Source organism: Pseudomonas sp. GL93, from assembly GCF_003408955.1.
Classification (GTDB): Bacteria; Pseudomonadota; Gammaproteobacteria; order Pseudomonadales; family Pseudomonadaceae; genus Aquipseudomonas; species Aquipseudomonas paracarnis.
On sequence record NZ_NKRF01000071.1, the window covers coordinates 1 to 57671 of the forward strand.

Below are 57671 nucleotides of genomic sequence, written 5' to 3' on the forward strand. Positions count from 1 at the left end.
GTGTATCAGACAGCATGTTTGGTGACTGACCTGCCGCTTTCGCGAGCAAGCCCGCTCCCACACGAACCGCGCACCAGACGGTTCACCTTGTAGTCCTTTTTCCCTGTACTGGATTTTCCCATGAGTTCTGTTGCTGTGTTCAGCAAGGCCTCGCCATTCGATGTGCTGCAGCGCTGGCTCCCTAAACTGGTGCTGGCGCCGAGCATGTTCATCGTGCTGGTGGGCTTTTATGGCTATATCCTGTGGACGTTCGTGCTGTCGTTCACCACCTCGACCTTCCTGCCCAGCTACAAATGGGCGGGCCTGGCACAGTATCAGCGGCTGTTCGACAACGACCGCTGGTGGGTAGCGAGCAAGAACCTGGCCGTGTTCGGCGGCATGTTCATCGGTATCACCCTGGTGATCGGCGTGCTGCTGGCGATTTTCCTCGACCAGAAAATCCGCCGCGAAGGCTTTATCCGCACCATTTACCTGTACCCGATGGCGCTCTCCATGATCGTCACCGGTACCGCCTGGAAATGGCTGCTCAACCCGGGCATGGGCCTGGACAAACTCCTGCGGGACTGGGGCTGGGAAGGCTTCCGTCTTGATTGGCTGATCGACCCCGACCGCGTGGTCTACTGCCTGGTGATCGCCGCTGTGTGGCAAGCCTCTGGCTTTATCATGGCGATGTTCCTCGCCGGCCTGCGCGGTGTTGATCAGTCGATTATCCGTGCTGCGCAGATCGACGGCGCGAGCCTGCCGCGTATCTACTGGAGCGTGGTGCTGCCCAGCCTGCGTCCGGTGTTCTTCAGTGCGGTGATGATCCTGGCGCACATTGCGATCAAGAGCTTCGACCTGGTGGCGGCAATGACCGCAGGCGGCCCGGGCTACTCCTCCGACCTGCCAGCGATGTTCATGTACTCGTTCACCTTCAGTCGCGGCCAGATGGGCATGGGCTCGGCCAGTGCAATCCTGATGCTCGGTGCGATCCTCGCGATCATCGTGCCGTACCTGTATTCCGAGCTGAGGACCAAGCGCAATGACTAGTCTCGCCGCCAAACCTGCCATCAGCCTGAGCCGCATCGCGATCTACGCGGTGTTGATCCTGGCGGTGCTGCTGTACCTGGTGCCGCTGGTGGTGATGCTGCTCACCAGCTTCAAGACCCCGGAAGACATCAGCACCGGTAACCTGCTGAGCTGGCCCACCGTGGTCAGCGGCATCGGCTGGGTCAAGGCCTGGGCCACCGTGGATGGCTACTTCTGGAACTCGATCAAGATCACTGTTCCTGCTGTGCTGATCTCTACCGCCATCGGCGCCTTGAACGGCTACGTGCTGTCGTTCTGGCGCTTCCGCGGTTCGCAGCTGTTCTTCGGCCTGTTGTTGTTCGGTTGCTTCCTGCCGTTCCAGACCGTGCTGCTGCCCGCGTCGTTCACCCTCGGCAAGATGGGCCTGGCCAGCACCACTACCGGCCTGGTGTTTATCCACGTGGTCTACGGCCTGGCGTTCACCACGCTGTTCTTCCGTAACTACTACGTGAGCATCCCGGATGCGCTGATCAAGGCAGCACGCCTGGACGGAGCGGGGTTCTTCACCATCTTCCGCCGGATCATCCTGCCGATGTCGACGCCGATCATCATGGTCTGCCTGATCTGGCAGTTCACCCAGATCTGGAACGACTTCCTGTTCGGTGTGGTGTTCTCCAGCGGCGACTCCCAGCCCATCACGGTGGCGCTGAACAACCTGGTCAACACCAGCACCGGGGCCAAGGAATATAACGTGGATATGGCGGCGGCGATGATCGCCGGGCTGCCGACCCTGCTGGTCTATGTGATCGCAGGCAAGTATTTCGTGCGCGGCCTCACGGCCGGCGCGGTCAAGGGGTAATCATGGCTACGCTTGAACTTCGCAATGTAAACAAGACCTATGGCGCCGGCCTGCCCGACACCTTGAAGAACATCGAACTGTCGATCAAGGAAGGCGAGTTCCTCATCCTGGTCGGCCCGTCGGGCTGTGGTAAATCCACGCTGATGAACTGCATCGCCGGCCTTGAGACCATCACCGGCGGCGCGATCATGATCGGTGATCAAGACGTGAGCGGCATGAGCCCCAAGGACCGCGACATCGCCATGGTGTTCCAGTCCTACGCGCTGTACCCGACCATGAGCGTGCGCGAGAACATCGAGTTCGGCCTCAAGATCCGCAAGATGCCGCAAGCCGACATCGACGCCGAAGTGGCGCGCGTAGCCAAGTTGCTGCAGATCGAACACCTGCTCAACCGCAAGCCGGGCCAGTTGTCCGGTGGCCAGCAACAGCGCGTGGCCATGGGCCGTGCCCTGGCGCGTCGGCCGAAGATCTACCTGTTCGACGAACCGCTGTCCAACCTCGACGCCAAGCTGCGCGTCGAGATGCGCACCGAAATGAAGCTGATGCACCAGCGTCTGAAAACCACCACCGTCTACGTGACCCACGACCAGATCGAAGCGATGACCCTGGGCGACAAAGTGGCGGTGATGAAGGACGGCATCATCCAGCAATTCGGCACCCCGAAGGAAATTTACAACGACCCGGCCAACCTGTTTGTGGCAAGCTTTATCGGTTCACCACCGATGAACTTCGTTCCCATGCGCCTAAAACGCCAGAACGGTGGTCTGGTCGCGCTGCTTGACAGCGGCCAGGCCCGTTGCGAGTTGCCGCTGGGCATGAACGACGCCGGGCTTGAAGACCGCGATGTGATCCTGGGCCTGCGCCCGGAGCAGATCGTGCTGGCAGCGGGCGAGGGCAATGGCTCGTCGAGCATTCGCGCCGAAGTGCAGGTGACCGAGCCCACCGGCCCGGACACCCTGGTGTTTGTGCAGCTCAACGACACCAAGGTCTGCTGCCGTTTGGCGCCGGACGTCGCGCCGCAGGTGGGCGAGACCCTGACGCTGCAATTCGACCCGGCCAAGGTGTTGCTGTTTGACGCCAAGACCGGTGAGCGATTGGGGACTGCTGCTGCGGTGCCGGCACAGGGGCATGCCGACAACGTGACCCAATTCAAGGGTCGCTAAAGCATCGTGTAGGAGCGAGCTTGCTCGCGAAGGTCGTTAACGGTAACGCGGGCATCCTGGATGAACGCAGTGACCTTGAGTTTTTCGCGAGCAAGCTCGCTCCTACAGTAATGTGATTAATGGTTAACTTGTTGTTTTGGCTAAAAAAATGTAACCCGCGTTAGATAAAAACAGTTTAATAACAATAAAGACGAGGATGTAGGGATGAAAAAGCAACACAACAACACCCGGCTGATCTGCCAACTGTCAGCGGCAGCAGCCCTTGTATTGTCCGCCAATGCGATGGCGGCCGATGCATTCAGCGCCGATTCCAAGTGGATGACCGGTGATTGGGGCGGCGAGCGTACCAAGCTGATCGAGCAAGGTATCGACATCAAGGCCGACTACGTGGGCGAGATGGGCTACAACGCCCACGGCGGCTACAACGACGACAAGACCGGTCGCTACTCCGACCAGTTCGGTCTGGGCGTGGCGCTGGACCTGCAAAAACTGTGGGGCTGGGATAACACCCAGGCCAAGATTCAGTTGACCAATCGTAATGGCCAGAACATCTCCAATGACCGCATTGGCGACCCGCGTGCCGGCACCTTGAGTTCCTCGCAAGAAGTGTATGGCCGTGGCCACATGGTGCGCCTGACCCAGTTCTGGATTCAGCACCAGATGTTCGACAACAAGCTGGACGTGAAGCTGGGTTACTTCGGTGAAGGCGAAGACTTCAACACCTTCCCTTGCGACTTCCAGAACCTGTCGTTCTGCGGCTCCCAGGTCGGTAACTACGTCAATACCTGGTACAACTGGCCGGTCGCCCAGGCCGCTATCCGCGTGAAGTACAACATTACACCTGAGCTGTATGCGCAAATCGGTGCCTACAACCAGAACCCGTCGCAACTGGAGCACGGCAACGGCTTCAAGCTCAGCGGCAGTGGTACCAAGGGCACCGTGATCCCGGTGGAATTGGTCTGGTCGCCGAAGGTTAATAACCTGCCGGGCGAATACCGTGTGGGCTTCTATAAAAGTGCGGCCGATGCTCCGGATGTACGTGAAGACGTCAACGGTAACGATGCGGTCCTCAGCGGCGCCGACTTCCGTACCCGCAGCAGCAAGAAAGGCTACTGGTTCGTTGCGCAACAGCAACTCACCACCCATAACGGCGACGCTTCCCGTGGCCTGAACATTGCAGCCAACGCGACCTTCCATGACAAGGAAACCAACCTGGTCGACAACTACCAGTCGTTGATGCTCGTGTACAAAGGCCCATTCGACGCGCGTCCAAAAGATGACGTCGGCATTGGCGTCGCTCGCCTGCATGTCAACAATGATGTGAAGAAGAACTCTGAGCTGCTCAACGACGCCAGAGGCGTGAGCGACTACGACAATCCGCTGTACACGCCGATTCGTGAGACTGAGTACAACGTCGAACTCAACTACGGTTTCCACGTCACCAACTGGCTGACTGTGCGTCCGAACCTGCAGTACGTTGTCCAGCCTGGCGGCGTGGATAAAGTCGACAACGCGCTGGTAGCGGGCCTGAAAATTCAGTCTACGTTCTAACGCTGTTGCGATAAGCTCCTCTCTCTGTGCGCATTTGCGGGTAGCCATGGCTATCCGCTTTTTTTTGGCTTGCACTGTGATATTCGGAACCTGTGCACATGCATGAGCAACCGCTGCAACGCTTTTTCAAATCCCTGCGCGAGCGTCCGGTGTTCGCCTGGGAGCGCTTTCAGATGCGCGATGTGTTGGTGATCGACCATCCGCTCTGCCAGGCGGTGTTCAGTCGTCAGGGCGCGCAACTGTTGCATTTTCAGCCCACCGGCCAGAAGCCGTGGCTGTGGTGCGCGGCCAAGTGGCCACAGGTCGGCGCCATTCGGGGCGGTGTGCCGGTGTGCTGGCCGTGGTATGGCCGCCACCCCAGCGAAAATGCCTGGCCTTCCCACGGTTGGGCGCGCTTGATCGACTGGAAACTGCTCGACAGCAGCACCGATGACGACGGCGTGCGCCTGCACTGGCAATTGCAACTGTGCGACTGGCAGGTGGATTTGCACGCGCACCTGGGCGACACCCTGGAACTGCGCCTGAGCACCGAGCATCACGACGAGCTGCCGTGCCAGTTGAGTCATGCATTGCACGCTTACTGGCGTATTGGTCACGTTGATGAGGTAGCGCTGTCTGGGCTTGAAGGGGCGCAAGGTTACGACCAGCTCAATCGCCAGGTTTGCCAGCAGGAAGGTGACTTGCGGGTCGATGGCGGATGCCAGCGGGTGTTCCAGCATGAGGGCGAATTGCAGCTCAAGGACCACGCCTGGCAGCGTGAACTGTGCATCGACACTGGCGACAGCGCCGACACGGTGGTGTGGCACCCGGGGAGCCGGCCGCTGTTGGGTGTGAGCTTTAACGAAGCGTCAGGGTTTGTGTGCGTAGAGGCGGCGATGGCGGCGGCGAGCCTGGCGCCGGGGGAGAGGGCCCATTTGAGTTTGCAGGCCAGGGCTGGCGTTTAGCGGTGTGGCTGATGGCGCTATCGCAGGCAAGCCAGCTTCCACATTTGGAATGCATCCCCCTGTGGGAGCTGGCTTGCCTGCGATAGGGCCGGTACTGCTGGTAGAGCTGCCTGCTAGTTGAACTCATCCCCCACCGGATACCGGCTGTCATTCAAGCTCTCTTTGATCTTGCGCAAATGCGGCTGGAAATCCACCCCGCGACGCAAGGTCATGCCGGTCGCCAGCACATCCAGCACCGTCAACTGGATAATCCGAGAAGTCATCGGCATGTAGATATCGGTGTCTTCCGGCAACGGGATGTTCAGGCTCACCGTACTGGCCTTGGCCAGCGGCGAGTTCTCGGCGGTTACGCCCAGCACTGACGCACCGTTTTCCCGAGCGATACGCGCCACTTCCACCAGTTCGCGGGTACGGCCGGTGTAGGAAATGATCACGAACAACTCACCGGTGTGCGCCACCGAGGCGATCATGCGTTGCATCAGCACGTCGGCATGGGCGGTCACCGCCAGGTTGAAGCGGAAGAACTTGTGCAAGGCATCCATGGCCACGGGAGCCGAAGCGCCCAGGCCAAAGAAGTGGATTTGCCGCGCCTGGATCAACAAGTCCACGGCCTTGCTGATCAGCGCCGGGTCCAGGGCCTGGCACGCACTGTCCAGGGATGCAATGGCGCTGCCAAAGATCTTCTGGGTGTAGGCCTCGGGGTTATCATCGGCCTCCACGGCGCGGCTGACATACGCGGCGCCACTGGCCAGGCTTTGCGCCAACTGCAATTTAAGTTCAGGGTAACCGCTGACACCGAACGAACGGCAGAAACGGTTGACCGTCGGTTCACTGACCGAAGCGGCCTGGGCGAGGGCGGCGATCGAGAAGCGTGTGGCCTGCTGCGGGTTGAGCAGGATCACTTCAGCGACTTTGCGCTCGGCCTTGTTCAATTCTTCGAGGCGGTTCCGGATCTGTTCCAGAAGATTTCGCACGCGGTCCATTCAGTCTTTCCTTCGGGCGACGATGCAAATAAAAAGGCGGTAACCAATCGATGAGTGGCTTTTCGCGGTGGCCTATCCTACTGAGGGTAGCTGAACACCACCACTCGCAATGCGTATTTCGGGAAAATGTTGTGGTTATTACTACATTTTTCCTTGAGTGATGCCTTGAAAAAAGGTATTTGTAGCTTAACTTGATAAAAGAACAAACATCATGCCTTCGATAACCGTGGAACCCTGCACCTTTGCCCTGTTTGGCGCCTTGGGTGATCTGGCGCTGCGCAAGTTATTTCCTGCCCTTTATCAACTCGATGGCGCCGGGTTGCTGCACGACGACACACGCATCCTGGCCCTGGCCCGTGAGGCCGGCTCCGAGCAGCAACACCTGGCCCATATCGAAAAAGAATTGCGTAAATACGTCGGCAAGGAGCTTGACGAAGCCGTGGCCCAGCGTTTCCTCGCACGCCTGGCTTATGTGCATGTCGACTTCATGAAAGCCGACGACTACGTCGCCCTGGCCGAAAAAGCCGGCAGCGATCAGCGCCTGATTGCCTACTTCGCCACCCCGGCGGCGGTGTACGGCGCGATCTGCGAAAACCTGTCCAAGGTCGGCCTGGCGGAAAATACCCGCGTAGTGCTGGAAAAACCCATCGGTTCGGACCTGGAGTCGTCGCGCAAGGTCAACGACGCCGTGGCGCAGTTCTTTCCGGAAAACCGCACCTACCGCATCGACCACTACTTGGGCAAAGAGACGGTGCAGAACCTGATCGCCCTGCGTTTCGCCAACAGCCTGTTCGAAACCCAGTGGAATCAGAACTACATCTCCCACGTGGAAATCACCGTGGCCGAGCAGGTTGGTATCGAAGGCCGTTGGGGTTACTTCGACAAGGCTGGCCAGCTGCGCGACATGATCCAGAACCACCTGTTGCAACTGCTTTGCCTGATTGCCATGGACCCGCCCGCCGACCTGTCTGCCGACAGCATCCGCGACGAGAAGGTCAAGGTGCTCAAGGCCCTGGCGCCGATCAGTCCCGAGGGCCTGACCACCCAGGTAGTCCGTGGCCAGTACATCGCCGGCTACAGCGCCGGTAAAGCCGTGCCGGGTTACCTGGAAGAAGACAACTCCAACACCCAGAGCGACACCGAGACGTTCGTTGCCCTGCGTGCTGATATCCGTAACTGGCGTTGGGCCGGCGTGCCGTTCTACCTGCGTACCGGTAAGCGTATGCCGCAAAAGCTGTCGCAGATTGTTATCCACTTCAAGGAACCGTCCCACTACATCTTCGCTCCCGAGCAGCGCCTGCAGATCAGCAACAAGCTGATCATCCGCCTGCAGCCGGACGAAGGCATTTCCTTGCGTGTGATGACCAAGGAGCAGGGCCTGGACAAGGGCATGCAACTGCGTAGCGGGCCACTGCAACTGAATTTTTCCGACACCTATCGCAGCGCACGCATCCCCGATGCCTACGAGCGATTGTTGCTGGAAGTGATGCGCGGCAATCAGAACCTGTTTGTTCGCAAAGATGAAATCGAAGCCGCGTGGAAGTGGTGTGACCAACTGATCGCCGGGTGGAAAAAATCCGGTGATGCGCCCAAGCCGTATGCGGCGGGGTCCTGGGGGCCGATGAGCTCCATTGCACTGATCACGCGGGATGGGAGGTCGTGGTATGGCGATATCTGAATTGAAACTGCCTCAGGGCGTCACTGCCCATGAGTACCGTACGCCTGCGCTGCTGGCCGATGGCCTGGCCAATGACGTGGCTGAACAACTGCGCGCGGCCATCAGTGCCCGTGGCGAGGCGACGTTGGTGGTGTCCGGTGGCCGCAGCCCCGTGGCGTTTTTCCAGAACCTGGCCAAGCAGGGCCTGGACTGGTCCAAGGTCACCATCACTCTGGCCGATGAGCGCTGGGTGCCGGTCGAACACGCCGACAGCAATGCTGGCCTGTTGAAGCAACATTTGCTGCAAGGTCCGGCGGCCAAGGCGAAGTTCTTGAGCCTGTACAGCCCCGCTGCCAACCTTGAAGATGCTGCCGAGCAGGCCGATCGCCTGCTGGGCGAGTTGCCAGCCATTGATGTGCTGGTGTTGGGCATGGGCGATGACGGCCACACCGCATCGCTGTTCCCCAACAGCCCCAACCTGAGTGACGCGCTGAAGGCCGACGGTACCCGCCGTTGCTGGCCGATGCTTGCGCCCACGGTGCCGCACCAGCGCCTGACCATGAGTCGTGCGTTGCTGGCCACGGCCGACTACACCGTGCTGTCGATTTCCGGCAGTTCGAAATTGACCACCTTGAGCGCCGCCCTGGCCAGCGACGATGTTGCTGCCATGCCGATTCGCGCGTTTTTGCAACCTACTCTAGAGATTTACTGGTGCCCATGAGCCAAGGATCAGCCGCTATGAAAAGCCCTCAACCGACCGTGTCCATGGCGGATAAAGTTGCCTTGATCGACAGCCTCTGCGCCAAGGCGCGGATCCTGCCGGGGATCACCATCGCCCGCGAGCAGGACATCCTGCCATTGGCCGACGCCCTGGCAGCCGGCGGTTTGACCGCGCTGGAAGTGACCCTGCGTTCCGAGTTCGGCCTCAAGGCCATTCAGGTCTTGCGCGAGCAACGTCCTGAACTGTGCACCGGTGCCGGTACCGTGCTCGACCGTCACATGCTCGAAGCGGCAGAAGTGGCAGGCTCGCAATTTATCGTCACCCCCGGCATCACCCGTGACTTGCTGGAAGCTTCGGTGCACAGCCCGATCCCGCTGCTGCCGGGCATCAGCAACGCCTCCGGCATCATGGAGGGCTACGGCCTGGGTTATCGCCGCTTCAAGCTGTTCCCGGCTGAAGTCAGCGGTGGTGTTGCTGCCATCAAGGCCCTTGGCGGCCCGTTCGGCGAAGTGAAATTTTGCCCGACTGGCGGTGTTGGCCCAGCCAACATCAAGAGCTACATGGCGTTGAAAAACGTGATGTGCGTGGGGGGCAGCTGGATGCTGGATCCGGAGTGGGTCAAGAACGGCGACTGGGCGCGTATCCAGGAAGTTACTGCCCAGGCGCTGGCGCTGCTGGACTGAACGGATTTATCGAATCGTTGTTGCTGTGCTTAACGGCATTTTTGCGGCGCACTTGGTCGGTGTGCCGCTTTTTTTTGCCTGTAAAAAACCTCAAAACCACCCTGGATCCAAATGTGGGAGCGGGCTTGCTCGCGAATGCGGTGGGTCAGTCAACGCATCTAGTGACTGGTATCGCGCCTTCGCGAGCAAGCCCGCTCCCACAGTTTTAATCTGTGTTTAGTTGGGTGATTGCGTGGACCAGCGCTTTGATGTCCGCCGCCGACGTCACCAGCCCCGGCGTCACCCGAATACAGGTGCCAAACGCTGCCCCCGTGCGCGTAGTGGTGAACAGGCCGTGCTCCTTGAGCAACCGGTCCACCATCGTCTGCTGATCACGCCCGATGAACTTGAAGGCCGTGATCCCGCAATACAGTCGGGGGTCATCCGAAGTCAGCACTTCAATCCCCACCAACGGCCGTACTTGGTTCACCCACAGGTTGCGCAGGTAATTGACGCGTGCGCCCTTGGCCGCAGCGCCACCCAATTGTCGATGCTCTTCAAACACCAGGGGCAAGGTCATCAGCGCCGGAAAGTTCGACGTGCTGTAGGACGTACGCGCTCGCACATCGGTGGCTGGGTAATGGAACTCGCCCATGTCCGGGTCGATATCGGCCAGGCGCTCCGGTGCGATGTACAAAAAGCCCAGGGTTAGCGGCGCGCCGATCCACTTGTGCAGGTTGAAGCCTGCGAACTGAATGCCCAGTTCGGCCAGGTTGAATTCGATCTGGCCCAAGGCGTGGGCGCCGTCGAGGATCACGTCGATTTCCCGTTCGCGCGCGGCCTTGGCAATGGCCGCAACCGGCATGACCAGGCCCGTACGGTGGGTCACATGGGTCAAGGCCATTAATTTCAGGCGCGGGTACTGCACAAACGCATCGTGATAAGTCTGCACCAGGCTGTCGAAACTGGCCGGGTGGGTGTGGGACACCTCTATTACTTTCACACCGCGAGTCGCTGCCAACCAGCGCATGGCGCCTTTGACCGTGTCGTACTCCAGGTCGCTGATCAGCACCTGGTCGCCCGGTTGCAGGCGGTTGTAGTTGCGGATCAGCGACTGCAAGGCTTCGGTGGCGTTGCGGGTGAAAGCCACCGACTCGGGGTCGACATCAATCAACCCGGCCAACTGGCGGCGTATCTCGTTGTTTTCACCCTGCTCAAAACGCTGGCGCACATGCACAGAGTTACTGCGGTTGATAAAGCTGATGTACTCAAGGTACTGGGCCTGCACCGCCCGGCTCATGCGCCCGAAGTAGCCGTTTTCCAGGTTGATCGGGCCGGGCTCGCACTCATAGCGCTGGGCGATGGCGTGCCAGTGCGGTTCGTTATCAGCATTCCTTGGCATGGTGAGTCTCTTAGTGGCGGGGGGCAGGTTTACCGTGTTTGGCGCGCAGCGGTTCGAGCAATTCGGACAGACCGTTGTGGTCGATTTCCTGCATCAAGGCCAGCAAACCGCCCAGTTCGCCGTGGGGGAAACCTTCGCGGGCGAACCAATTCAGGTAGGGCCCAGGCAGGTCGGCAATGATCCGGCCCTTGTATTTGCCGAAGGGCATTTGGCGGGTGATGAGCAGTTCGAGTTTTTCGGGATTCATGAGCGTCGTAAGGTTGAGGCCAGGCTTTCGAAAATACAGGCATTCTGCATGAAGGCCAAATGACAGATCATGCAAATAACCAACATACAGATGGTTCAATAATTCGTAACCCATTGAAAATAAACATAAAAATAATTTTTGAAAACCTGGCACGGGCACTGCAATAACCAAGGCAACCTTCTAACCCGTACAAGGAATTGAAAAATGACTGATATCAACAAAGAATCGATCTCCGTACTGAACGACCTGATCGAGACCAGCATCGACGGCCAAAAGGGTTTCAAGGAATGCGCTGAAGACATCAAGCATCCAGAACTCAAGGCTCTGTTTGCCAAGCGCTCCGCTGATTGCGCGACAGCCGCCGCTGAACTGAAAACGGCTGTGCGTGCCTTGGGTGGCGATCCTGAAGATTCCGGCAGCATGGCCGGCGCCCTGCACCGTGGCTGGGTCGACGTGAAGTCGATGGTCACCGGCAAGGACGAAGAGGCCGTATTGAACGAAGCCGAGCGCGGTGAAGACCACGCACTGAAGGCTTACAAGGAAGCGATCGAGAAGATCAACAAGCACAACCTGGTGGGCATTCGTGACTTGGTTGAGCGTCAGTACCACGGTGTACAGCGCAACCACGACCAGGTAAAAGCCCTGCGTAACCAGGCTCGCGCTCAGTCGTAAGCCCGCTCCCGCATTTGGTTTATGCACAGGCTGGAATTTAGATCAGCCGATGCTGATCGGCGGCAGCTCGGTCAAGGTCACGACTTGCTGCTTACGTGGCGCCAGAATCTCCGCTTCGCCATCGACTACCAGCTCATCACGCTGGTTGAACACTCGAGTGGCAATGCGCACGCGAAACTTCGGCAGTTTCTCGAGGATTTCCAAGCGCACGGTCAGGGTGTCGCCGATCTTCACCGGCTTCTGAAAGGTCATCTGCTGGCCGATGTAAATCGTGCCCGGCCCAGGCAGTTCGCAGGCCACTGCCGCGCTGATCAGCGCACCGCTGAACATGCCGTGGGCAATCCGCTCCTTGAACATGGTCGCCTTGGCGTATTCAGCGTCCAGGTGCACCGGGTTGTGGTCACCCGACATGGCGGCGAACAGCTGGATATCGCGCTCTTCGACGGTTTTGCTGAAGCTGGCAGTCTGGCCCACTTCAAGCGCTTCGTACGGGGTGTTGGTTACCTGGGTCATCTCAAGGTGCATCCTGTGGCTTAACGGTAATTAATCGGCTGATTTTAAAGCAAAAACTATTCGCAGCGGGTGGGCCTGCGCAACGCCAGCGCCTGTTCGAACCAGGCCAGCAGGTCGGCGGTGACTTCATTACGGTTGGTTTCGTTGAATACTTCATGGCGCGCCTGCGGGTAGAGCGTCAATTGCACGTCCTGGCAACCGGCCTCACGCAGGGCATGGGCCAGGTTTTTCAGACGCTTGCCTTCACTCACCGGATCACAATCGCCGCCCATCACCAGGATCGGCAGGCCTGGATCGATCTGCGCCAGGTTGGAGACTTTGCTGATCTGCTGCAAGCCGCCCAGCAGGTCGATCCACAGTTGATTGGTGCAACGGAAGCCACAGAGTGGGTCGTTGATGTAGTTGTCCACTTCAGCCGGGTCGCGGCTGAGCCAGTCGAATTGGGTGCGATTGGGTTTGAAGGCTTTGTTGAATGAACCGAACGACAAGAAGTCGATCAACGCACTGCGTCCTCGCAGGCCTTGGCGTGCTCGCTCGATGCGCGCAATGATTTGCGCTGCACGGTAGAGCGCCACCGGCTGGAAATTCGAGCCGCTGAGTATTGCGCCATGCAAGCTGGCGCTGTGATGCAGCAAGTATGCCTGGGAGATATAGCTGCCCATGCTGTGGCCCAGCAAGATGATCGGCAGCCCGGGATGCTGTTGGCCGATGTGCTGATTAAGGCTGGCCAGATCGCCCACTACTTTGTTCCAGCCATCCGTTTCGGCATACAGCCCAACGGTGCCGGCCTCTGCGGTACGGCCATGCCCGCGCTGGTCCAGCGCATACACACCCAGGCCTGCCTCACACAATGCCTGTGCCAGGCGCGCATAGCGGCCGCCATGCTCGGCCATGCCATGGGAGATCATCACCACGGCCTTGGGCGGGCCGTCGGGCATCCATTGGTTGACGTACAGACGCGTGTGGTCGTTCGCGGTCAGCCAGAAGGTGCTGTGGTTCATGGCGGCTTCCTTTGCTCAGGGTGGTTGCATTGTATAGCTCATCCGGCGTGGGGCGGGGTATCTGCCTACACCTTAGGTACAAGATTCATACAATCAATGACACAGTTGCGCATCTTGCCTGTTTGGCCATAGCTGCTAACTTCCCCAAAGCTCCGCTTCTTATTGCTGCACATTTTGCATGGCAGCGGCCAGACACACTCAGGTAAAGAGGACAAGAATAATGCAACCTGATTTCTGGAATGACAAACGTGCGGCGGGAGTCCCCAATGCCATCGACCTCAGCACCTACAAGTCGGTGATCGAGGTCTTCGAGCGTTCCTGCAAGACCTTTGCCGACCGTCCGGCATTCAGCAGCATGGGCATTACGCTTACCTACGCTGAACTTGAGCGCCAGAGTGCGGCGTTTGCCGGTTACCTGCAGCAGCACACCGACCTCAAGCCCGGTGAGCGCATCGCGGTGCAGCTGCCCAACGTGCTGCATTACCCGGTTGCGGTGTTCGGCGCACTGCGCGCCGGGCTGATCGTGGTCAACACCAACCCGCTTTATACCCCGCGCGAGATGCGCCACCAGTTCAAGGATGCCGGTGTGCGGGCGCTGGTCTATCTCAACCTGTTCGGTTCGCGGGTGCAGGAGGTGTGCACCGACACCGAAATCGACTACCTGATCGAAGCCAAGATGGGCGACTTCATGCCCGCCGCCAAAGGCTGGCTGGTCAACACCGTGGTCGACAAAGTCAAGAAGATGGTCCCGGCCTACCACCTGCCGCGGGCGGTGTCATTCAAGCGCGCCCTGCGCATGGGCGCGGGCCTTGGAGTGACGCGCCATCCGGTGACCCTGGACGATGTCGCCGTGCTGCAATACACCGGCGGCACCACTGGGCTGGCCAAGGGCGCGATGCTCACCCACGGCAACCTGGTGGCGAACATGCAGCAGGTGCGGGCGTGCATGTCGCAACGGGGCGACGACGGCCATCCGCTGATCAAGGAAGGGCAGGAGGTGATGATTGCACCGCTGCCGCTGTACCACATCTATGCATTCACGGCCAATTGCATGTGCATGATGGTCTCCGGTAACCACAACGTGCTGATCACCAACCCACGGGACATCGGCGGGTTTATCAAGGAGCTCAAGCAGTGGCAGTTCTCCGGCCTGTTGGGGCTGAACACACTGTTTGTGGCGCTGATGGACCACCCGGATTTCAAGACCCTGGATTTCTCCCACCTGAAGATCACCAACTCCGGCGGCACTGCCCTGGTCAAGTCCACGGCGGAACGCTGGGAGGCGCTGACCGGCTGCGCCATCGGCGAAGGCTACGGCCTCACCGAAACCTCGCCAGTGGCCAGTACCAACCCGTACGGCGGCCTGTCGCGCCTGGGTACCGTGGGCATCCCGGTGCCGGGTACGGCGATGAAAGTCGTGGATGACCTGGGGCAAGAACTGCCGTTGGGCGAGCGCGGCGAGCTGTGCATCCAGGGCCCACAAGTGATGAAGGGCTACTGGCAGCAACCGGCCGCCACCGCCGAAACCCTGGACGCCGATGGCTGGTTGAAGACCGGTGACATCGCGGTGATCGACACCGATGGCTACATCAGTATTGTGGATCGCAAGAAGGATTTGATCATCGTCTCGGGTTTCAACGTGTACCCCAACGAAATTGAAGACGTGATCATGGCCCATCCGGGCGTGGCCAACTGCGCCGTGATCGGCGTGCCGGACGAGCGCACGGGGGAGGCGGTGAAGCTGTTCGTGGTGGCACGGGCCCAGGGGGTGAGCCTTGAGGAGCTGAAGGCATATTGCAAGGCCAACTTCACGGGGTACAAGGTGCCCAAGCATATTGTGTTGAGGGAGTCGTTGCCGATGACACCGGTGGGCAAGATCTTGCGCCGGGAGCTGCGCGAGATCGCTTGAATTGAAATAGGGTCCAAAAAATGTGGGAGCTGGTTTGCCTGCGATAGCAGTGTTTCAGTCACCTGTTGAATTGACTGATCCACCGCTGTCGCAGGCAAGCCAGCTCCCACACTGTATTTTTCGCCCTTGAGAGCCTGTTCTAGAGCCATTTCTGGAGTTATAGAATTTTTGCTCTAAAAGTGACCATTGGATATTCTTGAGTCATGTTTATGACTGTAGGGCCCTCTTTTGGCTCTAGGCGGCCCTTGGCAAAGCTGCTACTCTCGGCGCGCTTTGTGACTTCTAGGCCTGCTTGAAAGCGCCAGACTCACCTAAAAACATACACCAATAATAATCGCATCAAATGCGATGATGAATTCGCGTCGCTGAGGAGTGGGCTTCCATGAATGAAGACTTTTGGAAGGATAAGTACCCCGCCGGGATTGCTGCACAGATCAATCCAGACGAGTATCCGAATATTCAGGCGGTACTGAAGCAGTCCTGCCAGCGCTTCGCTAACAAACCGGCTTTCAGCAACCTGGGCAAGACAATCACCTACGGTGAACTGTACGAGTTGTCCGGCGCATTCGCCGCGTATTTGCAACAGCATACCGACTTGAAGCCTGGCGATCGAATCGCCGTGCAACTGCCCAACGTTCTGCAATACCCCGTCGCTGTATTCGGTGCCATCCGCGCCGGCCTGATCGTGGTTAACACCAACCCGCTGTACACCGCGCGGGAAATGGAACACCAATTCAATGATTCCGGGGCCAAGGCCCTGGTTTGCCTGGCCAACATGGCGCACCTGGCTGAAAAAGTCGTGCCCAAGACCGCCGTCAAGCATGTGATCGTCACCGAAGTTGCCGACCTGCTCTCGCCCTTCAAGCGCGTGCTGATCAACAGCGTGATCAAGTACGTGAAGAAAATGGTCCCGGCCTATCATCTACCCCAGGCCATCAAGTTCAACGACGTACTCGCCAAGGGCCATGGCCAGCCGGTCAACGATGCCAGCCCGGCCAGCGGCGATGTGGCCGTGTTGCAATACACCGGCGGTACCACCGGCGTGGCCAAGGGCGCCATGCTGACCCACCGCAACCTCGTCGCCAACATGCTGCAATGCAAGGCGCTGATGGGCTCCAACCTCAACGAAGGCTGCGAGATCCTGATCACGCCGCTGCCGCTGTACCACATCTATGCCTTCACCTTTCATTGCATGGCGATGATGCTGATCGGCAACCACAACATCCTGATCAGCAACCCGCGCGACCTGCCGGCGATGGTCAAGGAACTGTCGAAGTGGAAGTTCAGTGGCTTCGTCGGCCTCAACACCCTGTTCGTGGCGCTGTGCAACAACGAAGGTTTCCGCAAGCTGGACTTCTCTGCGCTGAAGGTCACCCTATCGGGGGGCATGGCGTTGCAACTGGCTGCGGCGGAGCGTTGGAAGGCCGTCACCGGCTGCGCGATCTGCGAAGGCTACGGCATGACCGAAACCAGCCCGGTGGCCACGGTCAATCCGATACAGCACATCCAGATTGGCACCATTGGCATTCCGGTGCCTTCCACTGCGTGTAAAGTCATCGCCGACGACGGTACCGAGCTTGCACTGGGCGAAACCGGCGAGCTGTGTGTGAAAGGTCCGCAAGTGATGAAGGGCTACTGGCAGCGCCAGGACGCTACCGACGAGATGCTCGACAGCGAAGGTTGGCTGAAGACCGGCGACATCGCGATTATCCAGCCAGACGGCTACATGCGTATCGTCGACCGCAAGAAGGACATGATTCTGGTCTCCGGCTTCAACGTCTACCCCAACGAGCTGGAAGACGTGCTGGCGGGCCTGCCCGGCGTGCTGCAGTGTGCGGCCATCGGCGTACCGGATGAAAAATCCGGCGAGCACATCAAGTTGTTCATCGTGGTCAAGCCAGGGGCCACCCTGACCAAGGACCAGGTGATGGAACACATGCGCGCCAACGTCACCGGCTACAAGGTGCCCAAGGCCGTGGAGTTCCGTGATGCGTTGCCGACCACCAACGTGGGCAAGATCCTGCGGCGTGAATTGCGTGATGAAGAACTGAAGAAACTTGGTCTTAAAAAGTAACCTATAAAAAAACCCCGCTGATGCGGGGTTTTTTATGTGGGCGCGTTCATCACCTTTTGTAGGAGCGAGCTTGCTCGCGAAGAACGTCAACGGTAACGCGTGCTTCCTGGATAAACGCTGTGCCTGTGAGTTTTTCGCGAGCAAGCTCGCCCCTACAAAAAGCCTGTCAGGGCAGCCCGCACGGTTTTTTAAAGGGCGAACTGCGCGAAGCTCACACCCGCACCGGCGGGGCGTACGTCCTTCAAGAACGAGTCCTTATCCGCGCTTAGCTCCAGGGTAATCTCCGGCTTGCGCTTGCCCGCATTGCGTACCACCAGCCCTTCGAGTTTTTCACGCAGGAACACGGTCGGCACCTTCAAGTGCAGCAACTGGTCGGTGTCGGCGTTGTGCATCAACAGGTGGATCCACTCGTATTGGCCCACGGCAATACGCCCCACCGGCAGGTCGAACCACCAGATGTTGCGTTTGCGGTCCAGGTCGGTGAAGTGGCAGTTGTTGACGCCGAGTACGGCACCGCCCAGTTCCTGGTTTCTGCGGGCAATGGCCTGTGCTTTATTGAGTTTCATAACCTTCCTACGGGATCTGTTATTCAGCGTTGCAGCCTGAATGTGCCGGGCATTCTCGTGGGTTGGCTGCAAAACATAAAGCCAAACCTGCCGCTTTCGATGAAATGTTCACGTAAAAATAATTGAAACTCCGCCGCTGCGCTTCAGGTCAACCGCTACGTAGTGACCAAAAACCATTTGATTGTTATCAGGAGTAATACCATGAGCAGCACTTCCGATAAGGTAAAGGGCTTGGCGAACGAAGCTGTCGGTAACATCAAGCAAGGCGTCGGTAAAGTCACAGACAACGGCAAACTGCGTGCTGAAGGCGTGGTCCAAGAGAAAAAAGGCGAAGCGCAGCAAGCAGTGGGCAAGACCAAGGACGCAGTGAAAAAAGCCACTGAGTAACACGTCCTGGCTGGCTGACCCCAGCAGCCCGACGGCCATCCACGGATGGCCGTTTTTGTATCTGAAGGTGCAACTAAACTTTCGAAATTGTTTCAAAGTCGCCAAATGGGCTACTTTGATGTAGAAAACGGCCCCTGAGTCGCCCACGAACTCAATCTCTTTGCGGCGAAAGGAGACGCTATGCTTTTTCCGGTACTCGATGGTCTCAAGCTGCACAAGGTGCTGGTACGCACCGTCAAGGAATTCGTCGATGACGAGATGCCTACCTACGCCTCGGCACTGGCCTACCAGATGCTGTTCTCGTTGTTTCCGTTCCTGCTGTTTCTCATTGCCCTGATCGGTTTCCTGCACCTGCCTGACTTCTTCACATGGCTGCGCCTGCAATCGGAGTTGGTGTTGCCTCCCCAGGCGCTGGAACAGGTCAACCCGGTGATCGATCAGTTGCAGCAGTCCAAGGGCGGCTTGCTCTCGGTGGGTATCGTCATCGCACTGTGGACGGCCTCTGCGGGCGTGCGCCTGATGATGAGCGCCATGAACGCCGCCTACGACGTGGTTGAAGGGCGGCCGATCTGGAAGCGTTTCCCGCTGTCGATTTTCTACACCGTGGGCATCGCTGGCATGCTGCTGGCCGCCGCCGCGCTGATGGTGCTGGGCCCGCAAGTCATGGAGTGGCTGGCCGGGCAGATCGGCATGCAGGAATTCGTGGTCACGCTGTGGACCATCCTGCGTTGGCCGCTGATTGTGATCTTGTTGATGTTCGCCGTGGCCCTCATGTATTACGTGATGCCGGACGTTGAGCAGGAATTTCGCTTTATCACCCCCGGCTCCGTCTTGGCCGTGGTGGTATGGATCGTCGCCTCCCTGGGCTTTGGCTACTACGTCAAGACCTTCGCGGACTACAACGCCATGTATGGCAGCATCGGTGCGATCATTGTCTTGCTCCTGTATTTCTACATCTCTGCCGCCGTACTGCTGCTGGGCGCGGAGATGAACGCGGTGATCGAGCATATGTCTGCCGAGGGCAAGGACCCCGGTGAGAAGGAAATAGGCGAGCCGGGCCACACCGATGAAAAACAACACGTCTCAGGCCTAGGCCGGGACCACTCCAAGTCCATGACCGAGCCTGAACAATGATCCGTGAAATCCTGAAAATGGGCGACGAGCGCCTGCTGCGTATCGCCCCGCCGGTACCGCCGGAGATGTTCGACAGCCCCGAGTTGTGGCAACTGATCGACGATATGTTCCAGACCATGGAGCACGTGGGCGGCGTTGGCCTGGCCGCGCCGCAGATTGGCGTGGACCTGCAACTGGTGATCTTCGGTTTCGAGGCCAGCGAACGCTACCCGGACGCGCCGCCGGTGCCGCAGACCATCCTGATCAACCCGCTGATCACACCGCTCAGCCCGGTGCTGGAAGAGGGCTATGAAGGTTGCCTGTCAGTGCCCGGCCTGCGCGGCGCCGTGAACCGTTACCAGCAGATCCGCTACGAAGGGTTCGACCCCAAGGGCGAGCCGATCGTACGTTTTGCCGACGGCTTTCATGCGCGGGTGGTGCAGCATGAGTGCGACCATTTGATTGGCCGGCTGTACCCGTCGCGGATTACCGATTTCAGCAAATTCGGGTTTATTGAAGTGATGTTCCCGGAGCTGGACCCAACGGCTGACGAATAGCCCTTCTGACACACCCACATGGGTTCAGTGTTTATCCTGGGCATTGAGCCCCATCGCAATCATCGGCTTGTTGCGCTTGTAACGCACCAGCCGTTCACTCAGCGATTGCGGCAAAACCGTGTCCTGGCTGAACCCCATGCCTTGATACAACCGTTCCAGATCCGGATGGCACAGCAACCAAACCGTCCCCTCACAACTCGCCACGGCCTCGCCAATCAGTCGCGCCGCTAGCCGCTGGCCACGATAAGTCGGCGCCACAAACACCCCCGTGAGCCACTGCCCGCCCACCACCGGGCTCAAGCACAAGCCGGCCACGATCTCGCCATCTCGCACTACCCACAAACGGCCGCCCTTGAGCGCCTTCATCGATGAATTGTGGCTGCGGTAAAACTTGTTCAGCAGTGGCCACAGAGGCTCGGCCAGCGGTTCGATGTGCAATGGGGGCATGGGGTTCAGACAAGCGTTATCCAGGGCAGGGGATTATAAGCGCCTTCTGCCGGGCAATAGGTGGTATACCCAGTGCTACATCCCCTGTTAGTGGAGCATGCATCATGGCCAAAGGTATGGACTCAAAGAAAGCTGCGAAGAAAAAACCGGCAAAAACCGCGGATGAAAAACGCACGGACAAGAAGACCAAAAAATCCGAAGCAGGCCTGTTCGGTCACTGAGTTACAAGCTTAGAACCAAACGATCTGCAAGATTTTCCCGCCTCATTGCACAGAGCAGGAAACACCTGCTCTGAGCTGCCGATGGCCAATTACCTTGATCCGACCCAACGCCGGGAAATCGAAGCCCTGGCGACGACCTTTGTGGCAAGAACGGAGTGGCCGACCTGGCTGCTGTTGATCGGCGTATATGCCGGCTGGTTCGCGGTGATCCTTGGCAGCCGGTGGCTGGGCCTGTGGCTGAGCATGTTGCTGCTGATACCGCTGGTGACCCTGTGGCTATCGGTGCAGCACGAATTGCTCCACGGCCACCCGACCCGTTCGTTATGGCTGAATAAACTCCTCGGCTATGCCCCTTTCGCGGTGTGGTATCCCTATACGCTGTACCGCGACAGCCACCTGTTGCACCACAACGACGACAGCCTGACCCTACCGGGCATCGACCCGGAAAGCCGCTACCTCAATCAGCAGCAATGGGACGACAGCTCGCTGTTCGAACGTGGCGTGCATTGGCTGACCAAGACCGTGCTTGGCCGCTTCCTGCTGGCTGCGCCGTTGGCAATTGGCCGGTTGGCACGTCACGAGTTTCAACGCCTGCCCCAGGTATGGCCGATGTGGCTGGCCCACGGCGCCGTCACTGTGCTGATGCTGAGTTTCATCGCCTACTACAGCGCGCTTGCGGTGTGGCATTACCTGCTGCTGGTCAGCGTGCCAGCCTTGTCCCTGGCCTCGATCCGTTCCTACTATGAGCACCGCCCCCATCCCCGGCCGGAACAGCGCACAGTGCTCAACGAAGCGTCCTGGCCCTGGGCCTGGCTGTTTCTCAACAACAATCTGCACCTGGTACACCACGATCTGCCGATGTTGCCGTGGTACCTGTTGCCCAGGGTGTACCGTGCCCGTCGCGAGCAGTGGCTGGCGCGCAGCGGTGGTTTCCTGGTGCAGGGCTACGGCCAGTTGATCAGCCGTCACGGCCTCAAGGCCATCGACAGTCCCCGGCACCCGTTTGCCTGAGAGACGACCATGAGTGAGCACTACGCCGACCTGCGCATGTACGTTGCGCCCGAGCCCATCCAGCAGGCCAATCAACACTGGCTGGCGCGCATCCTTGAGCGCTTGAAGCTGCATCGTCTTAACGCCGACCACCTCGACTTGCCCGGCCTGTGGCTAGCGCCGCAATTGCTTTTCACCCAAACCTGCGGCTACCCGCTGATGACCCAACTGCGCGGCCAGGTGCGCATCATTGGGCGCCCCCGTTACGAGTTGGCCCACAGCAGCCACGGCGAACATTGCAGCCTGCTGTTGACCCGCGCTGACAACCCGCGTACCCGCCTGGCGCAGTTCTACCAGAGCCGCGGCGTGATCAACGGTCACGACTCCAACAGCGGCATGAATCTGCTGCGTCACTGCCTGGCGCCGTTGCAGCGCGACGGGCGGTTCTTCGCCAGCGTCGGCATTAGCGGCGCCCACCGCGAGAGCTTGCGCTGGCTGCGTGAAGACTGCGCCGACCTCGCCGCCATCGACAGCGTCACCTACGACTACCTCGCCCGATTCGCCCCCGAAGAGGTCGCGGGCCTGCGCGTCATCGCCCGCAGCGCGCCGAGCCCGACTTTGCCCTACATAGGCGCGCTGGGCTTGAGCGACGCGCAGGTGGCGCAGATTCGTGAGGCGATGAACCTGGCGTTGCAGGACCTGCCGCAGGTGACGCAAACCTTGGGTGTGCAAGCCGTGCTCCCTGCCAGCGAAGACGACTATCAGGTGGTGTTGGATTACCAACGGCAGGCCGCCAGCGCCGGCTATCCAAAACTTCAATAAGGTTATATAAAAATGCATTTTAAATATTATTAAAGCATAAGAAGCCTTGCTAGGATCGCTCCACCGGAACACCGGACATACCGCGCAACCTACTCAGAAGGAGCCACTATGTCCGGCGCCGATAGTGCTCACAGCAACTACGTGGGCTCACTGTTTCGCATTCATTACCCTTGGCTGTGCAGCCGCTTGCACCGCTACCTCAACTCCCGTGCCCACGCCGAAGACATCGCCGTCGACGCCTTTGTCCAGCTCCTGAGTGCACCTCAGCTAACGCCGATACGACAGCCCCGCGCATTGCTTACCACCATTGCCCAGCGCCTGGTGTACGAAGTGTGGCGCCGGCGTGACCTGGAGCGTGCCTACCTCGCTGCGCTGGATGACGATGCAGCCTGCGCCGAGGATCGGGCCCAGGTACTCGAAGCCCTGCAAGCCATCGATCTATTACTCGACCGCTTGCCGGCCAAGATCAAGACGACGTTCCTGTTGTCCCGCGTCAACGGCCTGACGTACCCCCAGATCGCCGCCGAACTGGGGATTTCCCAGCGCTCGGTCAGTGACTACATGGCCCGCGCCGTTACCGGACTTGAATCCCACACTGACGGTGCTCACTTTGAATCTGAATCGAACCACCCAGAGGCGACTTATGAAAGCAATCAAACACCTGTTGGGCAGCGCGCTGCTGGCATTGGCGGTACTGGCGCAACCCGCCTCGGCGGCCGAACCTTCCACGCTGCGCATCGGCTACCAGAAAAGCTCGGTCAGCATGGTGCTCGCCCGTGAGCACAAGCTTTTCGAAGCGGCGCTGCCCGGTACACAGGTGCAGTGGACCGAATTCCTCGGTGGCCCGCCGCTGATCGAAGCGCTTAACGCAGGCAGCCTGGACATCGGCAATATTGGCGATATCCCGCCGATCTTCGCCCAGGCGGCCGGGATCGACTTGCAGTATTTTGCCGTCGAGCCCAACGAGGGCAAGGCCGAAGCAGTGCTGGTACCCAAGGCCAGTACCGTGCAGAACGTGGCCGAACTCAAGGGCAAGCGCGTGGCATTGCTCAAAGGCTCCAGTGCGCACAACCTGTTTCTCAAGAGCCTGCTGCGCGCGGGGTTGCAGTGGAAGGATGTGAACGTGGTGTACCTGTCGCCTTCCGACGGCCGTGCCGCGTTCGAACAAGGCAAGGTGGACGCCTGGGTCGTGTGGGACCCGTACTATTCGGCCGCCGTGATCGACGGCTCGGCACGCGTACTGCGGGACGGGCAAGGGTTGAACCCCGCGGGCAGTTTCTTCGTGGTCAACCACCCGTTTGCCAAGCAGCACCCAGAGGCCATCGCCACGATTATCCAGACGCTTGGCAAGGCGCAGCGCCTGTCGCTTGATCAGCCCGACGCGAGCATCACGCTGATGGCCGGCACCCTGGGCTTGCAACCGGCAGTGGTCAAAAGCTACTTCGAACATCGCTCGCCTGAGCCGATCCGCCCCTTGGAAGCCATCGACATCGCCAACCAGCAACGCACCGCCGACTTGTTTTTTGCCAACGGCCTGATCCCGAAAAAAGTCGATGTGCAGCAGGCTGTCTTCAAGCCCCTTGACCTTCCATGAGTCAGACCCCTGAACCGAACAGTGTGGGAGCTGGCTTGCCTGCGATAGCACACCTCGGTGTATCAGACTTTAGGCAATCCACTTGCGGTCGCCTGTAAAACTGATCGTCAACCACCGCGCCGCATCCGCCGCCCCCAACTCTGTGGATATCTCTTCACGCAGCCTATCGAGGGTGGCGACGTTATCCACCGGGTAATCCGCTGGCAGCACCACATGAATCTCGATAAACCGTGCACGCCCGTGCTTCTGCACATAGGACACGTAGTCGTCGAAACCATGCTTGGCCTGCGCCGCGTCCATCACTTCGCGGACCTTGTCGTCCAAGTGATCCGGCGCGATGCCCAACACTTCGCGCAGCGCCGGGCGCAGGATCTTGAATGCCGGCGCCAGCATGCTCAGGGCCAGCAGGATCAGGATCAACGGGTCCACGTAGACCGCCCACTCGCCATAGCCCTGGGACTTGAGCAACAGTGCGGCCAGGAAGCTGATCAGCAAGCCCACCGACAGCATCGCGTCCACCAGCCAACTGATGTTGTCGAACTGGATCAATGACGATTTGAGTGTGCGATTGCGGTAGCGCACATAGAAGAAGTAGGCGAACTCCACGACGGTAAACACCGCCGCATAAATAATCACCAGCCCCAACTCGATTTCGCGCCCGCCATTGATAATGCCGAACACGCCATTGAGGAACGCGTAGATGGCAATCAGCAGCAGGAAACTGCCTTCTATCAGCAGCACCATCGGCTCCAGGTGCCAATAGCCGAATTGGAAACGCTCGTTGCTTTTCTTGGCGATCAGCTTGGCCGTGATCAGCATCAACACCTTGATGGCGGTGGCGATCAGCGAGAAAAAGCCGTCGAACAGAATGGATTGGGCGCCGGATATCACACCCGTGACAATCCCGGCGATCGCGACTGCGAACATCAGGATAGTCGATTGTTTGAGCAGTGCCTGCTCACCTCGGTTACTCACATAGCCTCCTGTCAAAACCTTTAAACCGCTGGGTGCGGTGGGGTTCTCAGGCGGGCAGTGTACCTTATGTCCTGTTTTGGCCGATTTGACGCCATCTACTGTAGGAGCGAGCTTGCTCACGAAAAACCTGAGCGCGCCGCGTGCATTCAGGATACCCGCGTCATCGTTAACGTTTTTCGCGAGCAAGCTCGCTCCTACAGTGTGTCGCGCAGGTGCTTAGCCCTTGGCCCCACGCTCAATCGCAAACCCGGCCCAGGTCTGGCTCACCGGCATCAGCTCCAGGCGGTTGATGTTCACGTGCGCCGGGGGGTTCATCACCCAGAAAATCGTATCGGCAATATCCTGCGGCTGGATCGGGTCGGCCCCTGCATTGGTGGCGTCGTAACGCGCCTGGTCACCGCCGAAGCGCCCCAGGGAGAACTCGCTTTCACACAAGCCCGGCTCAATATTGGTCACGCGCACGCCGGTGCCTTGCAAGTCGCAGCGCAGGTTCAACGAGAACTGCTTCACGAACGCCTTGGAACCGCCGTACACATGGCTGCCCGGGTACGGGTAGTTACCGGCGATGGAGCCCAGGTTGATAATCCCGGCACCGCGCCCATGGGCAATCAGGCGCGGCAACAGCAGGTTGGTGGTGGTCAGCAGGCCCTTGATGTTGGTGTCGACCATGGTTTCCCAATCGTCGAGGTCGCACTTGGGCGCAGGGTCGGTGCCCACGGCCAGGCCGGCATTGTTGATCAGGCCACGCAGCGTCGCGAACGAGGGCGGCAAGTTGACGATGGCCTCCTCCATGCCTTTGCGGTCGCGCACATCCACCACCAGGCCATGCACTTCGGTCTGCTTGGAAAGCTCTTCGACCAAGGCATTCAAGCGCTCGGCACGACGACCGGTAAGCACCAGTTTCCAACCGGCCTCGGCAAAGCGACGGGCACAGGCTTCGCCGAAACCTGAAGTAGCGCCAGTGATAAACAGCGTGTCGGACATGGTGTTCTCCTTGCGGGCATCGGGAAAAAAAACAGCCAGCAGAATGCCCTTACGCCGCGTTTGCGGCAACCGCTGTGCACACACACGCATGCTTGGCTGATCATTTTTTAATCAAACCACGCAAAGCCTTATAAACCGTAGCTTTCAGCCAGCTACTCCCACGTTACCCACAGCCGGTTCCACAGTGGATGGGGACAAGTCAAAACGGCGCAAAGCCGCTGTGTACAAGGGTTGCAGGCGGTTTTATAAAGTTTTTTGCTTGACCTGGGCGAGCGCCTATGTAGCCGCTGACAAATGCAGAAAAACACAACGATGGCTCCAGGCCAGTCATTCCGGCCCCTGCGCGCGTCTTTCCAGAGTTTAGTCACAGACTTATCCACAGGCAGGAATGACTTATTTCATTCATATACCTGTGTCTTTAAACAGGTTGACAAACCCTCGAGGCGGTGGCGAAAAACACGCTGATCAAAAAACAACCAACACGCTACAAGCCACGTAGTTAAAGGCTTTCAGCCAGCTACTCCCACGTTACCCACAGCCGGTTCCACAGTGGATGGGGACAAGTCAAAACTGTGACAAAACAGGGATTTGCGGCGGCTATATGTCGCGCTTTTGAGGTCGGCTGGATTTGTTTTCCACAATTTGGTTGAGCGCTTGTGGACATCGCAAAAACAAATGTGGGAACCGGCTTTGGGTGGGAGCTGGCTTGCCTGCGATGCGGCCACCTCGGTATGTCAGCTAAACCGAGGTGATGCTATCGCGGGCAAGCCCGGCTCCCACATAAGGCCCGGTTCCCACAGGGTTGATGCGCCTGGATCTTAGGTCAGTGGCCGCCCAGGTAGGCGTTACGCACGTCCTCGTTCACCAGCAATTCCTTGCCGGTCCCGGTCAGGCGAATCTCACCATTGACCATCACATACGCGCGGTCCGACAGGCGCAGCGCATGGTTGGCGTTCTGTTCCACCAGGAAGATGGTCATCCCGGTGGACGCCAGCTCGCGCAGGGTGGAGAAGATCTGCTTCACCACAATCGGCGCCAACCCCAGGCTTGGCTCATCGAGCAACAACAGCTTGGGCCGGCTCATCAGCGCACGGGCGATGGCGAGCATTTGCTGCTCGCCCCCCGACATGGTCATAGCCCGCTGGTTGCGCCGCTCCTTGAGCCTGGGGAACAGCTCGAACATACGTTGCATGTCCTCGCTGGCGAACTTGTCGCCAATGGGGATGGTGCCCATCAGCAGGTTTTCCTCGACGGTCATGTCGGGGAACACCCGCCGCCCTTCCGGCGACTGCGCAATGCCGTTGGAGGCGATGTAGTGGGACGACTTGTGGGTAATGTCGACGCCGTTGTACAGAATCTGCCCCGACTCGGCCCGAGGCTGGCCGAAGATCGACATCAGCAGCGTGGACTTTCCCGCGCCGTTGGAGCCGATCAGGCTGACGGTTTCGCCTTCGTTGATGTGCAGCGAGACTTTCTTCAGGGCCTGGATCGGGCCGTAGAACACGTCCAGGTCCTTCATTTCGAGGATAGGTGCACTCATACCAGCTCCTCTTCGTCCGCGCCCAGGTAGGCAGCAATCACTTTCGGGTCGTTGCGGATCGCATCCGGGCCGCCTTCGGCGATCACGTTGCCGTGGTCCAGCACCACAATGTGGTCGGAAATACTCATCACCATGCCCATGTCGTGTTCGATCAGCACCACCGTAAGGTCGTGTTCGTCGCGCAGCAGGCGAATCATCGCGCTGAGGGCTTCGGTTTCCTGTGGGTTGAGGCCCGCTGCCGGTTCGTCCAGGCAGATGATCTGCGGCCGCGTGCACATGGCGCGGGCGATTTCCAGACGGCGCTGCTGGCCGTAGGAGAGCTCGCCGGCCAGGCGGTTGGCGCAGTCCACCAGGTCGACCACTTCCAGCCAGTAGAATGCGCAGTCCAGCGCATCGCTTTCGGCCTTGCGGTAGCCCTTGGTATTGAGGATGCCGGCAAGCATGTTGCGGTTGACCCACATGTGCTGGGCCACCAGCAGGTTTTCCAGCACCGACATTTCCTTGAACAGGCGAATGTTCTGAAAGGTGCGGGCCAGGCCGGCACGGTTCACCAAGTGGGTGCCGCCGAACATCTTGTAGTACACGCGACTGAGGAAGCTTTTGGGCGACACGAAGTCGGTGGCCTCAAAGCGCTCACCCAGCAACTGTATGACGTTGGTTTGCTTGCCCCGCACGTTGAGCTCGATCTTGCCGCCGCTGGCTTTGTAAAAGCCGGTGAGGCAGTTGAACACCGTGGTCTTGCCGGCGCCGTTGGGGCCGATCAGGGCGAAGATCGAGTTGCGTTCAACCTTGAGGCTGACATCGCTCAAGGCCTTGATACCACCGAAGTGCATCATCAGGTGTTCGACGGACAGCACGACTTCCTTGCTCATGGCGCTACCCCCTTGCGTGGCGTCACGCCGGTACGGCTGATGCGAATCAAGCCACGCGGTCGCCAGATCATCATCACCACCATCAACACGCCAAACAGCAGCACGCGATACTCGGAGAAGCTGCGCAGCAATTCAGGCGCCACGGTCAGCACAAACGCCGCAATCACCACGCCGACCGTCGAGCCCATGCCGCCCAACACCACAATGGCGAGGATCAACGCCGACTCGAAGAAGGTAAACGACGATGGGTTGACGAAGCCCTGGTAGCTGGCAAAGAACACCCCGGCCAAACCTGCGGTTGAAGCGCCGATGGTGAACGCCGAGAGCTTGACCAGCACGTGGTTCAGGCCCATGGAACGACAGGCGATTTCATCTTCACGCAAGGCTTCCCAAGCGCGACCGACCGGCATACGCGTGAGGCGATGCTTGATGTACAGCACGGCCAGCACCACCAGAAACAGCACGATGTAGATGAACATGAACTTGATGTTGGGGTTGTAATCGATGCCGAAAAACTCGTGAAACGGAATGCCGCCATCCTTCGCACGCTTGCCGAACTCCAGGCCCAGGAAGGTTGGTGACGGCACCGGCATACCGTTCGGGCCGCCGGTAAACGACAGCCAGTTGTTGAGCACCAGGCGAATGATTTCACCAAAGCCCAGGGTCACGATGGCCAGGTAGTCACCGTGCATTCGCAGCACCGGGAAGCCGAGTATGCACCCCGCCAACGCCGCCGCGATGGCCGCCAGTGGCAGCACCGTCCAGAAGCCCAGGCCCAGGTATTGATAACCCAGCGCCAGGCCGTAGGCACCAATGGCGTAGAAGGCCACGTAACCCAGGTCGAGCAGGCCGGCCAGGCCCACCACGATGTTCAGGCCAAGGCCAAGCAACACGTAGATCAGCCCGAGGATAACCACGGTGAGCAGGTATTTGTTGGCGAAGATCGGGAACACAATGGCGATCACGATCAACGCCGGGATGATCCAGCGCAATCGCGACTTGTAGTCCGGTGGCAGCACGTGCACACCCGAGCCGCTGCTTTCGAAGCCCTGCAGAATCTTCACACCCTTTGGGGTTTGCAGGAACAGGCTGAGGGCAAGGCGTCCGGCCATCACAATGGCGACCAATGTGGCAACGCGCAGCGGCTCCAGGTTGAAGCTGTAGCCGTCGAGCACTACGCCGACGATGGGCCCGAACACGATCAGCGAAATCAGCCCGGCGAGGACCGTATCGACCACACTTTTCTTGATATCAATGGATTTGGCAGCAGACATGTTTACACCTTCGCCACGAGTGGGCGACCAAGCAGGCCCTGGGGACGGAAAATCAGAATCACCACCAGCAGGGAGAAACTGAACACGTCTTTGTAGTCAGAGTTGATCAACCCCGAGAACAACGACTCGGAGATACCGAGAATGATCCCGCCCAGCATCGCCCCAGGCAGAGAGCCGATGCCGCCGAGTACCGCCGCGGTAAACGCCTTGATGCCGATGATGAAGCCGGCATAGAAGTCGAAGGTGCCGTAGTTGAGGGTGATGAGCACGCCGGCCAGGGCGGCCATGGCGGCACCGATGACAAACACGTAGGAGATCACCCGGTCGGTGTTGATGCCCAGAATCGAGGCCATCTTGCGGTCTTGCTGGGTGGCGCGGCACATGCGGCCCAGCTTGGTGTATTTGATGATGTAGGTGAGCAAGGCCATGCCGGCAAAAGCGGCGACCAGGATGAACACCTTGGTGTAGGTCAGTTGTACAAAGCCGGTGCCGATATCGACACGCCAGGCGCCGGCCAGCAGGGTGGGAATGCCTTGTTGCTTGGCGCCCTGGGCGATCTGCGCGTAGTTCTGCAGGATAAGCGAGATACCGATGGCGCTGATCAGCGGAGCCAGGCGGGTGGAGTTACGCAACGGTTTGTAGGCGACACGCTCAATCCCCCAACCGTACACGCCGGTGACGACTACGGTGAAGATCAAGGTACCGAGAATGAGCAGCGGGAAGGATTCGATGCCGAAGTAAGCCAGCAGTGCCAGACTGATCGCCGCGAGGTAAGCGGAAATCATATAAACCTCGCCGTGGGCGAAGTTGATCATGCCAATGATGCCATAGACCATTGTGTAGCCGATGGCGATCAGGCCATAGACCGACCCGAGGGTCAGGCCGTTGACCAGTTGCTGCAGGAAAATACCATCCATAACGCAATCTCACGCGGTGAGCACCTGCACACCGGTGGGTGTGCGGCGCTTCTGGAGGAAAAGACAGGTTTGTTGCAATAGAGCAGGCAACCAGGCCCTCTGTGGGAGCTGGCTTGCCTGCGATAGCGGTTTCACATTCAACACAGGTGTTGGTATTGAGGCCGTCATCGCGGGCAAGCCCGGCTCCCACAGAGATCGAGGTGTTCAAGCCGTCGCGTTATTACTTCTGCTTTTCCAACTGATGGTATTTGCCGTCTTTGTCCCACTGGTAAACCACGTAGTCAGAGACTTTCAGGTCGCCCTTGGCATCCCAGGCTTTTTCGCCCATGACGGTTTTAACCGGGTTGGCCTTGAGCCACTTGGCAGCGTCTTCGCCCTTGTTGGACTTGGCACCGTTGAAGCCGGCGGCCAGGGCCTGGATCGAGGCGTAGGCGTACAGGGTGTAGCCTTCAGGCTCGGTGCCGTTCTTGCGGAACTCTTCCACCACGGTCTTGCTGTCTGGCAGCAGGCGTGGGTCGGCGCCGAAGGTCATGTATACACCATCGACGTACTGGGCGCCGCCGGCGGTGGCTACCAGTTCGTCGGTGACCACACCGTCATCGGACATGAACTTGACGTCTTTCAAGCCCGCTTCACGGATCTGGCGCACCAATGGGCCGGCTTCCGGATGCAAGCCGCCGAAGTACACGACGTCGGCGCCCAGGGAACGGATCTTGGTGACCAGGGCGCTGAAGTCTTTCTCGCCACGGGTCAGGCCCTCTTCCAGCACCGGCTTGACGCCGCGCTTGGTCAGTTGGGCTGCGGTGGCGTCGGCCAAGCCTTTGCCGTAGGTGTCCTTGTCGTTGATCACCGCGACTTTCTTGCCCTTGAGCACATCGACGATATAGTCGCCGGCGACGATGCCTTGCTGGTCGTCACGCCCGCACATACGGAACATGGCGCCCAGGCCGCGTTCGGTCACTTGTGGGTTGGTGGAACCTGGGGTGATGGCGATGATGCCCGCTTCATCGTAAACCTCCGACGCCGGGATGGTATTGGATGAGCAGAAGTGCCCGACCACACCGATCACCTTGTCCTGGTCGGCCAGACGGTTGGCCACGGCTACGGCCTGCTTGGGTTCGCAGGCGTCATCGCCCGCCACGAGCTTGATCTGCTCGCCGTTAATGCCGCCGGCCTTGTTGATAACGTCGGCTGCCGCCTGGGCACCCTTCATGTACTGCTCACCGAAAGCGGCGTTGGCACCCGTCATCGGGCCTGCCACACCAATTTTCACATCAGCTTGAACAAACGTAGAAACACCCAGCGCCGCAGCAACGGCGAGGGCCAGAAAACCTTTCTTGTAAAACGTCTGGGACATGAGTGGTGCTCCGATATTTTTGATTTTTGGCACGACAACTTGCATTCAAACTTTTCACTGAAAGCTCAGAGCAAGCCGCGTGCCATTACTTTTTTATTCTTCAAAAAGACACGGTGTCATTGTTATTACAGGCGTTTCGACGCCTTTTGCCAGGACGTGCAACCGTCTAGCGTCTATAGGTGCAACCAACGCTCCAAAAAAGTACAACCCTGGGAGGTCGCACCTGCAACCACAGGCATAAACGACAGGTCCTAAAGCTGTAACAATGTGCGTAACGGAACTGCACATTTACAGTGCGTGATTGCTACGACTTGCACCAATACAGATGGGTAGCCTGCTAAGAAAACGCAGGCTTTTGAGGGGTATTTCGCTGATCAAATCACGATCCTCAGGCATTGCCCGGCGTGATAGAGCGAGAAGCCGGCTTCATACAGGCAACTGCGCAGGCCCACAGCGGCCAGAGGTTGCATAGGGGCAAAAGGGATCGGTAAGGCTTGGGGGTTCTGGTGACACAGGTAGTCGGCAAACGCCTTGCCCACCACGCTGCCGGTGGTCACGCCGCGCCCGTTATACCCGGTGACCGCCACCAGGCCGGGGGCCGGTTCGAACAGGCGCATCAAGTGGTCGGGGGTGAACGCGATGCAGCCGGTCCAGGTGTATTCCCATTGCACCGGTTTGAGGTACGGGAAGTAGTGTTGCTGCACCCGATCGGCCCACGCTTTGAGGAACCACGCCGGTTTCTGGTTGCCGTTACCCAGGCTGCCCAGCAACAGGCGCCCATCGGCATCGCGGCGAATGCTGCTCAGGACCTGGCGCGTGTCCCAGGAGCCCTGGCCGCCGGGGAGGATTTGCCGGGCGGCGTCATCAGTCAGCGGCGCCGAGGCCACCTGGTAGTAATAGCCGGGGAAGAAGTTACGCCGCAGCTCGGTCCATTCGCCTTCGGTGTAGGCATTGGAGGCGATCACCACCTGCGCGGCCTGTACCGCGCCCTCGGCGGTCTGCACCGACCAATCGGCGCCTTGGCGCTCAAGCTGGGTGACCGGCGAATGATCGAACAATTGCCCGCCCAGCCCAACGGCGGCATTCGCCAACCCAGTGGTGTAGGCCATGGGGTTCAAGGTGCCGGCGCGCCGATCCAGCAACGCGGCGGCGATTTTCCGGGTGCCGGTGGCGCGCTCGCAGGCCTGGCCGGTGAGTAACTCAACCGGTGCGCCGCGGCGTTTCCACTGCTGCTCACGGCTGCGCAAGTCCGCCTCGCCACGGGCGTTGTGCGCCATGTGCAAGGTGCCTTCACGGCGCAATTGGCAGTCGATGTTGTATTTGTCGATCAGGCTGAACACCAGGGACGGCGCCGCACCCAACATGCGGTTGAGCTGGCTGCCCACCGCCGTGCCGAAACCGGCCTCGATCTCGTCCGGTGGAATCCACAGGCCGGCGTTGACCAGCCCGACGTTGCGCCCCGAACCGCCGTGACCGGTGCGATGGGCCTCCAGTACGGCGACGCTTTTACCCTGTTCCAGCAAATGAATAGCCGCCGACAAACCGGTGATGCCGGCGCCGATCACGCACACATCCACCTTGACCGCGCCCTTGAGCGCGGCTCGGTCGGGGCGGCCTGGGGTGAGGTGTTCCCATAAACATGTTTCGCGCAGTGCCATTGCCAGACTCCGATGAGACCTAACAAACAAATACTCTTTTGAATGGGGAACTCAATCACCTGTGGGAGCTGGCTTGCCTGCGATAGCGGTGGTTCAGTCGATAGTTTCGGTGACTGATACACCGCTATCGCAGGCAAGCCAGCTCCCACATTGATCTCACTCCGACCTGAGGCTCAGTCGAAAGTGATGCCTTGTGCCAACGGCAGTTCCAGCGAGTAGTTCACGGTATTGGTCTGCCTGCGCATATACCCGCGCCACGCATCCGAGCCCGATTCACGCCCGCCGCCGGTCTCTTTTTCACCCCCGAACGCGCCACCGATCTCCGCGCCGCTCGGGCCGATGTTGACGTTGGCAATACCGCAGTCGCTGCCCACCGCCGACATGAACTGCTCGGCTTCACGCACGTCCGTGGTGAAGATGCAGGATGACAAACCTTGTGGCACGGCGTTGTTCAAGCGCAGGGCTTCGGCGAAGTCGGTGTAGCCGACCACGTAAAGAATCGGCGCGAAGGTTTCGCTGCATACCACGTCGCTTTGCTCGGGCATTTCCACGATGGCCGGCGATACGTAGTAGGCGTTGGGGAATTTTTCTTGCAACTGGCGCTTGCCGCCGAACACCTTGCCGCCTTCGCTCAAGGCTTGCTCAAGGGCATCCTGCATGTTGTCGAAACTGTGCTTGTCGATCAGCGGGCCGATCAGGTTGCCTTCCAGGGGGTGACCGATGCGCACTTTGGAGTAGGCGGCCTTGAGGCGGGGGGCGGTTTCTTCCTTGACCGACTCATGGGCGATCAGCCGGCGCAGGGTGGTGCAGCGTTGTCCGGCGGTGCCCACCGCGCTGAACAGGATGGCGCGCACGGCCATGTCCAGGTCGGCGCTTGGGCCGAGGATCATCGCGTTATTGCCGCCCAGTTCCAGGATGCTGCGGGCGAAACGCGCGGCGACTTTGGGTGCCACTTCGCGGCCCATGCGCGTGCTGCCGGTGGCGCTGATCAGGGCGACGCGCGGGTCGTCTACCAGCGCAGCGCCGGCGTCGCGGCCGCCGATGATCACTTGGCTGAGGGACTCGGGGGCACCGTCGAATTTTTTCAGTACGCGCTCGAACAAGGCCTGGCAGGCCAGTGCGGTGAGCGGGGTCTTTTCCGACGGTTTCCAGATCACCGCGTTGCCGCACACCAGGGCCAGCGCGGTGTTCCACGCCCACACCGCCACGGGGAAGTTAAAGGCGCTGATCACACCGACCACGCCCAGCGGGTGCCAGGTTTCACGCATATGGTGGCCGGGGCGCTCGGAGGCAATGGTCAAGCCGTACAACTGGCGTGACAGGCCGACGGCGAAGTCACAGATGTCGATCATTTCCTGCACTTCACCCAAGCCTTCCTGGGTGATCTTGCCGGCTTCCCAGGAAACGAGTTCGCCCAGGTCGGCCTTGTACTCGCGCAATACGTCGCCGAACTGGCGCACCAGCTCGCCACGCCGCGGCGCCGGCACCTTGCGCCAGGCTTCGAATGCATGCTCGGCGCGACTGACCTGCTGCTCCACCTCGGCGGCACCTTCCCAATGGACACTGCCGATACGGCTGCCATCAATCGGTGAATGCACGGGTTGTTTCCCAGCCTGGTACAGCGCCGGGTTTACCCCGAGACGATCAAGCAATGCGGCAACCATGGGTCACTCCTTCAAATCTGCGTAGAAAAATCGCGCCGCTGCTTGCACGGCGATCCTGAGCCTATTTGTAGCTGGCCCAAGACTTGCCAACAAACGACGATTAGGCGAGATATCATTCCCTTTATTCATGCAAGAATAAAAAGAGGCATGCCGTGCTGAACAGAAGACATTTGCCCTCGATCACCGCCCTGCAGTGTTTCGAAGCGGCCACCCGCCACCTGAGCTTCACCCGCGCGGCCGAAGAACTGAACCTCACCCAAAGCGCGGTGAGCAAACAAGTGGCGCAGCTGGAAGAGCTGTTGCAGCACCTGCTGTTCCGCCGCGTGCGCCGCCGCTTGCAGATGACCCCGGCGGGCGACCTGTACCTGGTGGAAGTGCGCAAGATCCTCACACAAGTGGAAATGTCCACCCACTACCTGCGCTCCTACGGCGGCGAAACCGAAGTGCTGCGCGTGTCCACGCCTTACACTTTTGGCGCACGCTGGCTGGTACCGCGCCTCAAGGGTTGGCGTTTGCGTCACCCGCAGATCCACCTGGACCTGTGCAACGAACAGGCCCCGGACGAATTACTGCAAGGCAAGGCCGACATGGCGTTTTACTTCGGCCAGGGCGCACGCCCTGGCACCGAGAGCCTGAAGCTGTTCAGTGAAGAGCTGGTACCGGTCTGTTCGCCCGACAGCCTGCCTGCCCAGCCCTTCACCGACCCCACGCAACTGAGCGACCTGGTGCTGCTGCAAAACGCCTCGCGGCCCCAGGGCTGGCATGACTGGTTCGCCAGCCAGGGTTTCCATACAGAGCACAGCTACCATGGGCCGCGGTTCGACACGTTCTATATGTGCATTCGGGCCGCGCAGGTGGGTTGTGGCGTGGCGCTGTTGCCGCGCTTTTTGGTGGAAGAGGAATTGGCCGAGGGCAAGCTGGTGATTCCCTGGCAACATGCGATGCCGAGCCAGGATGCGTATTACTTGGCCTACCCCGAACATTCGGCAGAAGTGCCCAAGGTGCGTGAATTTGTGAAGTGGATGATGGAGCAGGTGCTTTAGCGCCTGGAGAATCGCCATCGCAGGCAAGCCAGCTCCCACCGTTTGGAATGCATTTCAAATGTGGGAGCTGGCTTACCTGCGATGGCGTCAGTGGCCTTACTGAAAAAATCACTGGCAAAACCCCACAAGTCTATGCGCCACTAGCCCCATCCTTAATTGTGCGCAAAGGCCGGCGCCCATCGCCGACCCGTCTGGAGATTCCCGTTATGAGCGAGAGTGTGTTTGCCGATCGCATCGTGCAGAACCTGCTCGACACCGACTTCTACAAGCTGACCATGATGCAGGCGGTGCTGCACAACTACCCGAACGTGGAAGTTGAATGGGAGTTTCGTTGCCGTAACAGTGAAGACCTGCGCCCTTACCTGGCGGAGATCCGCTACCAGATCGAGCGCCTCGCCGAGCTGAGCCTGAGCCCCGATCAACTGGGGTTCCTGGAACGCATCAGCTTTATGAAACCGGATTTTCTGCGCTTCCTCGGGCTGTTTCGCTTCAACCTGCGGTATGTGCAAACCGGCATAGAGAATGGCGAGTTGTTTATCCGCCTGCGCGGGCCGTGGCTGCATGTGATCCTGTTTGAAGTGCCAATGCTGGCCATCGTCAGCGAGGTGCGTAACCGCTACCGCTACCAGACCGTGATCCTTGAACAGGCCCGCGAGCAGCTGTATCGCAAGTTCGACTGGTTGACCGCCAACGCCAGCAGCGACGAGCTGTCGGAGCTGCAAGTAGCGGACTTCGGTACGCGCCGGCGTTTTTCCTACCGGGTGCAAGAAGAAGTGGTCAGCGTGCTAAAGCACGATTTCCCTGGCCGCTTTGTTGGCACCAGCAACGTGCACCTGGCCCGTGAGTTCGATATGAAGCCGCTGGGCACCATGGCCCATGAATGGATCATGGCCCACCAGCAACTCGGCCCGCGCCTGATCGACAGCCAGATCGCCGCCCTTGATTGCTGGGTGCGCGAGTACCGGGGCCTGCTGGGTATCGCCCTCACCGATTGCATCACCACCGACGCGTTCCTCGGCGACTTCGACCTGTACTTCGCCAAGCTCTTCGACGGCTTGCGCCATGACTCCGGTGACCCGATCCAGTGGGCGGAAAAAGCCATCGCTCACTACCACAAGCTGGGCATCGAACCGATGAGCAAGACCCTGGTGTTCTCCGACAGTCTGACATTGCCCAAGGCCTTGGAAATATTCCGGGCGTTGCGCGGTCGCATTAATGTGAGCTTTGGCATCGGCACCAACCTGACCTGTGATATTCCAGGGGTGGAACCGATGAGCATCGTGCTTAAAATGACCGCCTGCAATGGCCAGCCCGTCGCGAAAATCTCCGATGAAGCGGGCAAGACCCATTGCACCGACCCGAATTTTGTCGCCTATTTGCGTCACGTTTTCAAAGTACCTGCCTTATCCAGCAAGGAGTGAATCATGCAAGCCGTACAGCGTGAGATTGCGCAACAGCTCAAGGTGCAAGCCCCGTTCAAGGACCAGGCCGCACTCGAAGCCGAGGTTGCCCGGCGCGTGGCCTTTATCCAGGACTGCCTGCGCAATTCCGGGCTCAAGACCCTGGTGCTCGGCATCAGTGGCGGTGTCGACTCCCTGACCGCAGGCCTGTTGGCCCAACGTGCGATGCAGGAGCTGCGCGCCAGCACCGGCGATGAGGCTTATCGTTTTATTGCCGTGCGCCTGCCCTACGAAACCCAGTTCGACGAACACGACGCCCAGGCTTCGGTGGACTTTATCGAGCCGGACGAGCGCCACACCGTGAACATCGGCCCGGCAGTGAAGGCCCTGGCTAATGAAGTGGCGGCGTTTGAAGGCAAGGCGGCGGTGTCCCGCGATTTCGTGCTGGGCAACACCAAGGCGCGCATGCGCATGGTGGCCCAGTACACCATCGCCGGCGCGGCGGGCGGCCTGGTGATCGGCACCGACCATGCGGCGGAAGCGGTGATGGGCTTTTTCACCAAGTTCGGTGACGGCGCCTGTGACTTGGCGCCGTTGAGCGGGCTGGTGAAGCATCAGGTGCGAGCCATTGCCCGCCACTTTGGTGCGCCGGAATCGCTGGTGGAGAAGGTGCCGACCGCTGACCTGGAAGACCTGTCGCCAGGCAAGCCGGACGAGGCGTCACATGGCGTCACCTATGCCGAGATCGATGCGTTCCTGCAGGGTGAGCCGGTGCGTGAAGAGGCGTTCAGGATTATCTGCGATACCTATCGCAAGACTGAGCACAAGCGGGTGATGCCGTTTGCGCCTTGAGGTGAATCCGATCGTTTTGCATTGATTGTTAAATCGCCATCGCAGGCAAGCCAGCTCCCACACTTGACCGTATTCCAACATGGGAATGCGGTCGAATGTGGGAGCTGGCTTGTCTGCGATGAACGATAACGCGGTCTTACTTCAGAACCACAGCACCTTTCATCATCGAAATGTGGCCTGGGAACGAGCAGAAGAAACTGTACTTCTCATCGGCCTTCAGCTTGGAGACGTCGAAGGTCACCGAGTCTTTCTCGCCGGCACCGATGATCTTGGTGTGGGCGATGATGCGCTCATCACCGGCTTTCAGGTAATCCTTGTCGATCCCCGCAGCCATGCCGTCGGTTGCCACCGGTTGCATATTGGCTTCGGTAGTCAGCACCCAGTTATGGCCCATCACGTTCTTGGGCAGGTTACCCGAGTGAGTCAGCTCAACGGTGAACTGCTTGCAGCTCTTGTCGATGGTGATTTCTTTGGTGTTGAAAGACATCTGGTCAGTGGAGTCGACAGTGACCTTGCACTCTGCAGCAAGCAACTGGCCGCTCGCCAGAGTCAGCAGGGAAACAGCAACGAGTTTGGCAAACATGTGAATCTCCAAGGCAGGGTTTTAAAAACGCGGATTGCGGTAAGGGTGCCTCAATCAGGCTTGAGTTCTTATGATCTGAATCAACAGATTGTATACAACTTTAGGCTATCAGCTTCATCAACACAATCAACCAGCCAAACTGCCGCACCCTGATTATGATCGGCCCATCACTCACGGGAGTTCATGCCATGCACCTCAATCACCTGTTCAACGGCCTTCTGGCTGCCTACGCCTGCGGTAAGTGAAAGCAAAGGGCCCCCTGAAGCTGCTACCATGACGACCCGAGGCAGCTGCGCGCCGCCCACCCTCACCTTCGACCCTAGAGGATCGCCCATGGCCAAACCTAATTACTCCTTCGCCAAACGTCAGAGAGACTTGGCCAAGGAACAGAAGAAAGAGGAAAAGCTGCAACGCAAGAAAGCCGCTGCAGACGAAGAAGCCGGCGCGCTGAACCCGGATGCGGAAGGTGAAGCAGCAACTGACGAGACCGAAACCCCGAAAGACCCGGCTGAATGATCATTCCCACGCTCCGCGTGGGAATGCAGCCCCGGACGCTCCGCGTCCCGCACCAGGCTTGAAGCCAGCGCAAGGGTGACGCAGAGCGTCACAGCAGGCATTCCCACGCAGAGCGTGGGAATGATCGTTTTTCATTCCAGCGGCATCACCGTCACCCGCACCTCCGGGTCGTGGCTGCCTCCCCCCAGAATCACCCCACGCAACGGCGACACATCAGAGAAATCCCGGCCCCAGGCCAGGGTGATGTGCTCCAACGCCGGCTGCACATTGTTGGTCGGGTCAAAATCCACCCAGCCTGATACCGGGCAAAACACCGAGACCCACGCATGAGAGGCATCCGCGCCAATCAACCGTGGCTGGCCGGGCGGTGGCTGTGTGAGCAGATAGCCGCTGATATAGCGCGCCGCCAGGCCCCGCGAACGCAGGCAGGCAAGCATCAAGTGAGCGAAGTCCTGGCACACGCCGCGACGGCGCCCCAGCACTTCAACCAGCGGCGTGGCGACCTGGGTGGCTTCGGCATCGAAGGTAAATTCGCTGAAGATCTTCTCCATCAATGCCTGCGTGCCCAGCAGTAAAGGCTCGCCGGGCGGGAAGCAGCTTTCGGAGAACTCGACGAAGGTTTTCTTCAGATGGACATAGGGCGACTCGAAGCGATAGCGGCACGCTTCGATCAGCTCGGCGCTCAAGGGTTGGCTGCTATAGGTCAGGCTGTCGCGGGTGTGGTCCCAGGGCGGCGACCGCTGGAAGTCCAGAGCGGGTCGCGCCAGCACTTCTACAGTGAGCCCGGCGTTCACCAGCAATTCATCATGGGGCCGTTCGAACGCCAGGCGAGTGATCGGGTTGCCGAACACGTCCAGCTCATCGCGGCGCGAGGTGGGTTCCGGGCTGATATCCAACTGCTGCCAGGTGCACTTCTGCCAGGCGCACGGCCGTGGCCACAGGTGCGCCAGTTGCTGGGCCAGGGACACCGGGCTGTCATAGTGGTAATGGGTATCGTGGAAAATCTGGTAGCGCGCACTCATTACACCGACACCGTTTGTTGGCTGACATCATCCACGTGGGCAAAATGGCGCAGCGCCAGGCGATCCGACACCTGCCCGCTTTCATCGGCCACCGCTTGCAGCAAGTCGGCCAGGCCGTCCAGGGCGGCACGCACGCTGGTTTCGCCAAACAGGCCGTTCTCCAGGCAGCCCAGGTCAAAACGCGCCAGGCGCTCGACCAAAGGCGCCAATCCGGTTTCACGGGGCACGCCAAAATCATCATTGAGACGGCGCAGGGTTCGGCTCACCAACTTGAGCTGGAACAGCACCGCATGGGGGTTCTGCTCGTCGAGCAGCAGCAGGTCGAGCACCGGGATCAACTGCGGCACCGCCAGGTAGCGCGAGCGGTAGGTGATGCTGCTGTTGCCCAGCTCCAGCAACCATTCCAGCCCGGCCTGATCGAACACCGCCACGCCGCGCAGGAACGCCGCAAGGCTGCTGCTCAGAAACTGCAGACGCTCGATGCGCCGCCCCATCATCAAGAAGCGCCAGCCTTCATCGCGGGTCATGTCGTCCAGAGCAAACCCCGACAGTGCCGCCAGGGACATCACCAGGCGGTTGAGAAAGTCGAGCAGCTCGCCAAAGTCTGCGGTGTCGCTTTCCAGTTCCATGGCTTCGCGTTGCAGCTCCACCAGGGCCTGCCAGTTTTCCCTGGACAACTTGCCGCGCACCTGGGACGCCGCCCACTGCAGGCGCTGCAAATTGGCGCGCAGGCTTGAAGGCCAGTCATCACCCAGCAAGGCCGCGAGCAGACGCTCAGGCAGCTCGCCCTCCTCCGGCAACAGCCGCAGGCTTTCGCCGAGCTCGACGGCGGCCTGCAACGCCAGCGGATCGTCGCCATCGACATACCGCGCCAGCACGATGCGCAACCAACGCGCACTGTCGTCGCAGCGCTCGCAGTAACGACCGAACCAGAACAGGTTTTCCACCACGCGCGAGGGCAGATAGGGATCGCGGCGCACCAGGTCATAGGCGCCAATGGTGCGTTGGGCGCGCCACTGCTCGCCACCCGGCACGCGTTCGCCGAGCACCCAGGTGTCCTTGCTCGCCCCGCCGCGCTGCATCGACACCACCTCGGCATCGGCGTCGGCCGCCACGCGAGTCAGGCCGCCGGGCAGCACCCGATAACCGTCTTCACTGGCCACGGCGTAGACACGCATGCCGATGGCACGGTGTTGCAGGTGGTCATCCACGGTGTGCCACACCGGTGCCTGAGACAGTTGCGCCAGCTCTTGGGCGACATAGGCATAGGGCCGCGCACGCATGCGTTCGGCCAGGGCCTGGCGCTGTTCATCATCAAGGTCGCGACCAAACACCGGAGCAAAACTTTGCGAGGGGAATGCCGGCTTGATCAACAGCTCCGGCAGCTTCTCCAGGGCTTCGGCAAGCACCGGCGCTTCACCGCACCACCAGGTCGCAATCGAGGGCAGGATCAGTGCTTCACCGAATAAAAACTCATTGATCTTGGGCAAAAAGCCCAGCAACCCCGGGGACTCCAGCACGCCGCTGCCCAAGGCATTGGCCACCAGCACATTGCCTTGGCGCACGGCGTCGAGCAGGCCCGGCACGCCGAGCGCCGAGTCGGTGCGCAGCTCCAGCGGGTCGCAGAAATCGTCGTCGAGGCGACGCATGATCGCGTGCACCCGGCGCAGGCCGCTAAGGGTTTTCAGGAACACGGTGCTGTCGCGCACGGTGAGGTCACCGCCCTCTACCAAGGGGTAGCCGAGCTGGCGCGCCAGGTACAGGTGTTCGAAATAGCTTTCGTTGAAACGCCCCGGCGTGAGCAGCACGATCAGTGGCGGCTGGTCATCGCCAGGGGCCTGGCGCGCCAGGGTTTCCTGCAACGTGCGAAAGAAACCGGTGAGGTGCTGCACCTGCATATCCCGGTACAGGTCCGGGAAGGCGCGGGAAACGATGGTGCGGTTTTCCAGGGCGTAGCCGGCGCCCGATGGGGCTTGGGTACGGTCGGCGGTGACCCACCAGCGACCATCCGGCGTGCGTGCCAGGTCGACCGCGTACAGATGCAGGAACGCACCGTCGGGCGGCTGGATGCCCTGGCACGGCCACAGGAAATTGTTATGCCCGAACACCAGTTCGGCCGGCAGCAAGCCTTCCTGGATCAGGCGCTGCGGGCCATACAGGTCGGCCAGCACCGCATTGAGCAGGCGCGCACGCTGGGCGATGCCGGCCGACAGTTGCTGCCATTCCTCGGCGGCCAACACATGGGGCAACAGGTCCAGCTCCCAGGGGCGGTCGGCGCCCTTGGGGTCGGCGTAGACGTTGTAGGTCACGCCGTTTTCCTGGATCTGGCGCGTCAGCAACGCCTGGCGCTGGGCCAGTTGTGCGGGCGTGCTGCGTTGCAGGTGATCGAACAAGCGTCGCCAATGGGCACGCACCGCGCCGCTGGCGTCCAGCAGTTCGTGATAGGTGCCCGCGGTGAGCGGGTAACGGTCGAGCAAGTCGGACATGGAACGCTCGGCAGAGGCAAGGGAAGTCAGGTTAACTCAAATTCACTGCGATCCAATGTGGGAGCTGGCTTGCCTGCGATAGCGGTGTGTCAGTCACCAGAACTATCGACTGAACCACCGCTATCGCAGGCAAGCCAGCTCCCACACCTGGATCATGTTCATTCCTTATTTTTTGTGAAACGCCGCAAATCCAGGGTCATTGGCAACTCATCGTTTACCGTTACAGTCGGCACTGGCAGCTTGCCAGGGCTATGCCCCAAGCGGAAAAACCGCGCCATGCGCCGGCTCTCCGCCTCATTGGCATTCACCGGCAGGCTGTCGTAATTGCGCCCGCCCGGGTGCGCCACATGGTATTGGCAGCCGCCCAACGAGCGCTGCATCCAGGTGTCGAGCAGGTCAAATACCAGCGGCGCATGCACGGGGATGGTCGGTTGCAGGCAGTTGGCCGGTTGCCAGGCGCGGTAACGCACGCCCGCCACGAACTCGCCGACGCGGCCGGTCGCTTGCAGCGGCACCGGCACGCCATTGCAGGTCAGCAGGTAGCGTTGCGGTGGCAACCCGTTCAACTTCACTTGCAGGCGCTCCAGGGACGAATCCACATAGCGCACCGTGCCACCTACTGCGCCCTCCTCGCCCAGCACGTGCCAGGGTTCCAAGGCCTGGCGCAGTTCCAGTTCGATACCGCTGACGGCGTAGTCGCCCACCTTGGGGAAACGGAACTCCAGATGCGCCGCGAACCATTCGGCACGCAGCGGATAGCCAGCCGCGTTCAGCTCGACGATCACGTCGGCAAAGTCCTGCTCGATAAAGTGCGGCAACAGGAAACGGTCATGCAGTTCAGTGCCCCAGCGCGCCAGCTTCGGCGGCGCATAGGGCTCGCGCCAGAACCGCGCGACCAGCGCCCGCAGCAACAACTGCTGGGTCAGGCTCATGCGCGCATGGGGCGGCATTTCAAAGGCGCGCAGTTCCAGCAGCCCCAGGCGGCCAGTGGCGCCGTCGGGTGAGTAAAGTTTGTCGATACAGAATTCGGCGCGATGGGTATTACCCGTCACGTCGATCAGCAGGTTGCGCAACAGGCGATCCACTAACCACGGCGGGCACTCGTCGCCCGGTACCGGCATCTGCGCGAAGGCGATTTCCAGTTCATACAGCGCGTCGTTGCGCGCCTCATCCACCCTGGGCGCCTGGGAGGTGGGGCCGATAAACAGGCCGGAGAACAAATAGGACAACGACGGGTGGTTGTGCCAGTAGCTGATCAGGCTGCGCAGCAGGTCCGGCCGGCGCAGGAAGGGCGAGTCCTTGGGCGTCGCGCCGCCCAGCACGAAGTGGTTACCGCCACCGGTGCCGGTATGGCGCCCATCGATCATGAACTTCTCGGTGGTCAGGCGGGTTTGCCGGGCCTCCTCGTAGAGGAATTCGGTGCGCTCCACCAACTCGTCCCAGGTGGCGGACGGCTGTACGTTGACCTCGATGACACCAGGGTCTGGCGTGACCCGGAAATTGCTCAGGCGCGTATCCGCTGGCGGCTCGTAGCCCTCCAGCAGTACCGGGCAATGCAGCTCTTGGGCGGTGGCCTCAATGGCAGTCACCAGCTCCAGGTAATCCTCGACGCGCTCCAGCGGCGGCATAAACAGGTACAGGCGCCCTTCCCGTGCTTCGGCGCACAGCGCGGTACGGGTCAACCAGTCGGCGGACTCGTCAATCTTGGGCACACGCTCATCAACCGGCGCGGGCTCGCCATGGTTTTGCAACTGGGCGCTGGTCGGCAGATCCGGCTGATCCTGGTTAGGGTCGGTCGGATGCACAAACGGATACTGCGCCGCAGTCACCCAGGGCTGAGAAGCGAGCGGCAGGCGATAGCCCAGCGGCGAATCACCCGGCACCAGGCGGCAGTGGTTATCGCGCAGGTACCAACGCCCACTCTGCCAGCGGTCATTGGCCGCAGTCCGTGCCAGCGGCAGCACTTGGCCGATGACTTTATCCAGGCCCTGGCTGAAGACTTTGCGCAGGCGCTCACGCTCCAGGTCGTCGCTCAGGCGCGGGTCTTGGGCAGTGACGTTCTGGGGCAGAGCCCCTTCGCGCCATAGGTAGTAGAAATTGTCTTCGAACGCCGGGAACACAAAGCGCGCCGGCAGTTTCAGGCGCTCGGCGACGCTGGCCAGGAAACGCCCGGCCATTACCCCATCGGCGCCGTAGTCTTCTTGCTCATCGGCGATCAGTGCACTGTTGTGCCAGATCGGCACGCCGTCGCGGCGCCAGTAGCAATTGAGCGACCAGCGCGGCAGTTGCTCGCCGGGGTACCACTTGCCTTGGCCGAAATGCACCAGGCCCTTGGGCGCATAGTGCTGGCGCAGGCGCTGGAACAGCTCGGCCGACAGGCGACGCTTGTCCGGCCCCAGGGCTGCGGTGTTCCACTCGGCGCCGTCGGGGTCGTCGATAGAGACGAAGGTCGGCTCGCCGCCCATGGTCAGGCGTACGTCGTGCTTGAGCAGGTCGCCATCGATCTGCCGGCCCAGGGCCTGGATCGCCAGCCATTGCTCTTCGGTGTAGGGCTTGGTCACCCGTGGCGCTTCCCAGATGCGCTCCACCGACATCTCATGGGTGAACTCGCATTCGCACGGCTCCACCAACCCGCTGATGGGCGCGGCGGAGGATGGGTCGGGACTACAGGCCAAGGGGATATGCCCTTCACCGGCGAACAACCCGGACGTGGCATCCAGGCCAATCCAGCCAGCGCCGGGCAAATACACTTCGCACCAGGCGTGCAGGTCGGTGAAGTCCACCTCGGTACCGGACGGGCCGTCGAGGGCTTTGACGTCAGCGGTCAGTTGAATCAGATAACCAGAGACAAATCGCGCCGCCAACCCGAGGTTGCGCAGCAATTGCACCAACAACCAGGCCGAGTCGCGGCAGGAGCCGGACGCGTTTTCCAGGGTAAATTCCGGGGTTTGCACGCCCGGTTCCATGCGAATCAGGTAACCGATATCGGCGGCCAGGCGCTGGTTGAGGCCTACCAGGAAATCCACAGCAGGCAGCGGCGTGCGGTCGATACCGGCCAGGTACGCAGCTAACCTTGGCGTCAGCGGCAAGGTTTCCAGGTACGGCGCCAGCTCGCGCTGCTCATCGGCGGCGTAGCTGAACGGGATATTTTCGGCGTAGGGCTCCAGGAAAAAATCGAACGGATTGAACACCGCCATCTCGGCGACCAAGTCGACTTCGACGCGCAACTCGTCAGTCTTTTCCGGGAACACCAGGCGCGCCAGGTAATTACCCTGAGGGTCTTGCTGCCAGTTGATGAAATGCTGCTCGGGCAGCACTTTCAGCGCGTAGGACAAAATCCGCGTACGGCTATGGGCCGCCGGGCGTAGCCGAACGATCTGTGGGCCGAGTTCAACAGCACGGTCGTAGCGGTAATGCGTAACGTGGTGCAACGCGACATGAATCGACACGGCGGCCTCCTGCGAGCCAGGGCATAAGCACAACGCGCGCAAGACTTATGCCACAGCAGCAGTCATTGCACTAAAACGTCAGACCCGGTGCAGTACAGCACCAAAACGGCGCCAACGTTGCGGCTATGGTGCAGGCGCTGCACACATTTGTAGCGCTGAGCTGAGGGCAGGTGGTGAATCTACCCAATCAATGGTGTCTGTGTTGGGCAATCATGGCCTGGCGCAGGCAGCGGACTTCGACCAGTTTCTGGCGCATTTCACGGTGGCGTTTGCTGTTGAACAGCAATAGCCCAATTAATGGAAACGCCAGGCTCAAGGCATATACCACCCCGTTCGGTTGATCATTGAGTGTTGGCAATACACCCAGAAAGCATACACCCAGCAGCAACACTAGCGGCCACATCCATTGGGGACGCCCCCGTGCGATCATGAAATTGCAGTGCACAATGACTAGCGTGAGTGCGATACCCGCCAGGAAGGAGTATTTGGCATTATCTGCCATGGACAGGCTTGGCATATAGCTATCGAAGAACACCGGAACCGCAAACACGAGGGTGAAAATGCAGACAAATATCGCCCCCATAAAGACGGGGAAGTACGTCGACAGAAAACTGCGAATGTTAGGCAGCTCGTTCATTGTTCGGCCTCCTCATACAGCCCTATGGCAATTGTGCGCACGTTCCCTGACACCGCACTACCGGTAAAACCGATGGCTGCGCCCAACGCGTCCTTGATCTGCGTGACCGTTGCATGCTTGACCTCGGTGGGGGTGAACCGCTTAGGCAACTCGCCCGACAACTGCTTTAACTTGATCATCTTGGACGTCAAGCGTGGGTCGTTGATGCTCAGCAGCTCTTTGGTCAACTTGGCGCGCTCCTGTCGATTCAGGCCCCTGAGCACCTCTCTCACACTTTTCCCGGTAGAGGCCTTATTCAACCGCACCAGCTTGACCGTTGCCAATGCCGATGAGCCCACCCCAACCAACGACGCCGCGTCCAGGGCAATCATGGTGTATTGGTACCATTCCTCACTGTCGAGCTGATCATTTCGCGCGGGGTTGCGGATCTCATTGACGGTACGATAGCCGCTGGCAAAGCACTGCACAGAACTGGCTGCCGCGGCCGTATAGCCGAGCGCCACGACCACCGAACTGGCCCCCGCCGAAAACGGAACTGCGACGGAACCACTGAGCACCACAATCCAACCGATGACCGCGCCGGCACACGATAGCGTGGTATTGACCGCTTCGCCCACCAAGCGGGACTCACGCGGATTGTCTTGCACCTGCTGAGCGAATTGCGTTGGCGCGATGTACTTCTGCGCCTCACGCAGGATCAAACGCTTGGGTGCGATGCTGCAGATGGGCTGAAATTCGCGCAGGGTGACAACGTTGAAATCGGCATCGATATACACAACACCTGCACCGACAATGGCGGGGTCGGCATCGATGGCGGCGAACAGCCGTGGCAGGTTGATCAGGCTCTCGATGCGCTGGCGCGCCATAAATTGAGAGCGGTTGGAATCCATGCCGATATTGAACAAGGAGTTGCCCATAAGTGTTCTTCCTTGAAATTGAGAGTGCCGCGACCGGCCTCATCGCAGGCAAGCCAGCTCCCACACTTGAAATGCATTCCCCTGTGGGAGCTGGCTTGCCTGCGATAGCAATCTAATGGGCGCCACCCTAACAAACAGGCCACCTACCGCCAATAAATCTACAGAATCAACGGGCTTTGCGTTGCGCAATCACCGCCCGACGCAGGTGACGTATTTCGAGTAACCGCTGCCGCATTTCACGATGGCGCTTGCTGTTGAGCAGCAACAAACCCAGCAGCGGGAACAGCACCGCCGAGCCATACACCAGGGTATTGAGACCGTATTGAATCATCGGCAACACGAACAGCAGGCAGCACACCAGGTAGCCCGCCACCAGCCGAGTCGCCCAGGGGAAGCCGCGTGCAATCATCACATTGCCAAACACCAGCACCGCTACCAGCACCAGGATTGCAGCTGCGGAGTAGTTGGCCTTGAGCGCCGGCTCAACACCGCGCAAATAGGTCACGCCCGCCGTGGAGACAGCCACCGAACCGGAAAAGATCGCCATGAAGATGGTGCCCATGAACACCGGAAAATAACGCGCAAGGAAACTGCGCCTATCGGGAAACCCCTTCATTCCGTCAGTTCCTCATACAGACCAATGGCAAGCGTCGAGGCCGAGCCGACATGACCGGTCCGATAGCTGCCCCAGATACCCAACATGCCGCCCAAGGCGTCCTTGAGCTGGGTGAGCGTGGCGTGACGAATTTCCGTGGAGCTGTAGCGCTTGGGCAACGTGCCGGCGCGCTGCTGCAACTTGAGCAACTTGGGGGTCAGGCTTGGGTCTTTGAGGCTGAGCAATTCCTGGGTCAACTTCTTGCGCTCCTGGCGATTCAAGCCCTTGAGCAGCTCATACCAACTCTTGCCCACGGCAGCGGCCTTTTTGGCCTTGAGCAGCCTTAATGTGGTGAAGGCTCCCGTTCCGATACCGACCAACGATGCGGCATCGAGAATCGGTGACACCGCGCCGTACCACTGGGCGTCGTCCATGCGGTCGTTGGCCTGCGGGTCAAGGATCTCGTTATAGGTACGGGCCACGCCAAATCCGCACTGAGCACTGCTGGCCAGCGCGGCCGTGACGCCAATACCCACCACAAAAGCACTGGCACCTGCGGTGAAGGGTACGGCGACGCTGCCACTGAACACCACGATCCAGCCGATCACCGCCGCTCCACAGGAAAGCCCCATATCAAAGGCCTCCTTCTGGAGTCGCCCTTCACGGGGGTCGGTCTTCACCTGCTCGACAAACTGCGCCGGCGAGATGTATTTCTGCGCTTCGCGCAAAATGACGCGCTTGGGTTTGATGCTGCAGATGGGCTTGAATTCGCGCAGGGTGATCACATTGAAGTCGGCGTCGATGTACACCACGCCAGCGCCGACGATGCTGGGGTCGGCGTCGATGACGGCGAACAGCCGCGGCAGGTTGATCTGGCTTTCAATGCGCTGGCGCGCCATGAATTGGGAGCGGTTGGAGTCCATGCCGATGTTGAGCAAGGGGTTGCCCATAAGTGTTCTTCCTTGAAATTGAAAGTGCCCAGACCGGCCTCATCGCAGGCAAGCCAGCTCCCACAGGGGAATGCATTCCAAGTGTGGGAGCTGGCTTGCCTGCGATAGCAATCTAATGGGCGCCACCTTACCAAACAGACTCACCACCGACCAGAAAGCAAAACGCCAGCACGAGGCTGGCGTTTTGTATTTCAGGCGTCGATCAACGCGGCACAACCGGCTTGCGCGTAGGCTTGCCGCCCTTGCCCTTGGCCGCATCGCTGCGCTCTTTGGCCGCCTGTTTATTGCGCGCCTGGGCCGCAGCCTTGGCTTGCTCGCGCTTGTCCCACGGGTTGCTGCCGTCGCTGCCACGGGGTGGCAGGCCGGTGTGCTGGGTGAGGATCTTGGTGGTGGTTTCCTTGGCGACCTTATGGCTGCCCGCCGGCGTCGAGTTCTTGCGCCGGGCGCTCTGGTAGCTGTCGGTGGACGGCTGGTGCAGCGGGATCAGTTGGTCCTTGCCCGACCCGATCAGGTCGGCACGGCCCATGCGGGTCAATGCTTCACGCAGCATCGGCCAGCCCTTCGGGTCGTGGTAACGCAGGAACGCCTTGTGCAGGCGGCGCTGCTCTTCGCTCTTGACGATGGTCACCGCGTCGCTCTTGTAGGTGACCTTGCGCAGCGGGTTCTTGCCCGAGTGGTACATCGCGGTGGCGGTGGCCATCGGCGACGGGTAGAACGCCTGCACCTGGTCGGCACGGAAGCCGTTGCCCTTGAGCCACAGGGCCAGGTTCATCATGTCTTCATCGGTGGTGCCGGGGTGGGCGGCGATGAAGTACGGGATCAGGTACTGCTCCTTGCCCGCTTCCTTGGTGTACTTCTCGAACATGCGCTTGAACTTGTCATAGCTGCCAATGCCCGGCTTCATCATCTGGTTGAGCGGACCTTCCTCGGTATGTTCCGGGGCGATCTTGAGGTAGCCACCGACGTGGTGGGTGACCAGCTCTTTGACGTACTCCGGCGATTCGACGGCCAGGTCGTAGCGCAGGCCGGAAGCGATCAGGATCTTCTTCACACCCGGCAACGCACGGGCGCTGCGGTACAGCTGGATCAACGACGAGTGGTCGGTGTTCAGGTTCGGGCAGATGCCAGGGAACACGCACGACGGCTTGCGGCACGCGGATTCGATTTCCGGGCTCTTGCAGGCGATGCGATACATGTTTGCGGTCGGGCCGCCGAGGTCGGAGATTACGCCGGTGAAGCCCGGCACTTTGTCGCGGATCTCTTCGATCTCGCGAATGATCGACTCTTCGGAACGGTTCTGGATGATGCGGCCTTCGTGCTCGGTGATCGAGCAGAAGGTGCAGCCGCCGAAGCAGCCACGCATGATGTTCACCGAGAAACGGATCATGTCGTAGGCCGGGATCTTCTCCTTGCCATACGCCGGGTGCGGTACGCGGGCGTACGGCATGCCGAACACGTAGTCCATTTCTTCGGTAGTCATGGGAATGGGCGGCGGGTTGAACCACACGTCCACTTCACCGTGCTTCTGCACCAGGGCACGGGCGTTGCCTGGGTTGGTTTCCAGGTGCAAAACGCGGTTGGCGTGGGCATAGAGCACCGCGTCGCCGCGGACTTTTTCCACCGATGGCAGGCGGATCACGGTCTTGTCACGGGTCATGCGCGGGCTGGCCAGGATCTGCACAACCTTGGCTTCTTCCGGGTCATCCACTGGGCCTTTCTCTTGCTCGATGGCGCAGGCCTGGGTGTCCTGGGTGTTGACGTACGGATTGATGATCTTGTCGATCTTGCCCGGACGGTCGATGCGCGTGGAATCCACTTCGTACCAACCGGCTGGCGTATCACGGCGGATGAACGCGGTACCGCGCACATCGGTGATGTCTTCGATCTTGTGGCCCCACGACAGGCGCTGGGCAACTTCGACGATGGCCCGCTCGGCGTTGCCGTACAGCAGGATATCGGCGGTGGCGTCGATCAGGATCGAGTTGCGCACGCGGTCCTGCCAATAGTCGTAGTGGGCGATACGGCGCAGGGAAGCTTCGATACCGCCGAGCACGATCGGCACGTTCTTGTAGGCTTCCTTGCAACGCTGGCTGTACACCAGGCTCGCACGGTCGGGGCGTTTGCCGGCCATGCCGCCAGGGGTGTAGGCGTCGTCGGAGCGGATTTTCTTGTCGGCGGTGTAGCGGTTGATCATCGAGTCCATGTTGCCGGCCGCGACGCCGAAGAACAGGTTCGGCTCGCCGAGCTTCATGAAGTCGTCTTTGGACTGCCAGTTCGGCTGGGCGATGATCCCGACGCGAAAGCCCTGGGACTCCAGCAGCCGGCCGATGATCGCCATGCCGAACGATGGGTGGTCAACATAGGCATCACCGGTGACGATGATGATGTCGCACGAATCCCAGCCAAGCTGATCCATCTCCTCCCTGCTCATCGGCAGGAATGGCGCAGGACCGAAACATTCGGCCCAGTACTTGGGATAGTCAAATAACGGCTTGGCTGTTTGCATGACGGTGACCGGTGTGGAGATGAAAAATCGCGGGCGCGGAATATAGCACAAAAATTAACCAATTCCGACGACTGTGGTCGGAAATATGCGTGACCACGTCACCGCTCTGCCCGCACTTTCGGCCTCAGAAATATATACCCCTCCTACTGGCGCTGCCCGCCCTACCGTTGCTCAATCTTTGACCAGCGCCAGACCAGCCGCAGCGCCAGGCGCTCACACGACGAGCACGGACCATGACAACACCTTCCATTCCAGCCGCCGAGGCTGAACCATCCCTGTTGCTGACCAGCGAACGCTGGTCCGAGCAGCAGATCCTCAAGGCCATGCAAGCAAACGTGACCACGTTCATGGGCAAACTTCCACCTGACGAGCAACAGGAATACCTGCGCCTGTGCAATGAACTGATCGAGCGCGAACAGCACTTGAGCACCACCCTGAATGACTTTTACAACGACTTGAACCAGCAACTGGCCGATGCCCTGCAAAGCGCACTGAAAAGCAAGACAGGCAAGCAGATCGACCCGCGCACCACATACCTTAAAACCCGCGTGCGCCAATTGCCGATTGCCCAGGACGACTTGCCGGCCAATGATCGCTTGAGCGATCAGGTGCGCATCTTCAAAGAGGACCTCAGCGTGCGCGAGTACGAGCGCTCGATGACCTTGCTGGAGGCTGCGCACCGTAACTTCGGCTTCACCGCGTATTTTTCCACCGAAGAGCAGCGCGCCAGCTTTATCAGTGATAGCGCCCTGAGCGTGAAAGAGTTCGTCGCGGTCGTGCGCAGTGTCGATTTCGGCAAGCGGATCGGCGATTACATTGAGAACGAGTTCAAGAAGCGTCTGTACAACGCACTGTTCGGCCTGCAGGGCACCAAGCTGGTGATCGCCTTGCGCGATGCCTATCGCACCCGCGAGCCGTGGAGCATCAATGAGTGGGAGTTCAACAACCTCAAGAACGCGCTGTTCGATGCAAACATTCATTGGGACATGTACCAGTTGGACGCCGGCGGCGACAAAATTGCCATGCCGTTTTTCACGCGGCACTTTGACACACCGGATGGCGCCTGCGTCTACAGCTATTTCCCGGACCGTCCGGACGGTGCGCTCCGTCGCCACACCTCCCGGAAAGAGGCGGTGGACGACTTGCAAAAACAGATTCGCAACGATGTGGGCCTCAAGCATTTCGGCTGGTTCATGAAAGCCATCTTCTTGAACAACCAGGAAAAGATCAGGACCTTCATCAAGCCGCTCAAGGTCAACCGCGACGAACTCTACTGGCATGCGCGCATTCTGTACGACCTGTTCGCCAGCAAGACACCTAATCGGGAAAAACTAACCGTTGAAAAAATTGGCCCGGATACCCGCGCTCTGGCCCACACCTTGCCTGTACGCCAATCATGGCCTATTCAAGCAGACCTTATTCGACTGGCGCGCACCAATCAGCTTGCCGATCGCGAGGCCGCGGTTGCCTTGCTCACCTATCTGGTCAGCGAAACCTTGTCGATGCTGCTGATCGCCGTGCCTGGTGGGGTAACCGGCATGAGCAAGGTCATGCTGATCGCGATGATGGGCACCCTCGCCTATCAGACCGGCTCAGCTATTTCGGCGTTGCGGCGGGGGCAGCAGGCCGAGCTGGGGCACGCAGTCGGGGACATTCTGGATCTGCTGGTGGGGCTGCGCTTGCAGGCCGTAGCCAGTAAATTGTCGGTACGGCGCACGCGCAAACTGATGAGTGCGTTGGGCAATCCCCGGTATGGGGTCGCGGCCGACGGCAAGCCGGGCCTCTGGTTCGTCGATGCCGAGCGCGCTATCGACCCGAGCTTCCTGGACGGAGTTGCGCAAAATAGCCAGGGTGTTTTTGAGAAAAACACCTACAGCTACGCGAAGCTGGAAGTAGACGGTAAAAGCAGGATCGTCGAGGTCAAGCTGGACAAAGGTTCCGGGCGCTATCGACTCACCGGTGACGCTTCAAGCGTGCTGCCCTATATCACCTTTCTGCCAGCCCGTAACCACTGGGTACTCGACCCCGTCGACACCCGCGCCCTGAGTGATGCGCAACTGCTGCAGCAGATGGTTTCGCCCAGCCAGCTGTCGCTGACAACTGCGGCCTGTCAACGCGCGCTGCACGTAGCGGGTGTTGATCGTCAAGGCTTGCAGGATATCTGGTTTGCGCACCAGTCCGCTCCCGTGTCACTGCTTCAGGCCATCGAGCACCAAGGGCTGTATGAAGGAGCCCGCCAGTTGCAGACGACGCTCAAACAGACTGACGATCCGACCATCAGCCTGCTGCGCCGACGCTTCCCGGATCTCTCACGTGCCAGAGCCGCCGAACTGCTCCAACAGCATCCATCACTGCGCGAAGCCAGCGAATACTCTGCGTTAGCCGCGCCCGTTCGAGAAGCCATCCATAAAGGCCGTGAACAAAGCCTCATTACCGAGGCACTGAGCGCGCTGTCAACCCCCAGCGATCGCGGGCTCAATGCCCAAAGCGAGGCGCTGTTCGGCAACCTGTTGACGCTGCTGCCTGGCTGGCCCAGCGACGTCGCTGTGCAGGTCTATCAAGGCGTGACGGATCAGGCAGGCGATATCGTGGGCCGTGGGGCGCTGCTGAACACGTACGGTAATGACGACGCAGACAGTTTTGTCATGCTGGTAAAGTCCGGCAATCGCTATGCCGGCTACCAGCAGGACAGTGGCACTCTGCAAAAGGCTATCGTCGGGGAGAACAGCCTGCTCAGCGCCACCTTGCGAACGCTCACGGACACTCAACGTGACGACTTGGGCAGGGGGCTCCACGACAACGCCGGCCTGGCTCAGGATGTGCTCAAACAGGCTCACGTGCATCGGGAGTACTTGCATGAATTCCTGATCCCCTCACGCGAGCTGCCGCTGTCGAGCCAAAGCCTCAGCGCATTTCGGATACCCTATAAGCAACTGCCGAACAATGCCGACGTGAACGGCATCCATGAGATGAGCCAGCGAAAATACGTGAGTATCGATGACGGCACCTATCAAGTCATGTTGGATCGTGACGCCTCCTCTGCCACTCACACAGTCTGGCGAATCGTCAAGCCTGGCGATGCCGTCGCCATGGATGAAGGCAACGTCTACAACAGTAGCCGTGCCGGCGAAACCCACGCCATCACGCGCAATACCGCGAAGGTGTGGGTCAGCGCCATCGTTGGGGCGCAAGGCGGTATGCGTGGATCAGGCCATGACTGGAACTTTCCCCGACAATTGGCCGACAGCGTCACCGCCGTCACCAACCGGCTGCGCACCCCGCAGAGCCGCGTGCGCAGACTGTTTCCGACCTTTACGGAAGGGCAGGTCAACCTGTTCATCCAAACGCTGGGAGGCAATATCAACGACGGGCTGGCCCAGAGGGAAACCGAGTATAAAAACCTCAAAAGAGATCTGAAGGCATGGACCAAAGCGAACACCGCCGAATCGACAGGCCCGCGAGAACGTATCGCCAAAGAGATCAAACGCTGTTGGCGCCGCGAGGCAGGCACCCTACTCAAAATTCCACCGCACCTGGCAGCGCTACCCGCGTTAAAAGCGGATTTCAGCCACGTACGCGAACTTGTTGTGGAATCGGTTAACTGGTCGGAAGCGGCCGATACCTTCCTGGGTAATTTCACCGGCCTTGAACAACTGAGCATTACCGACTCCAAGCTCGACAAACTCCCCGCCATGGTCGGTGAGTTGCACGACCTGACCACGCTGAATTTGAGGTCCAATCACATCCAGCTTGATGCACAACACGCCGCAAAACTCGCCAACCTGAGCAAGCTTGAACACCTGAACCTGTCGGGCAACCCACTGGGAATCCCCCCCGACTTCAGTGCCATGGTCAAGCTGAAAACCCTGGACCTGAGCAGTACACAGATAAATCAGTGGCCGAACGGTTTAAACAACCTAAGTGCTCTGAAAGTTGTCGATTTACGCAATAACCAGTTGCATGAAGTGCCTGAAGCAAACCTGAACCCGATACCCGACCAACTCGACACAGTGGCGCGCGTCAATGGCGTCACGCTCCTTGAAGGCAATCCATTCCCAGCCGGGTATTGGAGGATCCTTGAAAAGTATCGGCGACGGTTGGCGACCGATCATCCCGAACTGAGCCCCCTCTCTCGAATCGATGCATTCAGGCTTGAGGCGGATGCGCACGAGATCGCGATAGTACAGCGGATGTACCCCGAGAAAAACGCCCAGGCCGCCAGGGAGTATTTGAGTGGACTGGGTGACAACACGGAAACAGAAATGGCCCGTATCCAGGCCTTCGATCAATTGGACAGGCAACTGGTACGCTATATCGCAGAGCATGATCCCAACGCCCCTCGCTCTGCGGGCACGCCAAAACCGGACTCGGCATACGCCTCCAAATCAATCAGGGAGTGCTGGCTCAAGTCAGCGGACACATTAAGGCTGCCCTCCTTGAATGCGCCCCTTCCAGCGCTGACCGCCGATTTCAGCCACGTCAAAATACTCAGTATCGACTCAGTAACCTCGGCAACAGGTGCCAGCACCTTCCTGGCTAACTTCCCCAACCTTGTCTCGTTGAGTATTGCCTACTCCAACATAGAGACGTTACCCGCCAGTATTGGCCGGATGAAAAACCTGGATAACCTGAGCCTGCGCTCGAACCATATGAAGCTGGACGTGGAGAGCGCAGCGATACTGAGCAGTCTGAATCAACTGGCCGCCCTCGATCTTTCCGAAAACTCACTGCAAATAACGCCTGACTTCAGCACCATGACCCGCTTGAACGCTGTGAATTTATCTAACACCGGGATAAGTCAGTGGCCGGCAGGGTTAATGAACCTACCCTCCCTGGCTCACCTGGACTTGCGAGACAATAAGTTGCGTGAGGTACCGCAAGCCCACCTCAATCCCGCAGCCGATGACCTGCAAACAGTGGCGCGGATCAATGCCGGCACGCGGCTGGAGGGCAACCCGTTCCCCGCCCAATATTGGAAAAAATTCGACGAATATTGGCAACGCCTCCACGACACTCATCCGGAGCTGGCCGACCCTGCCGACCCCGCGGCATTCGATGTAAAAAACTCCCCGGCCCAGCGTTATCGAAAACAGCACCCAACCAAGCCTATCAAGGAGTGCAGAGAGCGGATCTGGCGCCTGGGGCAAGGTGTTCCAACGGGCACTTTCAGCAAGCAACTCGAGCTATTAAAAGCACAGCTCGATTATTGGGTACACGCAGAAGGCGGCGATGCGCAGGGATCCTCATCCTCTACTCAGGGCGGCAACCGTCAACGTACTGACCTGGAGCAGGCGAGGGAGCGCATCGTCAGTTGCTGGCAGCTCAACGCCCCTGAACGATTTGCCGCCAATGGCGCATCGATTGGCCTGGAATTGGATCTGAGTGGGCTGAAACTGCCAAACCTGCCAGCC

Annotated in this window: 48 protein-coding genes (1 of these 48 running past the window's edge); 23 read left to right on the forward strand and 25 right to left on the reverse strand. The window is 59.8% G+C overall.

The window, feature by feature from the left end; genetic code table 11:
• Positions 1 to 120 precede the first annotated feature (120 nt).
• The 5 genes from CER19_RS12970 (at position 121) to CER19_RS12990 (ending at position 5525) form a co-directional block, all read left to right on the forward strand.
• Positions 121 to 1029, forward strand: coding sequence for a carbohydrate ABC transporter permease (locus CER19_RS12970; RefSeq protein ID WP_003193765.1), 909 nt, complete (start codon positions 121 to 123; stop codon positions 1027 to 1029).
• Positions 1022 to 1867, forward strand: a complete 846-nt coding sequence (locus CER19_RS12975; protein WP_003193763.1) for a carbohydrate ABC transporter permease — start codon at positions 1022 to 1024, stop codon at positions 1865 to 1867. The genes CER19_RS12970 and CER19_RS12975 overlap by 8 nt, the downstream gene beginning before the upstream one ends.
• Before the next feature lie 2 nt (positions 1868 to 1869).
• The gene (locus CER19_RS12980; protein WP_116666711.1) at positions 1870 to 3030 is read left to right on the forward strand and encodes an ABC transporter ATP-binding protein; all 1161 of its coding nucleotides are present in this window, start codon (positions 1870 to 1872) and stop codon (positions 3028 to 3030) included.
• Between the two features lie 204 nt (positions 3031 to 3234).
• Positions 3235 to 4581, forward strand: coding sequence for a carbohydrate porin (locus CER19_RS12985; RefSeq protein ID WP_003193760.1), 1347 nt, complete (start codon positions 3235 to 3237; stop codon positions 4579 to 4581).
• Positions 4582 to 4679: 98 nt separating this feature from the next.
• Entirely contained in the window at positions 4680 to 5525 is an 846-nt protein-coding gene (locus tag CER19_RS12990; RefSeq protein WP_116666712.1) for a D-hexose-6-phosphate mutarotase, read from the forward strand.
• Between the two features lie 113 nt (positions 5526 to 5638).
• Here the strand turns inward: CER19_RS12990 and CER19_RS12995 are convergent, their stop codons facing one another.
• Entirely contained in the window at positions 5639 to 6499 is an 861-nt protein-coding gene (locus CER19_RS12995) for a MurR/RpiR family transcriptional regulator (RefSeq protein ID WP_169856377.1), read from the reverse strand.
• Between the two features lie 220 nt (positions 6500 to 6719).
• On the opposite strand from CER19_RS12995, the gene zwf reads away from it, so the two are divergent.
• Genes zwf through CER19_RS13010 form a run of 3 tightly spaced genes read left to right on the forward strand, consistent with a single transcriptional unit; the run spans position 6720 to position 9569 of the window.
• Complete coding sequence (gene zwf, locus CER19_RS13000) at positions 6720 to 8186, forward strand: glucose-6-phosphate dehydrogenase (RefSeq protein WP_044267731.1); 1467 nt, start codon at positions 6720 to 6722, stop codon at positions 8184 to 8186.
• Positions 8173 to 8886: a 6-phosphogluconolactonase gene (pgl, locus tag CER19_RS13005; protein WP_116666713.1), complete on the forward strand. Its 714-nt coding sequence runs from the start codon at positions 8173 to 8175 to the stop codon at positions 8884 to 8886. The genes zwf and pgl overlap by 14 nt, the downstream gene beginning before the upstream one ends.
• A gap of 17 nt (positions 8887 to 8903) precedes the next feature.
• Entirely contained in the window at positions 8904 to 9569 is a 666-nt protein-coding gene (locus CER19_RS13010) for a bifunctional 4-hydroxy-2-oxoglutarate aldolase/2-dehydro-3-deoxy-phosphogluconate aldolase (protein WP_116666714.1), read from the forward strand.
• Positions 9570 to 9774: 205 nt separating this feature from the next.
• On the opposite strand, the gene CER19_RS13020 is transcribed toward CER19_RS13010, so the two are convergent.
• On the reverse strand, positions 9775 to 10950 hold the full coding sequence (locus CER19_RS13020) for an aminotransferase class V-fold PLP-dependent enzyme (protein ID WP_116666716.1): 1176 nt from the start codon (positions 10948 to 10950) through the stop codon (positions 9775 to 9777).
• Between the two features lie 10 nt (positions 10951 to 10960).
• Positions 10961 to 11197, reverse strand: a complete 237-nt coding sequence (locus CER19_RS13025) for a DUF3820 family protein (protein WP_008056784.1) — start codon at positions 11195 to 11197, stop codon at positions 10961 to 10963.
• A gap of 204 nt (positions 11198 to 11401) precedes the next feature.
• On the opposite strand from CER19_RS13025, the gene CER19_RS13030 reads away from it, so the two are divergent.
• On the forward strand, positions 11402 to 11869 hold the full coding sequence (locus CER19_RS13030; protein ID WP_003193748.1) for a PA2169 family four-helix-bundle protein: 468 nt from the start codon (positions 11402 to 11404) through the stop codon (positions 11867 to 11869).
• A gap of 42 nt (positions 11870 to 11911) precedes the next feature.
• Here CER19_RS13030 and CER19_RS13035 read toward each other — a convergent pair whose 3' ends face one another.
• The gene (locus CER19_RS13035; RefSeq protein ID WP_003193747.1) at positions 11912 to 12382 is read right to left on the reverse strand and encodes a MaoC family dehydratase; all 471 of its coding nucleotides are present in this window, start codon (positions 12380 to 12382) and stop codon (positions 11912 to 11914) included.
• A gap of 56 nt (positions 12383 to 12438) precedes the next feature.
• Entirely contained in the window at positions 12439 to 13383 is a 945-nt protein-coding gene (locus tag CER19_RS13040) for an alpha/beta hydrolase (RefSeq protein ID WP_116666717.1), read from the reverse strand.
• Positions 13384 to 13603: 220 nt separating this feature from the next.
• Between CER19_RS13040 and fadD2 the strand changes: the two genes are divergently transcribed.
• Both fadD2 and fadD1 read left to right on the forward strand, forming a co-directional pair.
• Complete coding sequence (fadD2, locus tag CER19_RS13045) at positions 13604 to 15292, forward strand: long-chain-fatty-acid--CoA ligase FadD2 (protein ID WP_116666718.1); 1689 nt, start codon at positions 13604 to 13606, stop codon at positions 15290 to 15292.
• A gap of 382 nt (positions 15293 to 15674) precedes the next feature.
• Positions 15675 to 17366: a long-chain-fatty-acid--CoA ligase FadD1 gene (fadD1, locus tag CER19_RS13050; RefSeq protein ID WP_032895580.1), complete on the forward strand. Its 1692-nt coding sequence runs from the start codon at positions 15675 to 15677 to the stop codon at positions 17364 to 17366.
• 188 nt (positions 17367 to 17554) lie between these two features.
• Here the strand turns inward: fadD1 and CER19_RS13055 are convergent, their stop codons facing one another.
• Complete coding sequence (locus CER19_RS13055; RefSeq protein ID WP_003193739.1) at positions 17555 to 17932, reverse strand: hypothetical protein; 378 nt, start codon at positions 17930 to 17932, stop codon at positions 17555 to 17557.
• Positions 17933 to 18133: 201 nt separating this feature from the next.
• On the opposite strand from CER19_RS13055, the gene CER19_RS13060 reads away from it, so the two are divergent.
• The 3 genes from CER19_RS13060 to def all read left to right on the forward strand — a co-directional run bounded on the left by CER19_RS13060 (position 18134) and on the right by def (position 19989).
• A complete protein-coding gene (locus tag CER19_RS13060) occupies positions 18134 to 18319 on the forward strand; it encodes a CsbD family protein (RefSeq protein ID WP_116666719.1) in 186 nt (61 codons plus the stop codon).
• A 180-nt stretch (positions 18320 to 18499) separates the two neighbouring features.
• Positions 18500 to 19453 (forward strand): YihY/virulence factor BrkB family protein, encoded by a 954-nt coding sequence (locus tag CER19_RS13065; protein ID WP_116666720.1) that lies wholly within the window; start codon positions 18500 to 18502, stop codon positions 19451 to 19453.
• Positions 19450 to 19989 (forward strand): peptide deformylase, encoded by a 540-nt coding sequence (def, locus tag CER19_RS13070; protein ID WP_003193731.1) that lies wholly within the window; start codon positions 19450 to 19452, stop codon positions 19987 to 19989. The genes CER19_RS13065 and def overlap by 4 nt, the downstream gene beginning before the upstream one ends.
• A gap of 24 nt (positions 19990 to 20013) precedes the next feature.
• Here def and CER19_RS13075 read toward each other — a convergent pair whose 3' ends face one another.
• Positions 20014 to 20436, reverse strand: coding sequence for a GNAT family N-acetyltransferase (locus CER19_RS13075; RefSeq protein ID WP_116666721.1), 423 nt, complete (start codon positions 20434 to 20436; stop codon positions 20014 to 20016).
• A 302-nt stretch (positions 20437 to 20738) separates the two neighbouring features.
• On the opposite strand from CER19_RS13075, the gene CER19_RS13080 reads away from it, so the two are divergent.
• The 4 genes from CER19_RS13080 to CER19_RS13095 all read left to right on the forward strand — a co-directional run bounded on the left by CER19_RS13080 (position 20739) and on the right by CER19_RS13095 (position 24063).
• Positions 20739 to 21668: a fatty acid desaturase gene (locus CER19_RS13080; RefSeq protein ID WP_116666722.1), complete on the forward strand. Its 930-nt coding sequence runs from the start codon at positions 20739 to 20741 to the stop codon at positions 21666 to 21668.
• Positions 21669 to 21677: 9 nt separating this feature from the next.
• Positions 21678 to 22469 carry a phosphate/phosphite/phosphonate ABC transporter substrate-binding protein gene (locus tag CER19_RS13085; RefSeq protein ID WP_116666723.1) on the forward strand — a complete coding sequence of 264 codons (792 nt, stop codon included), beginning with the start codon at positions 21678 to 21680 and terminating at the stop codon, positions 22467 to 22469.
• 108 nt (positions 22470 to 22577) lie between these two features.
• Complete coding sequence (locus CER19_RS13090) at positions 22578 to 23249, forward strand: sigma-70 family RNA polymerase sigma factor (RefSeq protein WP_256660440.1); 672 nt, start codon at positions 22578 to 22580, stop codon at positions 23247 to 23249.
• A complete protein-coding gene (locus tag CER19_RS13095; RefSeq protein WP_256660441.1) occupies positions 23155 to 24063 on the forward strand; it encodes an aliphatic sulfonate ABC transporter substrate-binding protein in 909 nt (302 codons plus the stop codon). The genes CER19_RS13090 and CER19_RS13095 overlap by 95 nt, the downstream gene beginning before the upstream one ends.
• Before the next feature lie 69 nt (positions 24064 to 24132).
• Here the strand turns inward: CER19_RS13095 and CER19_RS13100 are convergent, their stop codons facing one another.
• The 9 genes from CER19_RS13100 to CER19_RS13150 all read right to left on the reverse strand — a co-directional run bounded on the left by CER19_RS13100 (position 24133) and on the right by CER19_RS13150 (position 35304).
• A complete protein-coding gene (locus CER19_RS13100) occupies positions 24133 to 25038 on the reverse strand; it encodes a cation diffusion facilitator family transporter (RefSeq protein ID WP_116666725.1) in 906 nt (301 codons plus the stop codon).
• A gap of 216 nt (positions 25039 to 25254) precedes the next feature.
• A complete protein-coding gene (locus CER19_RS13105) occupies positions 25255 to 26022 on the reverse strand; it encodes an SDR family oxidoreductase (protein WP_116666760.1) in 768 nt (255 codons plus the stop codon).
• An 823-nt stretch (positions 26023 to 26845) separates the two neighbouring features.
• Positions 26846 to 27562 carry an ABC transporter ATP-binding protein gene (locus CER19_RS13115; RefSeq protein ID WP_003188103.1) on the reverse strand — a complete coding sequence of 239 codons (717 nt, stop codon included), beginning with the start codon at positions 27560 to 27562 and terminating at the stop codon, positions 26846 to 26848.
• Positions 27559 to 28434, reverse strand: a complete 876-nt coding sequence (locus tag CER19_RS13120) for an ABC transporter ATP-binding protein (protein WP_005784285.1) — start codon at positions 28432 to 28434, stop codon at positions 27559 to 27561. The genes CER19_RS13115 and CER19_RS13120 overlap by 4 nt, the downstream gene beginning before the upstream one ends.
• A complete protein-coding gene (gene livM, locus CER19_RS13125) occupies positions 28431 to 29708 on the reverse strand; it encodes a high-affinity branched-chain amino acid ABC transporter permease LivM (protein WP_116666726.1) in 1278 nt (425 codons plus the stop codon). Before livM ends, CER19_RS13120 begins: the two co-directional genes overlap by 4 nt.
• A 2-nt stretch (positions 29709 to 29710) precedes the next feature.
• On the reverse strand, positions 29711 to 30625 hold the full coding sequence (locus tag CER19_RS13130) for a branched-chain amino acid ABC transporter permease LivH (protein WP_116666727.1): 915 nt from the start codon (positions 30623 to 30625) through the stop codon (positions 29711 to 29713).
• A gap of 220 nt (positions 30626 to 30845) precedes the next feature.
• Entirely contained in the window at positions 30846 to 31982 is a 1137-nt protein-coding gene (locus CER19_RS13140; RefSeq protein ID WP_005784282.1) for a branched-chain amino acid ABC transporter substrate-binding protein, read from the reverse strand.
• Between the two features lie 374 nt (positions 31983 to 32356).
• Positions 32357 to 33640, reverse strand: coding sequence for an FAD-binding oxidoreductase (locus CER19_RS13145; protein WP_116666728.1), 1284 nt, complete (start codon positions 33638 to 33640; stop codon positions 32357 to 32359).
• A 173-nt stretch (positions 33641 to 33813) separates the two neighbouring features.
• The gene (locus CER19_RS13150) at positions 33814 to 35304 is read right to left on the reverse strand and encodes an aldehyde dehydrogenase family protein (protein WP_116666729.1); all 1491 of its coding nucleotides are present in this window, start codon (positions 35302 to 35304) and stop codon (positions 33814 to 33816) included.
• Between the two features lie 152 nt (positions 35305 to 35456).
• Between CER19_RS13150 and CER19_RS13155 the strand changes: the two genes are divergently transcribed.
• From CER19_RS13155 to nadE, 3 genes are all read left to right on the forward strand, one after another.
• Positions 35457 to 36347 (forward strand): LysR family transcriptional regulator, encoded by an 891-nt coding sequence (locus tag CER19_RS13155; RefSeq protein WP_116666730.1) that lies wholly within the window; start codon positions 35457 to 35459, stop codon positions 36345 to 36347.
• Between the two features lie 206 nt (positions 36348 to 36553).
• A complete protein-coding gene (gene pncB, locus CER19_RS13160; protein ID WP_003188094.1) occupies positions 36554 to 37768 on the forward strand; it encodes a nicotinate phosphoribosyltransferase in 1215 nt (404 codons plus the stop codon).
• A 3-nt stretch (positions 37769 to 37771) separates the two neighbouring features.
• Entirely contained in the window at positions 37772 to 38599 is an 828-nt protein-coding gene (nadE, locus tag CER19_RS13165; RefSeq protein ID WP_116666731.1) for an ammonia-dependent NAD(+) synthetase, read from the forward strand.
• Between the two features lie 136 nt (positions 38600 to 38735).
• On the opposite strand, the gene azu is transcribed toward nadE, so the two are convergent.
• On the reverse strand, positions 38736 to 39182 hold the full coding sequence (gene azu, locus CER19_RS13170; protein WP_003188091.1) for an azurin: 447 nt from the start codon (positions 39180 to 39182) through the stop codon (positions 38736 to 38738).
• Positions 39183 to 39515: 333 nt separating this feature from the next.
• On the opposite strand from azu, the gene CER19_RS13175 reads away from it, so the two are divergent.
• The gene (locus CER19_RS13175) at positions 39516 to 39698 is read left to right on the forward strand and encodes a hypothetical protein (protein WP_005784271.1); all 183 of its coding nucleotides are present in this window, start codon (positions 39516 to 39518) and stop codon (positions 39696 to 39698) included.
• A 131-nt stretch (positions 39699 to 39829) separates the two neighbouring features.
• On the opposite strand, the gene CER19_RS13185 is transcribed toward CER19_RS13175, so the two are convergent.
• From CER19_RS13185 to CER19_RS13220, 8 genes are all read right to left on the reverse strand, one after another.
• Positions 39830 to 40720: a transglutaminase family protein gene (locus CER19_RS13185; protein WP_116666733.1), complete on the reverse strand. Its 891-nt coding sequence runs from the start codon at positions 40718 to 40720 to the stop codon at positions 39830 to 39832.
• Positions 40720 to 43206: a circularly permuted type 2 ATP-grasp protein gene (locus CER19_RS13190; RefSeq protein WP_116666734.1), complete on the reverse strand. Its 2487-nt coding sequence runs from the start codon at positions 43204 to 43206 to the stop codon at positions 40720 to 40722. The genes CER19_RS13185 and CER19_RS13190 overlap by 1 nt, the downstream gene beginning before the upstream one ends.
• 158 nt (positions 43207 to 43364) lie before the next feature.
• Positions 43365 to 46655, reverse strand: a complete 3291-nt coding sequence (locus CER19_RS13195; protein ID WP_116666735.1) for a DUF2126 domain-containing protein — start codon at positions 46653 to 46655, stop codon at positions 43365 to 43367.
• Positions 46656 to 46842: 187 nt separating this feature from the next.
• A complete protein-coding gene (locus CER19_RS13200) occupies positions 46843 to 47292 on the reverse strand; it encodes a hypothetical protein (RefSeq protein WP_116666736.1) in 450 nt (149 codons plus the stop codon).
• Positions 47289 to 48209, reverse strand: a complete 921-nt coding sequence (locus CER19_RS13205) for a hypothetical protein (RefSeq protein ID WP_003188084.1) — start codon at positions 48207 to 48209, stop codon at positions 47289 to 47291. The genes CER19_RS13200 and CER19_RS13205 overlap by 4 nt, the downstream gene beginning before the upstream one ends.
• A 166-nt stretch (positions 48210 to 48375) precedes the next feature.
• A complete protein-coding gene (locus CER19_RS13210; RefSeq protein WP_116666737.1) occupies positions 48376 to 48825 on the reverse strand; it encodes a hypothetical protein in 450 nt (149 codons plus the stop codon).
• A complete protein-coding gene (locus CER19_RS13215) occupies positions 48822 to 49754 on the reverse strand; it encodes an NAD synthetase (protein WP_116666738.1) in 933 nt (310 codons plus the stop codon). Before CER19_RS13215 ends, CER19_RS13210 begins: the two co-directional genes overlap by 4 nt.
• 202 nt (positions 49755 to 49956) lie before the next feature.
• Positions 49957 to 52260 carry a YgiQ family radical SAM protein gene (locus CER19_RS13220; protein ID WP_003188080.1) on the reverse strand — a complete coding sequence of 768 codons (2304 nt, stop codon included), beginning with the start codon at positions 52258 to 52260 and terminating at the stop codon, positions 49957 to 49959.
• A 347-nt stretch (positions 52261 to 52607) separates the two neighbouring features.
• On the opposite strand from CER19_RS13220, the gene CER19_RS13225 reads away from it, so the two are divergent.
• Positions 52608 to 57671, forward strand: partial view of a dermonecrotic toxin domain-containing protein gene (locus tag CER19_RS13225; protein ID WP_371921548.1) — the 5' portion only. Its footprint extends 642 nt past the window's final position; only the first 5064 of its 5706 coding nucleotides appear in the window; the start codon lies at positions 52608 to 52610; the stop codon falls past the right edge of the window.

Excerpts from the sequence above, each read along its gene's own strand:
- CER19_RS13140 (WP_005784282.1), bottom strand. The coding sequence starts at position 31,982 with ATGTCCCAGACGTTTTACAAGAAAGGTTTTCTGGCCCTCGCCGTTGCT.
- CER19_RS13200 (WP_116666736.1), bottom strand. The coding sequence starts at position 47,292 with ATGAACGAGCTGCCTAACATTCGCAGTTTTCTGTCGACGTACTTCCCC.
- zwf (WP_044267731.1), top strand. The coding sequence starts at position 6,720 with ATGCCTTCGATAACCGTGGAACCCTGCACCTTTGCCCTGTTTGGCGCC.
- CER19_RS13065 (WP_116666720.1), top strand. The coding sequence starts at position 18,500 with ATGCTTTTTCCGGTACTCGATGGTCTCAAGCTGCACAAGGTGCTGGTA.
- CER19_RS13120 (WP_005784285.1), bottom strand. The coding sequence starts at position 28,434 with ATGAGCAAGGAAGTCGTGCTGTCCGTCGAACACCTGATGATGCACTTC.
- CER19_RS13040 (WP_116666717.1), bottom strand. The coding sequence starts at position 13,383 with ATGAACCACAGCACCTTCTGGCTGACCGCGAACGACCACACGCGTCTG.
- CER19_RS13130 (WP_116666727.1), bottom strand. The coding sequence starts at position 30,625 with ATGGATGGTATTTTCCTGCAGCAACTGGTCAACGGCCTGACCCTCGGG.
- CER19_RS13055 (WP_003193739.1), bottom strand. The coding sequence starts at position 17,932 with ATGAAACTCAATAAAGCACAGGCCATTGCCCGCAGAAACCAGGAACTG.
- CER19_RS12985 (WP_003193760.1), top strand. The coding sequence starts at position 3,235 with ATGAAAAAGCAACACAACAACACCCGGCTGATCTGCCAACTGTCAGCG.
- azu (WP_003188091.1), bottom strand. The coding sequence starts at position 39,182 with ATGTTTGCCAAACTCGTTGCTGTTTCCCTGCTGACTCTGGCGAGCGGC.
- fadD2 (WP_116666718.1), top strand. The coding sequence starts at position 13,604 with ATGCAACCTGATTTCTGGAATGACAAACGTGCGGCGGGAGTCCCCAAT.
- CER19_RS13220 (WP_003188080.1), bottom strand. The coding sequence starts at position 52,260 with ATGCAAACAGCCAAGCCGTTATTTGACTATCCCAAGTACTGGGCCGAA.
- fadD1 (WP_032895580.1), top strand. The coding sequence starts at position 15,675 with ATGAATGAAGACTTTTGGAAGGATAAGTACCCCGCCGGGATTGCTGCA.
- CER19_RS12980 (WP_116666711.1), top strand. The coding sequence starts at position 1,870 with ATGGCTACGCTTGAACTTCGCAATGTAAACAAGACCTATGGCGCCGGC.
- CER19_RS13035 (WP_003193747.1), bottom strand. The coding sequence starts at position 12,382 with ATGACCCAGGTAACCAACACCCCGTACGAAGCGCTTGAAGTGGGCCAG.
- CER19_RS12990 (WP_116666712.1), top strand. The coding sequence starts at position 4,680 with ATGCATGAGCAACCGCTGCAACGCTTTTTCAAATCCCTGCGCGAGCGT.
- livM (WP_116666726.1), bottom strand. The coding sequence starts at position 29,708 with ATGTCTGCTGCCAAATCCATTGATATCAAGAAAAGTGTGGTCGATACG.
- CER19_RS13020 (WP_116666716.1), bottom strand. The coding sequence starts at position 10,950 with ATGCCAAGGAATGCTGATAACGAACCGCACTGGCACGCCATCGCCCAG.
- CER19_RS13025 (WP_008056784.1), bottom strand. The coding sequence starts at position 11,197 with ATGAATCCCGAAAAACTCGAACTGCTCATCACCCGCCAAATGCCCTTC.
- CER19_RS12975 (WP_003193763.1), top strand. The coding sequence starts at position 1,022 with ATGACTAGTCTCGCCGCCAAACCTGCCATCAGCCTGAGCCGCATCGCG.
- CER19_RS13210 (WP_116666737.1), bottom strand. The coding sequence starts at position 48,825 with ATGAAGGGGTTTCCCGATAGGCGCAGTTTCCTTGCGCGTTATTTTCCG.
- nadE (WP_116666731.1), top strand. The coding sequence starts at position 37,772 with ATGCAAGCCGTACAGCGTGAGATTGCGCAACAGCTCAAGGTGCAAGCC.
- pncB (WP_003188094.1), top strand. The coding sequence starts at position 36,554 with ATGAGCGAGAGTGTGTTTGCCGATCGCATCGTGCAGAACCTGCTCGAC.
- CER19_RS13085 (WP_116666723.1), top strand. The coding sequence starts at position 21,678 with ATGAGTGAGCACTACGCCGACCTGCGCATGTACGTTGCGCCCGAGCCC.
- CER19_RS13185 (WP_116666733.1), bottom strand. The coding sequence starts at position 40,720 with ATGAGTGCGCGCTACCAGATTTTCCACGATACCCATTACCACTATGAC.
- CER19_RS13030 (WP_003193748.1), top strand. The coding sequence starts at position 11,402 with ATGACTGATATCAACAAAGAATCGATCTCCGTACTGAACGACCTGATC.
- CER19_RS13075 (WP_116666721.1), bottom strand. The coding sequence starts at position 20,436 with ATGCCCCCATTGCACATCGAACCGCTGGCCGAGCCTCTGTGGCCACTG.
- CER19_RS13190 (WP_116666734.1), bottom strand. The coding sequence starts at position 43,206 with ATGTCCGACTTGCTCGACCGTTACCCGCTCACCGCGGGCACCTATCAC.
- CER19_RS13215 (WP_116666738.1), bottom strand. The coding sequence starts at position 49,754 with ATGGGCAACCCCTTGCTCAACATCGGCATGGACTCCAACCGCTCCCAA.
- CER19_RS13080 (WP_116666722.1), top strand. The coding sequence starts at position 20,739 with ATGGCCAATTACCTTGATCCGACCCAACGCCGGGAAATCGAAGCCCTG.
- CER19_RS13105 (WP_116666760.1), bottom strand. The coding sequence starts at position 26,022 with ATGTCCGACACGCTGTTTATCACTGGCGCTACTTCAGGTTTCGGCGAA.
- CER19_RS13205 (WP_003188084.1), bottom strand. The coding sequence starts at position 48,209 with ATGGGCAACTCCTTGTTCAATATCGGCATGGATTCCAACCGCTCTCAA.
- CER19_RS13060 (WP_116666719.1), top strand. The coding sequence starts at position 18,134 with ATGAGCAGCACTTCCGATAAGGTAAAGGGCTTGGCGAACGAAGCTGTC.
- CER19_RS13145 (WP_116666728.1), bottom strand. The coding sequence starts at position 33,640 with ATGGCACTGCGCGAAACATGTTTATGGGAACACCTCACCCCAGGCCGC.
- CER19_RS13090 (WP_256660440.1), top strand. The coding sequence starts at position 22,578 with ATGTCCGGCGCCGATAGTGCTCACAGCAACTACGTGGGCTCACTGTTT.
- CER19_RS13150 (WP_116666729.1), bottom strand. The coding sequence starts at position 35,304 with ATGGTTGCCGCATTGCTTGATCGTCTCGGGGTAAACCCGGCGCTGTAC.
- CER19_RS13010 (WP_116666714.1), top strand. The coding sequence starts at position 8,904 with ATGAAAAGCCCTCAACCGACCGTGTCCATGGCGGATAAAGTTGCCTTG.
- CER19_RS13115 (WP_003188103.1), bottom strand. The coding sequence starts at position 27,562 with ATGAGTGCACCTATCCTCGAAATGAAGGACCTGGACGTGTTCTACGGC.
- CER19_RS12970 (WP_003193765.1), top strand. The coding sequence starts at position 121 with ATGAGTTCTGTTGCTGTGTTCAGCAAGGCCTCGCCATTCGATGTGCTG.
- pgl (WP_116666713.1), top strand. The coding sequence starts at position 8,173 with ATGGCGATATCTGAATTGAAACTGCCTCAGGGCGTCACTGCCCATGAG.
- def (WP_003193731.1), top strand. The coding sequence starts at position 19,450 with ATGATCCGTGAAATCCTGAAAATGGGCGACGAGCGCCTGCTGCGTATC.
- CER19_RS13175 (WP_005784271.1), top strand. The coding sequence starts at position 39,516 with ATGGCCAAACCTAATTACTCCTTCGCCAAACGTCAGAGAGACTTGGCC.